Annotated in this window: 53 protein-coding genes and 1 tRNA gene (2 of these 54 only partly in view); 29 read left to right on the top strand and 25 right to left on the bottom strand. The window is 65.4% G+C overall.

The window, feature by feature from the left end:
- A protein-coding gene (locus JI664_RS07225; RefSeq protein WP_349768693.1) for an NADPH:quinone reductase crosses the window boundary here: on the top strand, window positions 1–914 show its 3' portion. 85 nt of this gene lie to the left of the window's left edge; the window shows 914 of its 999 coding nt (coding positions 86–999); its start codon lies beyond the left edge, outside the window; the stop codon is at window positions 912–914.
- Between the two features lie 159 nt (window positions 915–1073).
- Here JI664_RS07225 and JI664_RS07220 read toward each other — a convergent pair whose 3' ends face one another.
- The gene (locus tag JI664_RS07220; protein ID WP_207013053.1) at window positions 1074–2255 is read right to left on the bottom strand and encodes a cytochrome P450; all 1182 of its coding nucleotides are present in this window, start codon (window positions 2253–2255) and stop codon (window positions 1074–1076) included.
- A gap of 143 nt (window positions 2256–2398) precedes the next feature.
- Between JI664_RS07220 and JI664_RS07215 the strand changes: the two genes are divergently transcribed.
- Window positions 2399–2764: a hypothetical protein gene (locus tag JI664_RS07215; protein ID WP_207013052.1), complete on the top strand. Its 366-nt coding sequence runs from the start codon at window positions 2399–2401 to the stop codon at window positions 2762–2764.
- Between the two features lie 19 nt (window positions 2765–2783).
- Here the strand turns inward: JI664_RS07215 and JI664_RS07210 are convergent, their stop codons facing one another.
- Window positions 2784–4172 carry a dipeptidase gene (locus JI664_RS07210; protein WP_207013051.1) on the bottom strand — a complete coding sequence of 463 codons (1389 nt, stop codon included), beginning with the start codon at window positions 4170–4172 and terminating at the stop codon, window positions 2784–2786.
- A 197-nt stretch (window positions 4173–4369) separates the two neighbouring features.
- Here JI664_RS07210 and JI664_RS07205 point away from each other — a divergent pair, with 197 nt between their 5' ends.
- The 5 genes from JI664_RS07205 to JI664_RS07185 all read left to right on the top strand — a co-directional run bounded on the left by JI664_RS07205 (window position 4370) and on the right by JI664_RS07185 (window position 10411).
- Window positions 4370–4954: a 5-aminolevulic acid synthase gene (locus tag JI664_RS07205; protein WP_207013050.1), complete on the top strand. Its 585-nt coding sequence runs from the start codon at window positions 4370–4372 to the stop codon at window positions 4952–4954.
- Window positions 4955–5101: 147 nt separating this feature from the next.
- The gene (gene hemA, locus JI664_RS07200) at window positions 5102–6331 is read left to right on the top strand and encodes a 5-aminolevulinate synthase (protein WP_207013049.1); all 1230 of its coding nucleotides are present in this window, start codon (window positions 5102–5104) and stop codon (window positions 6329–6331) included.
- Window positions 6332–6480: 149 nt separating this feature from the next.
- Window positions 6481–7749, top strand: a complete 1269-nt coding sequence (locus tag JI664_RS07195; protein WP_207013048.1) for a helix-turn-helix domain-containing protein — start codon at window positions 6481–6483, stop codon at window positions 7747–7749.
- 135 nt (window positions 7750–7884) lie between these two features.
- Window positions 7885–9012, top strand: a complete 1128-nt coding sequence (ispG, locus tag JI664_RS07190) for a flavodoxin-dependent (E)-4-hydroxy-3-methylbut-2-enyl-diphosphate synthase (RefSeq protein ID WP_207013047.1) — start codon at window positions 7885–7887, stop codon at window positions 9010–9012.
- 298 nt (window positions 9013–9310) lie between these two features.
- Window positions 9311–10411 carry a FliG C-terminal domain-containing protein gene (locus JI664_RS07185; protein ID WP_286173924.1) on the top strand — a complete coding sequence of 367 codons (1101 nt, stop codon included), beginning with the start codon at window positions 9311–9313 and terminating at the stop codon, window positions 10409–10411.
- A 21-nt stretch (window positions 10412–10432) separates the two neighbouring features.
- On the opposite strand, the gene hflX is transcribed toward JI664_RS07185, so the two are convergent.
- From hflX to dusB, 9 genes are all read right to left on the bottom strand, one after another.
- Complete coding sequence (hflX, locus tag JI664_RS07180; protein ID WP_349768692.1) at window positions 10433–11809, bottom strand: GTPase HflX; 1377 nt, start codon at window positions 11807–11809, stop codon at window positions 10433–10435.
- A gap of 21 nt (window positions 11810–11830) precedes the next feature.
- On the bottom strand, window positions 11831–12064 hold the full coding sequence (gene hfq, locus JI664_RS07175; RefSeq protein ID WP_109532095.1) for an RNA chaperone Hfq: 234 nt from the start codon (window positions 12062–12064) through the stop codon (window positions 11831–11833).
- A 170-nt stretch (window positions 12065–12234) separates the two neighbouring features.
- Window positions 12235–13728 (bottom strand): potassium transporter TrkG, encoded by a 1494-nt coding sequence (locus tag JI664_RS07170; protein ID WP_207013046.1) that lies wholly within the window; start codon window positions 13726–13728, stop codon window positions 12235–12237.
- A gap of 1 nt (window position 13729) precedes the next feature.
- Window positions 13730–15106 (bottom strand): Trk system potassium transporter TrkA, encoded by a 1377-nt coding sequence (gene trkA / locus JI664_RS07165; protein WP_207013045.1) that lies wholly within the window; start codon window positions 15104–15106, stop codon window positions 13730–13732.
- A gap of 52 nt (window positions 15107–15158) precedes the next feature.
- On the bottom strand, window positions 15159–16550 hold the full coding sequence (locus JI664_RS07160) for a sigma-54-dependent transcriptional regulator (RefSeq protein WP_109532092.1): 1392 nt from the start codon (window positions 16548–16550) through the stop codon (window positions 15159–15161).
- Window positions 16547–18850: a sensor histidine kinase NtrY-like gene (locus JI664_RS07155; protein ID WP_207013044.1), complete on the bottom strand. Its 2304-nt coding sequence runs from the start codon at window positions 18848–18850 to the stop codon at window positions 16547–16549. Before JI664_RS07155 ends, JI664_RS07160 begins: the two co-directional genes overlap by 4 nt.
- 81 nt (window positions 18851–18931) lie before the next feature.
- Window positions 18932–20338, bottom strand: coding sequence for a response regulator (locus JI664_RS07150; protein ID WP_207013043.1), 1407 nt, complete (start codon window positions 20336–20338; stop codon window positions 18932–18934).
- Window positions 20338–21429, bottom strand: a complete 1092-nt coding sequence (locus tag JI664_RS07145) for a two-component system sensor histidine kinase NtrB (RefSeq protein WP_207013042.1) — start codon at window positions 21427–21429, stop codon at window positions 20338–20340. Before JI664_RS07145 ends, JI664_RS07150 begins: the two co-directional genes overlap by 1 nt.
- On the bottom strand, window positions 21426–22415 hold the full coding sequence (gene dusB / locus JI664_RS07140; RefSeq protein WP_207013041.1) for a tRNA dihydrouridine synthase DusB: 990 nt from the start codon (window positions 22413–22415) through the stop codon (window positions 21426–21428). The genes JI664_RS07145 and dusB overlap by 4 nt, the downstream gene beginning before the upstream one ends.
- 202 nt (window positions 22416–22617) lie before the next feature.
- On the opposite strand from dusB, the gene JI664_RS07135 reads away from it, so the two are divergent.
- The 4 genes from JI664_RS07135 to JI664_RS07120 all read left to right on the top strand — a co-directional run bounded on the left by JI664_RS07135 (window position 22618) and on the right by JI664_RS07120 (window position 26072).
- Complete coding sequence (locus tag JI664_RS07135; RefSeq protein ID WP_207013040.1) at window positions 22618–23775, top strand: bifunctional 2-C-methyl-D-erythritol 4-phosphate cytidylyltransferase/2-C-methyl-D-erythritol 2,4-cyclodiphosphate synthase; 1158 nt, start codon at window positions 22618–22620, stop codon at window positions 23773–23775.
- A complete protein-coding gene (locus JI664_RS07130; protein WP_207013039.1) occupies window positions 23772–24266 on the top strand; it encodes a phosphatidylglycerophosphatase A family protein in 495 nt (164 codons plus the stop codon). The genes JI664_RS07135 and JI664_RS07130 overlap by 4 nt, the downstream gene beginning before the upstream one ends.
- Window positions 24263–24733: a CinA family protein gene (locus JI664_RS07125; RefSeq protein ID WP_207013038.1), complete on the top strand. Its 471-nt coding sequence runs from the start codon at window positions 24263–24265 to the stop codon at window positions 24731–24733. Before JI664_RS07130 ends, JI664_RS07125 begins: the two co-directional genes overlap by 4 nt.
- A 160-nt stretch (window positions 24734–24893) precedes the next feature.
- Window positions 24894–26072, top strand: a complete 1179-nt coding sequence (locus tag JI664_RS07120) for an ammonium transporter (RefSeq protein WP_207013037.1) — start codon at window positions 24894–24896, stop codon at window positions 26070–26072.
- 16 nt (window positions 26073–26088) lie between these two features.
- Here JI664_RS07120 and JI664_RS07115 read toward each other — a convergent pair whose 3' ends face one another.
- Window positions 26089–26544, bottom strand: a complete 456-nt coding sequence (locus tag JI664_RS07115; protein WP_207013036.1) for a type II toxin-antitoxin system RatA family toxin — start codon at window positions 26542–26544, stop codon at window positions 26089–26091.
- 80 nt (window positions 26545–26624) lie between these two features.
- On the opposite strand from JI664_RS07115, the gene hpt reads away from it, so the two are divergent.
- The gene (hpt, locus tag JI664_RS07110) at window positions 26625–27161 is read left to right on the top strand and encodes a hypoxanthine phosphoribosyltransferase (RefSeq protein ID WP_207013035.1); all 537 of its coding nucleotides are present in this window, start codon (window positions 26625–26627) and stop codon (window positions 27159–27161) included.
- Between the two features lie 36 nt (window positions 27162–27197).
- On the opposite strand, the gene JI664_RS07105 is transcribed toward hpt, so the two are convergent.
- Together JI664_RS07105 and JI664_RS07100 are read right to left on the bottom strand one after the other, a co-directional pair.
- The gene (locus tag JI664_RS07105; RefSeq protein ID WP_207013034.1) at window positions 27198–28172 is read right to left on the bottom strand and encodes a tetratricopeptide repeat protein; all 975 of its coding nucleotides are present in this window, start codon (window positions 28170–28172) and stop codon (window positions 27198–27200) included.
- Window positions 28173–28399: 227 nt separating this feature from the next.
- Window positions 28400–29104, bottom strand: a complete 705-nt coding sequence (locus JI664_RS07100) for a class I SAM-dependent methyltransferase (protein ID WP_207013033.1) — start codon at window positions 29102–29104, stop codon at window positions 28400–28402.
- A gap of 248 nt (window positions 29105–29352) precedes the next feature.
- On the opposite strand from JI664_RS07100, the gene JI664_RS07095 reads away from it, so the two are divergent.
- On the top strand, window positions 29353–30288 hold the full coding sequence (locus tag JI664_RS07095) for a phosphoadenosine phosphosulfate reductase (RefSeq protein WP_207013032.1): 936 nt from the start codon (window positions 29353–29355) through the stop codon (window positions 30286–30288).
- A gap of 40 nt (window positions 30289–30328) precedes the next feature.
- On the top strand, window positions 30329–31378 hold the full coding sequence (pyrC, locus tag JI664_RS07090) for a dihydroorotase (protein WP_207013031.1): 1050 nt from the start codon (window positions 30329–30331) through the stop codon (window positions 31376–31378).
- A gap of 37 nt (window positions 31379–31415) precedes the next feature.
- Here pyrC and JI664_RS07085 read toward each other — a convergent pair whose 3' ends face one another.
- Together JI664_RS07085 and JI664_RS07080 are read right to left on the bottom strand one after the other, a co-directional pair.
- On the bottom strand, window positions 31416–31622 hold the full coding sequence (locus JI664_RS07085) for a hypothetical protein (protein ID WP_207013030.1): 207 nt from the start codon (window positions 31620–31622) through the stop codon (window positions 31416–31418).
- Between the two features lie 95 nt (window positions 31623–31717).
- Window positions 31718–33136, bottom strand: a complete 1419-nt coding sequence (locus JI664_RS07080; RefSeq protein WP_207013029.1) for an amidase — start codon at window positions 33134–33136, stop codon at window positions 31718–31720.
- 290 nt (window positions 33137–33426) lie between these two features.
- Here JI664_RS07080 and JI664_RS07075 point away from each other — a divergent pair, with 290 nt between their 5' ends.
- The 6 genes from JI664_RS07075 (at window position 33427) to JI664_RS07050 (ending at window position 41255) form a co-directional block, all read left to right on the top strand.
- Window positions 33427–35388 carry a CocE/NonD family hydrolase gene (locus JI664_RS07075; protein WP_207013028.1) on the top strand — a complete coding sequence of 654 codons (1962 nt, stop codon included), beginning with the start codon at window positions 33427–33429 and terminating at the stop codon, window positions 35386–35388.
- Window positions 35389–35527: 139 nt separating this feature from the next.
- Window positions 35528–37114: an ABC transporter substrate-binding protein gene (locus JI664_RS07070; protein WP_207013027.1), complete on the top strand. Its 1587-nt coding sequence runs from the start codon at window positions 35528–35530 to the stop codon at window positions 37112–37114.
- 5 nt (window positions 37115–37119) lie between these two features.
- Window positions 37120–38076 carry an ABC transporter permease gene (locus tag JI664_RS07065; RefSeq protein ID WP_207013026.1) on the top strand — a complete coding sequence of 319 codons (957 nt, stop codon included), beginning with the start codon at window positions 37120–37122 and terminating at the stop codon, window positions 38074–38076.
- The gene (locus JI664_RS07060; protein ID WP_207013025.1) at window positions 38073–38891 is read left to right on the top strand and encodes an ABC transporter permease; all 819 of its coding nucleotides are present in this window, start codon (window positions 38073–38075) and stop codon (window positions 38889–38891) included. Before JI664_RS07065 ends, JI664_RS07060 begins: the two co-directional genes overlap by 4 nt.
- Window positions 38884–40533 carry an ABC transporter ATP-binding protein gene (locus JI664_RS07055; protein WP_207013024.1) on the top strand — a complete coding sequence of 550 codons (1650 nt, stop codon included), beginning with the start codon at window positions 38884–38886 and terminating at the stop codon, window positions 40531–40533. The genes JI664_RS07060 and JI664_RS07055 overlap by 8 nt, the downstream gene beginning before the upstream one ends.
- A gap of 89 nt (window positions 40534–40622) precedes the next feature.
- Window positions 40623–41255 carry a thiamine phosphate synthase gene (locus tag JI664_RS07050; protein WP_207013023.1) on the top strand — a complete coding sequence of 211 codons (633 nt, stop codon included), beginning with the start codon at window positions 40623–40625 and terminating at the stop codon, window positions 41253–41255.
- 140 nt (window positions 41256–41395) lie between these two features.
- Here the strand turns inward: JI664_RS07050 and JI664_RS07045 are convergent, their stop codons facing one another.
- The gene (locus tag JI664_RS07045) at window positions 41396–41620 is read right to left on the bottom strand and encodes a hypothetical protein (protein WP_207013022.1); all 225 of its coding nucleotides are present in this window, start codon (window positions 41618–41620) and stop codon (window positions 41396–41398) included.
- A gap of 125 nt (window positions 41621–41745) precedes the next feature.
- Here JI664_RS07045 and JI664_RS07040 point away from each other — a divergent pair, with 125 nt between their 5' ends.
- Entirely contained in the window at window positions 41746–42000 is a 255-nt protein-coding gene (locus tag JI664_RS07040) for a DUF2312 domain-containing protein (protein WP_109532069.1), read from the top strand.
- Window positions 42001–42048: 48 nt separating this feature from the next.
- On the opposite strand, the gene JI664_RS07035 is transcribed toward JI664_RS07040, so the two are convergent.
- A complete protein-coding gene (locus JI664_RS07035) occupies window positions 42049–42924 on the bottom strand; it encodes a hypothetical protein (protein WP_207013021.1) in 876 nt (291 codons plus the stop codon).
- 105 nt (window positions 42925–43029) lie between these two features.
- On the opposite strand from JI664_RS07035, the gene JI664_RS07030 reads away from it, so the two are divergent.
- Window positions 43030–43105, top strand: a tRNA-Thr gene (locus JI664_RS07030).
- Between the two features lie 21 nt (window positions 43106–43126).
- Here the strand turns inward: JI664_RS07030 and JI664_RS07025 are convergent.
- The gene (locus JI664_RS07025) at window positions 43127–43468 is read right to left on the bottom strand and encodes a hypothetical protein (protein ID WP_207013020.1); all 342 of its coding nucleotides are present in this window, start codon (window positions 43466–43468) and stop codon (window positions 43127–43129) included.
- A 379-nt stretch (window positions 43469–43847) separates the two neighbouring features.
- Here JI664_RS07025 and JI664_RS07020 point away from each other — a divergent pair, with 379 nt between their 5' ends.
- The 5 genes from JI664_RS07020 to JI664_RS07000 all read left to right on the top strand — a co-directional run bounded on the left by JI664_RS07020 (window position 43848) and on the right by JI664_RS07000 (window position 49899).
- Window positions 43848–45296, top strand: a complete 1449-nt coding sequence (locus tag JI664_RS07020) for a UbiA family prenyltransferase (RefSeq protein WP_207013019.1) — start codon at window positions 43848–43850, stop codon at window positions 45294–45296.
- Window positions 45293–45718 carry a GtrA family protein gene (locus JI664_RS07015; RefSeq protein ID WP_207013018.1) on the top strand — a complete coding sequence of 142 codons (426 nt, stop codon included), beginning with the start codon at window positions 45293–45295 and terminating at the stop codon, window positions 45716–45718. The genes JI664_RS07020 and JI664_RS07015 overlap by 4 nt, the downstream gene beginning before the upstream one ends.
- Window positions 45718–47037, top strand: a complete 1320-nt coding sequence (locus JI664_RS07010; RefSeq protein WP_207013017.1) for an FAD-binding oxidoreductase — start codon at window positions 45718–45720, stop codon at window positions 47035–47037. Before JI664_RS07015 ends, JI664_RS07010 begins: the two co-directional genes overlap by 1 nt.
- Entirely contained in the window at window positions 47034–47768 is a 735-nt protein-coding gene (locus JI664_RS07005; RefSeq protein ID WP_207013016.1) for an SDR family oxidoreductase, read from the top strand. The genes JI664_RS07010 and JI664_RS07005 overlap by 4 nt, the downstream gene beginning before the upstream one ends.
- Before the next feature lie 349 nt (window positions 47769–48117).
- On the top strand, window positions 48118–49899 hold the full coding sequence (locus JI664_RS07000) for a hypothetical protein (RefSeq protein ID WP_207013015.1): 1782 nt from the start codon (window positions 48118–48120) through the stop codon (window positions 49897–49899).
- A gap of 142 nt (window positions 49900–50041) precedes the next feature.
- Here JI664_RS07000 and JI664_RS06995 read toward each other — a convergent pair whose 3' ends face one another.
- From JI664_RS06995 to hisS, 4 genes are read right to left on the bottom strand one after another with little or no spacing between them, the layout of a single operon-like run.
- Window positions 50042–50704 (bottom strand): HAD-IA family hydrolase, encoded by a 663-nt coding sequence (locus JI664_RS06995; protein WP_207013014.1) that lies wholly within the window; start codon window positions 50702–50704, stop codon window positions 50042–50044.
- The gene (gene hisG / locus JI664_RS06990) at window positions 50701–51390 is read right to left on the bottom strand and encodes an ATP phosphoribosyltransferase (protein ID WP_207013013.1); all 690 of its coding nucleotides are present in this window, start codon (window positions 51388–51390) and stop codon (window positions 50701–50703) included. Before hisG ends, JI664_RS06995 begins: the two co-directional genes overlap by 4 nt.
- The gene (locus JI664_RS06985; RefSeq protein WP_207013012.1) at window positions 51387–52484 is read right to left on the bottom strand and encodes an ATP phosphoribosyltransferase regulatory subunit; all 1098 of its coding nucleotides are present in this window, start codon (window positions 52482–52484) and stop codon (window positions 51387–51389) included. Before JI664_RS06985 ends, hisG begins: the two co-directional genes overlap by 4 nt.
- Window positions 52484–53974, bottom strand: a complete 1491-nt coding sequence (hisS, locus tag JI664_RS06980) for a histidine--tRNA ligase (RefSeq protein ID WP_207013011.1) — start codon at window positions 53972–53974, stop codon at window positions 52484–52486. Before hisS ends, JI664_RS06985 begins: the two co-directional genes overlap by 1 nt.
- A gap of 120 nt (window positions 53975–54094) precedes the next feature.
- On the opposite strand from hisS, the gene JI664_RS06975 reads away from it, so the two are divergent.
- Together JI664_RS06975 and JI664_RS06970 are read left to right on the top strand one after the other, a co-directional pair.
- Window positions 54095–54298, top strand: a complete 204-nt coding sequence (locus tag JI664_RS06975) for a SlyX family protein (protein WP_207013010.1) — start codon at window positions 54095–54097, stop codon at window positions 54296–54298.
- 1 nt (window position 54299) lies between these two features.
- Window positions 54300–54773: an SRPBCC domain-containing protein gene (locus JI664_RS06970; protein WP_207013009.1), complete on the top strand. Its 474-nt coding sequence runs from the start codon at window positions 54300–54302 to the stop codon at window positions 54771–54773.
- A gap of 157 nt (window positions 54774–54930) precedes the next feature.
- Here JI664_RS06970 and groL read toward each other — a convergent pair whose 3' ends face one another.
- Both groL and JI664_RS06960 read right to left on the bottom strand, forming a co-directional pair.
- Window positions 54931–56580, bottom strand: a complete 1650-nt coding sequence (gene groL, locus JI664_RS06965; RefSeq protein WP_207013008.1) for a chaperonin GroEL — start codon at window positions 56578–56580, stop codon at window positions 54931–54933.
- 105 nt (window positions 56581–56685) lie between these two features.
- Window positions 56686–56914 carry the 3' portion of a co-chaperone GroES gene (locus tag JI664_RS06960; RefSeq protein WP_207013007.1) on the bottom strand. Its footprint extends 59 nt past the window's final position, so only the last 229 of its 288 coding nucleotides appear in the window; the start codon falls outside the window, past its right edge; the stop codon is at window positions 56686–56688.

Genomic DNA, 56914 nt, shown 5'->3' with positions numbered 1-56914 from the left:
CCGGCCCCGGCGAGGTGCTGGTGCAAGTGGCCTTTTCCGGCGCCAATCCGTCGGACGCCAAGACCCGTGCGGGCGCCCGCGCGCCGATCCCTTTCCCGCTGGTCATACCCGACAGCGACGGCGCCGGGCGTATCGTCGAAACCGGCGAGGGCGTCGATCCCGCGCGCCGGGGACAGCGCGTCTGGCTGTGGAACGCGGCGTGGCAAAGACCGTTCGGCTCTGCCGCCCAATATGTCTGCCTGCCCGAGGCGCAGGCCGTCCCCCTGCCCGATGCCGCCAGCTATGCCCAGGGCGCGTGCCTGGGCATCCCGGCGATGACCGCGCATCGCTGCCTCTTTGCCGACGGTCCGATCACCGGCCAGACAATTCTTGTCACCGGCGGCGGCGGTGCAGTCGGGGCCTATGCGGTGCAGATGGCGAAACTGGGCGGCGCGGCGCGGGTAATCGCCACCGCCTCGCCCGCCAAGGCCGACCATGCGCGGATGATGGGCGCCGATGCGGTGATCGATTACCGCGACCCCGATGCGGCCCTGCAGGTCGAAGCCGCGTCCGAGGGCGGCGTCGACCGCATCGTCGAGGTCGAATTCGCCGCCAACCTGCCCGTCACGCGCGCGGTTCTCAAACCCAATGGCGTGGTTGCGACCTATGGCTCTATGGCCGAGCCCGAGCCGGTCCTGCCCTTCTACCCGATGCTGTTTGCCAGCCAGACCCTGCGCATGGTGCTGGTTTATATCCTCCCGCCCGAGGCCCGAAGCGCGGCGATCCGCGATATCAATGGCTGGCTCGAAACCGGCGCGCTGACCCATACCATCGCGCTCGAAGCCCCTTTCGCCGAGGGCTGGCGCGCGCATGAAGCCTGCGAAAGCAACGACCGGATCGGCGCCGCGCTGATCGCCATCGATCCCGACGCCTGACACATCTTTAATCCGGAAATATCCACAGGAAGAGCACCGAGAGGGGGGCGTGTCCCCCTCTCGGTCCGGGTGCGGGCGGCCAGCCCGCGCGGGTGGCGGGGGCTCGATGCCCCCGTCACGCGCCCCTTCCGTCATCCGGGCCTCCTTAGCGCCTCAGGCTCAGCGCTGCACCATCAGCCGGTCGAGCCCGTGGAAATGGTACTTCATCGCGTAATCCACAGGCTCGGCCAGCCGCAGATCGGGACAGGCGGCGAACAGTTTGGGCAGCGCGCGCACCAGTTCCATCCGCGCCAGCGGCGCGCCGACGCAGAAATGCAGCCCCACGCCGAAGGCCAGATTGGGCTTCGCGGGCCGCCCGGGATCGAAGACCGAGGGGTTTTCCCACATCGACGGATCGCGATTGGCCGCGCCCAGCATCACGCCCACCTCGTCGCCCGGCTCGAAGACATGGCCCATGACCTCGATGCGCTCATAGGCCCAGCGGGTGAACATGTGCAGCGGCGGGTCGAAGCGCAGGGCTTCCTCGATCGTGGCCTCGACCTTGTCGGGGGTCAGCCAGTCTTTGGGCCCGCCCGCTTCAAGGATCGTCTTCACCCCGTTGCCGATTGCATGGACCGTGGCTTCGTGGCCCGCGTTCAGAAGCAGGATGCAGGTGGTGATCAGCTCGTCGGTGGACAGCTTGTCGCCCGCTTCCTCGGCCTCGATGAGCGAGGTGATCAGGTCGCCACCCGGCTGGCGGCGCCGGGTCTCGACATAGTCGCGCAGGAAGTCCGAGAAATCGCGGCTGGCGCGGGCGGCGGCATCCTCCATCGCGCGGGTGCGGCCCGCCTGATACATGCCGACCATGTCATGCGACCAGCCCAGCAGCTGATCCTTCATCTCTTCGGGCACCCCCAGAAGCCGGGCGATGACGATCACCGGGATCGTCTCGGCGAAAGCGGGAAGCAGGTCGAAGGGGCCGTCGGGCAATCGCGCGATCAGATCGTCGACGAGGCCGTCGATCTCGGGTTCCATGGCCTCGATCCGGCGCGAGGTGAAGGCGCGCAGCACCAGCCCGCGTAGTCGCTTGTGGCGCGGCGGCTCCAGCTCGAGCATCGAATGCGCCTCGATCTCGTAGAACGGCGCAGTATGCGGCGCGACGGGCGCGCGCTTGTTCTCGGGGATCTCGCGCCCGAAGCGGCGGTCGCGCAGGATCTGGTTCGCGGCGGCGAAACCGAAGACGCAGGGCAGATTGTAATCTTCCCAGAAAACGACCGGTCCGGCGGCACGGGCGCGGTCGTAGAAAGCATAGGGATCCTGCACGAAGGCGGGATCGGTGGGCGATTGGCTCAGGCGCTGCATAAGGGGCTCGGTTCAGATCTGCCATTCGGGGAAAGCGGGACGTTGCCCGGACCTGACCGAAAGGTCAAGAAGTGCGGCGGACGACGCGGCGGCACCGCGAGACAATCTTTGAACCGGCGGGCCGCCTGCGCCGTCTAACGGGCATGTCCCGTATCCTGCGCCCTTCGGCCCCGCCCTCGCCCGCCATACCTTCCGCCCTCGTCGCGTCGGCCCGGGGGGCCGGCCTGCTCTTCGGCCTTGCCCTTGTCGCCGGTGCCGCAACGCTGGTGCCGGTGCGCGGCGAGGTGCTGGCGCTGGTCGCCGCGATTGCCGGAATGCTGGCGGTGCCGTTGATCGTGCCGCAGCCCGAGCGGCATCTCGCCATGGCCCTGAGCTGGAGCGCGCTGGCACTGGGTCTGCCGCTGGCGCTGGTCCTTACCCATCCCGAGCTGGCGCTCGGCGCCGCGCTGACGTTGGGGGCGGCGGGGGCCTGGACGGCCCTCGCCTGTCTTGCCTGCCGACGGATGTGAGACCGCCGGCGTCCTCGATTCAGGCTTTCGACAACGCGTCGAGCACGCGCACCCAACTGCGGATGCCCTTGTGGAACGAGGTCAGGTCGTATTTCTCGTTGGGCGAGTGGATCTGGTCGTCGTCATTGCCGAACCCGATCAGCATCGAATCCATGCCCAGAAGCGTCTGGAAATGCCCGGCGATCGGGATCGACCCGCCGCAGCCGATAAAGGCCGCCGGTTTGGGCCATTCGTCGCTCAACGCCTGCCGCGCGGCTTCGAAAGCCGGGTTCTCGACCGGCATGGTCGTCGCACTGCTGCCTTCGGGCTCATTGATGACATAGTGGCAATCGGCGGGCATCCGTGCCTTGATATGCGCCTCGAGCGCGGCGAGTACCGCCTTGGGGTCCTGCGTACCGACCAGCCGGAAGCTGATTTTCGCCGTCGCCTTCGATGGCAGCACCGTCTTGAACCCCGCGCCGGTATAGCCCGAGGTCATGCCGTTCACCTCGCAGGTCGGGCGCGACCAGATCATTTCGAGCACCGAGCGCCCTTTCTCGCCCGCGGGCACCGACAGGCCCACGCTTTTCAGGAATGCCTCGGCATCGAAGCCCAGATTTTCCCATTGCGCCTTTTGCGCGTTCGACAGCTCCGGCACGCCGTCATAGAAGCCGTCGAGCGTGCAGCCGCCGTTTTCGTCGTGCAGATCGGCCAGGATCTTGGACAGGACATGCGCCGGGTTGCGGGCCGCGCCGCCATACATGCCCGAATGCAGATCCTTGTCGGGGCCGGTGATGACCAGCTCGATCTTGGCAAGGCCGCGCAGGGCGGTTGTGATGGCGGGCGTTTCGGGGTCGAACATGCCGGTGTCGCAGATCAGCGCCAGATCGGCTTTCAGATCTTCGGCGTGCTCTTTCATATAGGGCACGAGCGAGGGCGAACCCGATTCCTCTTCGCCCTCGAAGAACATCGACACTTTGAGCGGCAGGCTGCCATGCACCGCTTTCCACGCGCGGCAGGCCTCGACGAAGGTCATCAGCTGACCCTTGTCATCGGCTGCGCCGCGTCCCCGGATCACCCGGCCCTTGGGCGTTTCCTCGACCTGCGGGTCGAACGGGTCGCGCGCCCAAAGCTCTAACGGATCAACGGGTTGCACGTCATAGTGACCATAGAACAGAAGGTGCATCCCTTCGCCGTCATCATCCTGCGCGACGACCATCGGATGGCCCGGCGTGGGATGCTTGGCGGCGTCGAAGCCCAGTTCGGCCAATTCATCGACCAGCCAGTCGGCGGCCTTGTCGCAATCGGCCTTGAAGGCGGGATCGGTCGAGATCGACGGAATGCGCAGCAGGCCCTTCAGGCGCTCGAGCGACTCGTCGAGATGCATATCGACATGAGCGAGGACGGGGGTGGCGGCATCGGAGGTCATGGAACATCCCTGTTGTTGCGGCCCAACCCTAGTCCCGCGCGGGCGGCGAAGTCCAGATGCCCGCGCGGTGCGCCCGGCGGCGTAGGCGGGCGGACGGCGTTCAACGGAATGTGTGCACGAAAAGCGGCGCTCAAGGGGCTGCATTCGCGTCATAAAGTGGATAGAAGTGAAGGCCGAAAACCGACCCGGAGTCACGAATGTCGCACCGCACCGTTACCGCCCTGACCTGTGCCCTTGCCACGCTGCTGGCCTCTGCCGCGACGGCGGACCCGGTGCCGTCGCGGACCGCGCAGGCGATGGTCTTCCCCGCGGGCCAGATCGAGGTCGCCCGTTACGACCTGCCCGGGCTGAGCGAACAAGAGATCGCGGCCCTGATGACCGTGGCGCGCAGCCAGCCCTTCTATGCCGCCGTCGCCTATGCACCGGATGCGGGCATCATGTCCGACCCCACCGTCATGGCCGCGAATTACCATTCGCCTGACGCAGCGCGCGCCGCGGCGCTGAGCGGCTGCAATGCGCGCCGCGATGGCGGCAGCGCCTGCACGCTCGCATTGGAAGTGCGCCCCGCCGGCTGGGAAGAACGGGCCTTGATGCTGTCCTCGGACGCGACGACCGGCTTCACCACCGACTTCGCCGCCGCCTCGGCGCCCCGCGCGCTAGCCATTTCGCCCAGCACCGGACAATGGGGAATCGGCACCGGCCGTGACGCCGGATCCGACGCTGTTGCGGCCTGTATTGGCGGTGCCGAGGTTTCCGATTGCGAAGTTGTAATCGCAGATTGATGGGAAAAACGTCACATTCCTCAGGGTGCGACGTTTTTTTCAATTGATCCAGGTCATGTTAATGTCGCATTCAAACATGCAGAGATCGTCCAGCTTTTGAGCTGGCCACACCTAAAGAGTGCCCAGCAGGACGCCAGGAGAAGACCCTTGACCTACGATGCCGCCCTCGATTCCGCCCTGCAGCGCCTACACGACGAAGGGCGGTACCGGACCTTCATCGACATCGAGCGCAAGAAGGGGCACTTCCCCCACGCGATCTGGACCAAGGAAGACGGCTCGAAGAAAGACATCAGCGTCTGGTGCGGCAACGATTACCTCGGCATGGGCCAGAACCCCACGGTTCTGGCCGCGATGCACGAAGCGCTCGACGCGACCGGCGCGGGCTCGGGCGGGACGCGGAACATTTCGGGCACGACCGTTTTTCACAAGCGTCTCGAAGCCGAGATCGCCGATCTGCACCGCAAGGAAGCGGCGCTGGTCTTCACCTCGGCCTATATCGCCAATGATGCGACGCTTTCGACGCTTCCCAAGCTTTTTCCGGGGCTTATCATCTATTCCGATGCCCTGAACCACGCCTCGATGATCGAAGGCGTGCGCCGCAACGGCGGTGCCAAGCGCATCTTCCGCCACAACGATGTCGCCCATCTGCGCGAGCTTCTGGAAGCCGACGATCCCGCCACGCCGAAGCTCATCGCCTTCGAATCGATCTATTCGATGGATGGCGATTTCGGCCCGATCGAGGCGATCTGCGATCTGGCGGACGAATTCAACGCGCTGACCTATATCGACGAGGTCCACGCCGTCGGCATGTATGGTCATCGTGGCGCCGGTGTGGCCGAGCGTGACGGCCTGATGCACCGCATCGACATCATCAACGGCACCATGGCGAAAGCCTATGGCGTGATGGGCGGCTATATCGCGGCGAGCGCGAAAATGGTCGACGCCATAAGGTCTTATGCGCCGGGCTTCATCTTCACCACCTCATTGCCGCCCGCCGTGGCTGCGGGCTGCGCGGCCTCGATCGCGTTCCTCAAGACCGCCGCCGGGCAAGAGCTGCGCGACAAGCAGCAACTGCATGCGCGGATCCTGAAGATGCGACTGAAAGGCTTGGGCATGCCGATCATCGACCATGGCAGCCACATCGTCCCGGTCCATGTCGGCAACCCGGTGCACTGCAAGATGCTGTCGGACATGCTGCTGGAAGATCACGGCGTCTATGTGCAGCCGATCAACTTCCCGACCGTGCCGCGCGGCACCGAGCGGCTGCGCTTCACGCCCTCTCCGGTACACGATCCCAAGGAAATCGACCGTGTTGTGGGCGCAATGGACAAACTGTGGTCGCATTGTGCGCTGAATCGCGCCGAGATGTCCGCCTGAGAACGTCTTAGACTTCAATTGCTTTTGATGATCTGCTAAACCTTACGCAAGAGATCGTTCCCGGCGACTCGTCCGCACTTATCCCGGTGCGGAAGTTGTGGTCGGGGCAAAGCGATCCATTCAGAGCAGGCGGTCAAGGGACAGGGCAGATGATCTGGCGGAAGGAACAGCCTCCGGCGCAGCACGATGAAAGTCCACGCGGTTTCGATGATTTCGAACTGCATCTCGGCGACATCCTTCGTGGCGAACGCGCCACTTTGGGCAAGTCGCTGCTGGACGTTCAGCGGGAACTGCATATCCGGGCGGCGTATATTGCAGCCATCGAGAATGGCGATCTCGACGCGTTCGAGACCCCCAGCTTCATCGCCGGGTTCGTGCGGTCTTATGCCCGCTATCTGGGTATGGAGCCCGAATGGGTGTACGAGCGCTTCTGCGCCGAGCACGGTTTTCAGGTTCAGGTCCAGGGCATGGGCGGCATGTCGGGGCTCAACAAGCCCTCGCGCAGCGAACCGATCGAAGCCCGCGGCGGTGCGCTGAAAGGCGTTGGCATCCTGCCCGATCCCGAACCCTTCTGGCGCCGGATCGAACCCGGTGCGCTGGGATCGGTGACGATCCTTTGCGCGCTGATCCTTGGCCTTGGTTATGCGGGCTGGACAGTGCTGAAAGAAGTGCAGCGCGTTCAGGTCGCCCCGGCCGATATCATCCCCAACGTCGCCAGCGACATCAACCCGTTGGGTACGGATATGCGCGCCGCGCCGTCCATGCTGGCCGAGAATGACACCGATCCGCTGATGGGGGCTGGCACCGCGCCGCGGTCGCCGTCGCTCAGCGCGACGGATGAAGGCTCGATGCAGGGCGACGATGCCACTGGCAGCGCCGAGGGTATGGTTCGCATCGCCCGGGCGCCCGCGCTCGATGTGCCGATCGTGGTGCCGCGCGACGGACCGATCGCGTCGATCGTGCCCGCCGCCTCGACGCCCCGCCCGGCCGAAGCCGCGCAGCGTGCCGCGACCGATGACGCGGTGCTGGCGGCTCTGGCCTCGAGCGATGAAAGCGCCGATCCGACCGCGCCGCAGGTGCTGGCCGCCGGTCCCGACACGGTCGAGCTGCTCGCCGTGCGTCCGGCATGGCTGCGCGTGCGGGCCGCCGACGGTTCGGTCATCTTCGAGCGGATCCTCGACGCGGGAGAGCGTTACACTATCCCGCAGACCGAGGATGTGCCGACGCTGCATGCGGGCAATTCCAGCTCGGTCTATTTCCTGATCAACGGTCAGGCCTATGGCCCCGCTGCGCCCACGGCTTCGGTCGTGCGCAATGTGGCGCTGGAGGCCGACGCGCTGCAGGGCAGCTATCAGGTGGCCGATCTTGAACGCGATGACGATCTGGCCGTCTATGTCGCCCAGCTTCAGGCGGAATAAGGCGAAACGTGATCGACAGGGGCCCGCGCGATGCGGGCCTTTTGCTTTTGCAGCATTGCCGCCGTCCGCCACAGACCTTATCTCAGCCCTCAGACCCATTTCTCAGGATCGACACAGATCGAGGAGCCCGGCCCCATGTCCCTGAACCCGATCCGCCCCTGGCGCAACATCGAGCGCCGCGCCTCGCGCAAGATCATGGTGGGATCCGTCCCCGTGGGCGGCGACGCACCGATCTCGGTGCAGACGATGACCAATACCGACACCACCGACGTCAAGGCCACGCTGGCTCAGGTGCTGGCAGCTGCCGATGTCGGCGCCGATATCGTCCGTGTCTCGACCCCCGATCAGGCCAGCACGCAGGCGCTGCGCGAGATCTGCCGCGAAAGCCCGGTGCCGATCGTGGCCGATATCCATTTCCACTACAAACGCGCGATTGAAGCCGCCGAGGCGGGCGCCGCCTGCCTGCGGATCAATCCCGGTAATATCGGTGACGAGAAGCGCGTGAAGGAAGTGATCCGCGCCGCCAAGGATCACGGCTGTTCGATCCGCATCGGCGTGAATGCCGGTTCGCTGGAAAAGCACCTGCTCGACAAATATGGCGAGCCCTGCCCCGACGCGATGGTCGAAAGCGGGCTCGATCACATCAAGATCCTGCAAGATAACGACTTCCACGAATTCAAAATTTCGGTGAAAGCCTCGGATGTGTTCCTGGCCGCCGCCGCCTATCAGCAACTGGCCGATGCCACCGATGCGCCGATCCATCTGGGTATCACCGAGGCGGGCGGTTTCGTTTCGGGGACCGTTAAATCGGCGGTGGGGCTAGGCAACCTGCTATGGGCCGGGATCGGCGACACGATCCGCGTGAGCCTGTCGGCGGACCCGGTCGAAGAGGTCAAGGTCGGCTACGAGATCCTGAAATCGCTGGGCCTGCGCACACGCGGCGTGCAGATCATTTCCTGCCCGTCCTGCGCGCGTCAGGGCTTTGACGTGATCAAGACGGTCGAGATCCTCGAAGACCGGCTGTCGCATATCAAGACGCCGATGAGCCTGTCGATCATCGGCTGCGTGGTGAACGGCCCGGGCGAGGCGCTGATGACAGATATCGGCTTCACCGGCGGCGGTGCGGGCTCGGGCATGATCTACATGGCGGGCAAGCAGGACCACAAGATGTCCAATGACCGCATGATCGACCATATCGTCGAGCTCGTCGAAAAGCGCGCAGCCGAGCTGGAAGCCGAGGCCGAGCCGGTCGCGGCGGGCTGAGCCGAGTAGTCTGGCGGGGCGCTTTAGCGGCGCCCCGGACAAGAAAAAGCGCCGCGAGAGGGAGGTCTCGCGGCGGCATAGTCGACCAGACGCAGGAAGGTGCGCCCGGAAACGGGAGATGAAGATCGGACGATGTCCTGCCCTTCGCCATCCTGTCTAATGCTCCCGACGCGCCGCGACCTTGACATGGATCAAGCCCGCGCAACGCCCTTACCAAACCAGCAAAAAATCCGCTCGGAATTATCGGTCGATTAACCGTCATTCCTGCATCCTGCGCTCAGCCAGAACGGATGAGCCGATGTCACAGGACCTTGCCAAGTTTTCTTTCCCGTCGCTCGACACAGACACAGACGCCGAGGCGCTGATGCACGCGCATGCCGCGTCGGGTCGCACGATCAAGAAACTGACGGGTCGTCAGAAAGCGGCGATCATCGTCCGGCTACTGGTGGCGGAAGGGGCCGATATCAAGCTGTCGGCGCTGCCCGAAGACATGCAGACGGCGCTGACTGAAACCATCGCCGAAATGCGGCTGGTGGATCGCGACACGCTCAACACCGTGATCGCTGAATTCGTCGAGACGATGGAACAGGTAGGGCTCAGCTTTCCGTCCAATCTTGGCGGGGCGCTGAAAGCGCTCGACGGCAAGCTCAGCCCCGGCGCCAGCTCGCGCCTGCGCCAGCGCGCGCTGGCGGGCGAAGATCCGTGGGAACGGATCGTCGGCGCCGATACCCCAACGCTGTTGAGTGTGCTGGAACCTGAAAGCGCCGAAGTGGCCTCGGTCGTGCTATCGAAATTGCCGGTCGCCCGCGCGGCCGATATTCTGGGCAAGATGCCCGGGGAACGGGCGCGGCGCGTGGCGTATGGCGTGTCGCTGACCGAAGGAATCGCGCCCGAAATGGTGGCGCGGATCGGCACGTCGATCGCGCGCGAACTCGACGGCCGCCCCTCGCGCGCGTTCCCCGCCGCCCCTGCCGCGCGGGTTGGTGCGATCCTGAACTCTACCTCGTCACAGGTCCGCGACGATCTGCTCACCGGGCTGGAAGAGGACGACGCCGATTTCGCCGAGGGCGTGCGCAAGGCGATCTTTACCTTCGCCAATATCGCCGAACGCGTGAACCCGCGCGACGTGCCGAAACTGCTGCGCGAGATCCCGCAGGCGGAACTGATCACCGCGCTGGCGGCAACCCTGCCGGCCCCCGACAGCCCCGACGGTCAGGCCGCGACCTTCCTTCTGAACAACATGTCCCAGCGTATGGCCGGCGCCCTGCGAGACGAGGTCGAAACACGCGGCCGCATCAAGGCGAAAGAGGCCGAAGCCGCCCTTGCCTCTGCCGTGGCCGCGGTGCGCAATCTGGTCGAGATCGGGGAAATCACACTGCTGGAAGACGATGACGAGTAACGCGGAGCCTGCGTCACCGCGCTATCGGTCGCCTGCGCCCAAGTCGTCATCCGGATCGTTGTCCAGATCCTCATCCAGATCGTCCTCAGGCGCGTCGGGAAGCGTCAGCAGGCTCTGGAAACGGCGTTTCTGCCGTGCCGACCATGTCAGCGTCAGCGTGATACCGTCATCGCCTGCGACCTCTTCCTGCACGATCCCCTCGGCATAGGCCCAAGCGCGCGCCCTGCCCTCGCCATGGTCGATCACCACGGTCTCGCGTCGGCGCTCGTCGCCAAGCGCGCGGCCCACGGCCTCGACCAGCGTGTCCATGCCCGTCCCATTCAGCGCCGAGACGGCAATCACGTCCTCGCGCCGTTCGGCCACGGTGACCTGCGCGTCGTCGGGCGCCAGAAGGTCGATCTTGTTCCACACTTCCAGCGTGACGACATCTTCGCCCACTCCGAGATCGCGCAGGATCGCCGCGACGTCGTCGGCCTGCGCCTCGGTCTCGGGATGGGCAATGTCGCGCACATGCAAGATCAGATCGGCTTCGAGCACCTCTTCCAGCGTCGCTCGGAACGCCGCGACCAGCTGCGTCGGCAGGTCCGAGATGAACCCCACCGTGTCCGACAGGATCACCGCCAGACCACCGGGCAGCGTCACCGCGCGCATCGTCGGATCGAGCGTCGCGAAGAGCATGTCCTTGGCCATGACCTCGGCCCCGGTCAGGGTGTTGAACAGCGTCGACTTGCCCGCGTTCGTGTACCCCACGAGCGCCACGATCGGATACGGCACGCGCCGCCGCGCCGCGCGGTGCAGTTCGCGCGTTTTCACCACCTTTTCCAACTGACGGCGCAGGCGGGTCATCTGCGTGTCGATGGCGCGGCGGTCGGCCTCGATCTGCGTTTCGCCGGGCCCCCCGACGAAGCCCAGCCCACCGCGCTGACGCTCAAGGTGGGTCCAGGCCCGGACCAGCCGCGTGCGCTGATAGCTCAGCGCGGCCAGCTCGACCTGCAGCACGCCCTCGCGCGTGCGGGCGCGGTCGGCAAAGATCTCGAGGATCAGGCCGGTGCGGTCAAGAAGCTTGACGCCCCATTCCTTTTCAAGATTGCGCTGCTGAACCGGCGTAACGGGACCATCCACCAGAACCAGCTCGATCTCGTCCTCTTCGATCTGAAGCTTGAGTTCGGCCACCTTACCGGTGCCGAACAACAGGCCCGGCTGCGCCTTGGGCAGCCGCACGACCTGCCCGCCCGCCACGTCGATGCCGGGCAGCGCCAAAGCCAACGCCAGCGCCTCGTCCAAGGCGGCCTCGGGCGAGCGCGCGGCGCTGTGGCCACGAATATCGGGATGCAGAACCAGCGCCCTCTGGGGATGCGCACGCGGCCCCCGGTCGTGGTCAAACCTGTCGTCAGTCACGATGAGACGTCCGGCTCGCGATCAGTCGTCACCGTTATACAGCGAAATCGGCTGACCCGGCATGATGGTCGAGATGGCATGCTTGTAGACGAGCTGGCTTTGCCCTTCCCGGCGCAGCAACACGCAGAAATTGTCAAACCAGGTGATGACGCCCAGCAATTTGACCCCGTTGATCAGGAAAATTGTCACGGGGACCTTGTTCTTGCGAACGTGGTTCAGAAATGCATCCTGCAGATTTTGTTTGTCGACGGCCATTGTCTTGCCTTTTCTTATTGGCCCGCGCAGCCATTGCAGCTGGCGCAGTCTCCCCCTGTCGCCAGAGTATGGAGGTGGATCAGGCAAGTTTCCAGCCCGAAAACTTGCCTTTTTCAGCGCATTACCCGGTCAAAACGCATGGCGCTACCGGGTCCGCAGCGAGAGGAGTGTCAGTTTCGCCGCGAACGATCAAGGATCGCCGCCAGCAAAACGAGGATTTCGAGCCTACCGAGAATCATCGCGAGCGCAAGGACCACCCGCTGGGTATCGGTCAGCAGGACCCAGTACAGCGGCTGATCGCCGCCGACCTGTACAAGCTGGCCGGTATTCGTCAGCGCAGCCACGGTATAGATCATCGCCGTTTCCAGCCGCATCCCGCTGAACAGCAGGAACGCCACGACCACGATCGACGTCAGCGCGAAGACCATCGCGAACAGCCAGGCCGAGCGTGCGGCCGAGGTCGCCAGAAAGCGGTCATATTCATTGCCGCCGATCACCATCGACGGGTAGATCATCCGCATCATCTCGTAGCGGCCCATGCGTCCCAGCGCGTAGATCCTGAGCAGCTTGATGCCCCCCGCCGTGGTCGCCACGCCGCCGCCCAGAAGCGCCACCGCCATCAGCACAAGCCCCGGCGGCGTCAGCCCCGACCATGCGCGTGAGGCGATCCAGTCCTGATTGACGAAGCCCGTGGTGGTCAGGAACGACAGCGCGGTAAAGGCCGCGCCCCAGGCCGCACGCCCGATGGCGGGCAGGTTCTCGCCCTCGGCGGTCTCGAAGGCGCCGAACCAGTGGCGGGCCACGACGAACAGCGTCACCAGTCCGATCACCAGCGCCGCCGTCAGCAATTCGGGGTCGCGGTGCAGGGGCCGGGCGCGGGCGGAATAGCCGGGCAGAAAGCGGCGGCTCAGCGCGATGCACAGGAACCCGAAGATCGCGATTTCCCCCGCGAGCCCCACATTCCCCAGCGTTTCGCGCGGCAGCACACCCGAGGTCGACAGCGTCGCCATCGCCTGCATCAGCGCATGGAACCCCGGCACCCCCACGACCGACAGGATCAGCCACAGCGCCAGCGTGAGCCCGGCATAGGCGGGCAAGACGACCGCCGCGTGAACCCTGAGCCGCATCCCGTAGCCCGCGCCGACGCCTGCGTTGCGCAAGGCGGTGGGTTTGCGCCGGATCATTTCGTACCCGCCCAGCCGCAACGGGGCGAGAAGCGCGGTCGCAGCCGAAAGGATGAAGGCGCCACCCAGCCATCCGGCCAGGCCGCGCCACAGATGGATTGCCTGCGGCACCCGGCGCGGCAGGTCGATCAATGATGCGCCGGTGGTGGTGAAGGCCGAGATCATCTCGAACCACGCATCGAGATAGCGCATGTTGGGCAACGCATCGGCCATCGGCAGCGCCATCACAGCGGGCAAGGCCAGATAGATCGTCGCCAGCAGCGGGAACGGCCCCTTGGCCACGCCCCGCCGCGTCTGCCCGGCCATGGCGATGGCGACGAAGCTGGCGACGAGCAGGCTCAGAAGCCCCCAATAGAAAAACGTGCGCGCCAGCGAGGCATTGCCGTCCAACGCCGCCACGGCGGCGGGCACCAGCATCAGCGCGCCTGCCAGCGCGATCAGCGCGACAAGCGGCGGCACCTTGGACAGGCGCGCGTTCATGTCAGAAATACTCCACCGCCACCTGCAACAGCCGCTCGATTACCGGCACATCGTTGCGAAGGGCGAAGATCACCAGCAGGTCGCCTTCCTCAAGTTCGGTCGAGCCGGTGGGCTTGATGAACTCGCCGCGCTTCTTGACCGCGCCAACCAGCGCGCCTTCGGGGAAGCCGATATTGGCGATGGTGCGGCCCGCCAGCGGCGAGGTGGACAGAACCTGCGCCTCGATCACCTCGGCCTCGCCATCGCCGATCGTGTAGATCGAGCGCACGCGGCCCAGACGGACATGGCGCAGGATCGACGAAACGGTCGTGGCGCGCGGGTTGATATGCGCGTCGATGCCCAGATGCGTCATCAGCGGCACCAGCGAGGGATCGTTGACCAGCGCGATGGTCATTTTGCAGCCCATCGCTTTGGCACGCACGCAGGCCAGCAGGTTGGTCTTGTCGTCATCGGTCACGGCCAGCAGCGCATCGGCGGAATCGATGGCCGCTTCGCCCAGCAATTCGCTGTCCATCCCGTCGCCATGCAGCACGATGGTCCGTTCCAGCAGATCGGCGGCGGTTTCTGCGCGGGTGCGGTCGCGCTCGATCACCTTGACGCGGACCCGCTCCTTGCGGTTTTCCAGCGCACGCGCCACGCCAAGCCCGACATTGCCCGCCCCGACCACGACCACGCGTTCCTGCTTGGCCTGGGGCTTGCCGAAAATGGCCAGCGTGCGCGCAAGGTCCGACGCTTCCGAGACCACGTAGATCTGGTCGCCGTTGAACAGCTGATCGCCCGGCTCTGGCGCGAAAAGCTTGCCGCCCCGGCGAACGCCGACGACGATGGCGCGCAGGGACGAGAACAGCTCGGTCAATTGGCGCAGCGGCGTGTTCAGAACCGGGCAGTCTTCGTCCAGCGCCAGACCGGCCAGTTGCACCGAACCGTCGAGGAAATCCTGCACATCGAAAGTCGACGGCGCGGCAAAGCGCCGGAGCGCCGCTCGCGAGACTTCCTGTTCGGGGTTGATGACCACGTCGATGGGCATGTGATCGCGGCGAAACAGGTCGCTATAGACCGGGTCGAGATAGCTTTGCGCGCGCAGGCGGGCGATCTTGCGGGTGACGTTGAACACCGAATGCGCCACCTGACAGGTGACCATGTTCACTTCGTCCGAATGCGTGGCGGCGATGATCATATCGGCTTCGCGCGCGCCGGCCTGTTCCAGCACATCGGGATGCGAGGCGAAGCCGACGATTCCCTGCACTTCCAGCGCATCGGTGGCGCGGCGCACCAGCGCGGGGTTATTGTCGACGATCGAGACGTCGTTGAACTCGCCCGACAGATGGCGCGCGATCTGCCAGCCGACCTGGCCCGCGCCGCAGATGATGATCTTCATCGTCCGTTTCCCAATCTGGCCCTAGCAGGTCCGACTCAGTATGCCTGCGACCTCAATCGTCGCGATTGCTGCGCCCGCCCGAAAGGGCGGCGGTGTTCACACCGAGCGACTTGAGCTTTCGATGCAACGCCGAGCGCTCCATACCCACAAATGCGGCGGTACGCGAGATGTTGCCGCCGAAGCGATTGATCTGCGTGAGCAGGTATTCACGCTCGAACAATTCGCGCGCCTCGCGCAGCGGCAGCGTGGCAAGCCCGCCCGCCAGCACGACGCGGCCTTCCTCCTCGGCGCCCGCAGGATCCGAGGCCAGATCGCGCGCCTCGATGGCCCCCTGCCCGTCGCCCAGAATCAGCGCCCGCTCGATGACATTGCGAAGCTGGCGGATATTGCCGGGCCAGTTCATCGACTGAAGCTGCGTTTCGGCCTCTTCGGACAGATCGCGTTTGGGCAGGCCCTGCGTCTGGTGCAGAAGGTCGATGAAATGGCGGGCCAGCACGGGGATGTCATCGCGCCGCTCGGCCAATGCGGGCACCGAAATCGGCACCACGTTGAGCCGGTCATAGAGTTCCTGCCGGAAGGTGCCCGCCGCAATCTCGGCGCGCAGATCGCGCGTGGTGGACGAGATCACCCGCAGATCCACCTTGACCCGGTCGGCGCCATCGACCCGGGTAAAGGTCTGCTCGACCAGAACGCGCAGGATCTTCGACTGTGTGCCCAGCGGCATGTCGGCCACCTCGTCGAGATACAGGATCCCGCCATTTGCCTGTTCCAGAAGCCCCGGAATCACGCCGCGCGCGCCGCTTTCCTGCCCGAACAGCACGGTCTCCATCTTGTCGGGTTCGATCGCCGCGCAGGAAACAGTGACGAAAGGCGCGTCGGCGCGATTCGAATTGAGGTGGATGTAGCGCGCCGCCACTTCCTTGCCCGAGCCCGACGGCCCGGTCAGCATCACCCGCCCGTTCGAGCGCGTGACCTTGCCCAGCTGCGAGCGCAGGAATTTCATCGACTGGCTCTGACCGATCATCTCGGTCGGGCCGGTATCGCGCTTTTTCAGCTTGGTGTTTTCACGCCGCAGGCGCGAGGTTTCCATCGCGCGACCGATCACCACAAGAAGCTGGTCGGTGTTGAAGGGTTTCTCGATGAAGTCGTAGGCGCCCTTCTTGATTGCCTCGACGGCGATTTCGATATTGCCGTGACCCGAGATGATGACGACCGGGATATGCGGGTATTCGCGTTTCACCGACATCAGGATGCCGATCCCGTCCATCTTGGAATCGCGCAGCCACAGATCGAGGATCATCAGCATCGGCGGATCATTGGCGACGGCGGACATCGCCTCGTCCGAATTGGCGGCGAGACGGGTCGAATACCCCTCTTCGCGCAGGATTTCGGCCACCAGTTCCCGGATGTCGCGCTCGTCGTCGACGATCAGGATGTCGCTCATGCCTCGGCTCCTGTTCTTTCATTGCGGCTGCCGCGCGGAGTGCGCAGGATAGGCAGCCGGATTTCCGCCAGCGCGCCGGTATGGGCGCATCCCGGCATGACCGGGGCATCGCGCAACGCCAGCGAACCGCCGTGCTCTTCGATGATCTTCTTCACGATCGGCAGGCCCAGCCCGGTCCCGCGTTCGCGCGTCGTCACATAGGGTTCAAACAGCCGCGCCCGGTCTTCGGGAAGGCCGATCCCGTTATCGGCGATGGTAATGATGGCGCGATCCTCGGTCACGTCCATCTGCACCTCGATGCGCGGATGGTAACCGTCGGGCGCGTTGCCCGCCTCGATCAGCCCCTCGGTCGCTTCGCCCGCATTCTTGATCAGGTTGGTCAGCGCCTGCGAGATCATCGTCGCGTCGATCTCGATCACCAGCGGCTCTTGCGGCAAGGCGATATCGAATTCGACCGCTTCCTGCCCGGCTTCCTGCAGGGTGGTCGCGTCGCGCAGGATCTGTACCAGATCATGCGGGCGGCGATCGGGTTCGGGCATCCGCGCGAAGCGCGAGAATTCATCGACGATACGGCGCAGGTCGTTGGTCTGGCGCACGATGACATCGGTCAGATTGCCCAGCGACGCCGCGTCCTCGTCATCCATCACCTTGGAAAACTTGCGCTTGATACGCTCGGCCGACAGCTGGATCGGGGTCAGCGGGTTCTTGATCTCATGCGCGATCCGCCGCGCCACGTCGCCCCAGGCCGCCATGCGCTGAGCCGAGACCAGCTCGGTCACATCGTCGAAGGCCACAACGTAGCCTTCAAGCTCGCCGCTCGCGGTACGCCGTTCGGCCAGCCGCACCAGCAGGCTTTCAAGCCGCCCGTTGCGGCTGAGACGGATCTCGTCCTGAACGCGCCCGCCGACCATGCGCCCGTCGCCCTTGCGCAGACGCGACAGCAACACCTCGAATTCCGGCACGATCTCGGTCAGCGGCGAATGCACCGCGCCTTCGGCCTCGACCCCGATCAGGGTTTCGGCGGCGCGGTTGACGAAATCGACGCGGCCCTCGGCGTCCAGACCGATCACCCCCGCCGTCACCGAGCCCAGCACCGAATCGAACAGCCGGCGCCGTTCCTCGATCTGGCGGGTGTTGAACAACAGCGCCTCGCGCTGCCCTTTGAGCTGCCAGGTCATCTGGTTGAACACCCGGCCCATCGTCGCGATCTCGTCATCGCCGCGCTCTTCGGGCACCTGCACGTCCAGATCGCCCTTACCGACATTCTCGGCCGCCGCCGCAAGCCGCCCGATGGGACGCGACAGCCCTTCGGCAAACCACATACCTAGCCAGACCGCCGCCAGAATGAGGATCATCGCAAAGCCGATATAAACCAGCGCGAAGTTGAACAGCACGGTGCCCCGCTCGGCTTCAAGCTGGGTGTAAAGCTGGATCGTCTGCTGGGTTTCGTCGAGCAGGCTCAGGATCTCGCCATCGACGGCGCGCGCGACATAGAGCAGCCGGTCGCCATAGCCCGGCAGCGCCACCAGCGCGCGGAATTCGCTGTTGGGCCAGTCCTTGATTAGGGCCAGTTCGCCATCCAGCGCGCGGACGATATCCTCGGGCGCGGGTTCGATGAAGTCGAACAGATACGAGCGGTCGCCACGCAACAGCAGCTCGCCATCCGAATTGATGATGAACGCGACCCGCAGCCCACGCTGGATCGCCGCCTGCGCCTGACTGAGAAGCTGGCGCACCTCGCCTTCGCTGATCGCGGGGCTGCGGCGACGGGCCTCGGCCAGCACATCGGCGACGGCCTGCGCGTCTTCGATGAGGTTGCGCTCCTGTTCGCCCTGATAGGCTTCGGCGGCGGCAAGCGAGTTGCCCACAACGTTGCGCACCCGGTCCGAGAACCAGCTCTCAAGCCCCAGATTGATCGTCACCACCGCGAAAACGGCGACGGTGATCGCGGGCAGAAGCGCGATGACGGCAAAGAGCGAGGATAGCCGCAAATGCAGCTTGGCCCCCACCGCCTGCGAGCGGCGCGCACGGATCAGCCGGATGATGCGGGTCAGAACCAGCACCGCGACGACGAGGATATAGACCAGATCCGCGATCAGCACGACGCGCAGCGACGGCAACCCCGACACGAACGAGAACGGCCCCAGAACCAGCACGGTCGCGGCCACCAGAACCGGTGCCAGCAGCACAAGCGTCAGCGTGCCCAGCGTCTGCACGCGCCGCTGGAACGGGCTGCGACGGCGTGGACCGAAGGCTTCGGCCTGATGGGCCGGATCGACGGAAGAGTCGGGCGAAGTCATGAATGATGATCAGGCAACACAGGCGCAGCCGCGGGGTTGAATGCATGGGGTGCGGCAATTGCGCCACGCCCTGTTGCCTGACTACATCAATTTGCGCCGCCGTGTCACGCGAATATCCAGCTCGTTGGTTTTCTTGCGCAAGGTATTGCGGTTGATCCCCAGCAGATCGGCACAACGCGCCTGATTGCCGCCGGTATATTCCAGCGCAATGTCGATGAGCGGCGCTTCGACCTCGCGCAGGATGCGCTGATAGACGCCCGGCGGCGGCAGATCGGCGCCGTGCAGTTCGAAATACCGGCGCACGTGGCGGGCCACCGATTCCGCCAATGTCCCCGCCTCGCTCGACTCGCCTGAGGGCGCGGCGGCGGGATGGGCGTTGAGCGCGCTTTCGATCTCGGCGCGGCCGATCTCGGGCTCTTGACCAGTAATAACCAGCCGCCGGATCACGTTTTCCAGCTGCCGCACATTGCCCGGCCAGCGGTATTGCCGGACGAGTTCCAGCGCCGAGGTCGACAAGCGTCGCGGATTGCCGCCGTCGCGGGCGGCGCGGGCGAGGAAATGCTCGGCCAGAAGCGGAATATCCTCGATCCGTTCGCGCAACGGCGGGACATGCAGCGTCACGCCCGACAGGCGGTAATACAGGTCGTGGCGGAAATTCCCGGCCTCAAGCGTGGTGTTCAGCGTGCCATCGGCAATAGCGATGATGCGCGGCCCGTCGGACGGCAGCGAATCGAGAAGCCGCACAAGCCGCGCCTGCGCCGAGGCATCGAGATCGCCGAGCCCGTCGATCACCAAGGACCCGCCCCGCGCGCGCGCCATCATCGACGGCCCCGCCGAATTCTGATCGCCGGTGAAATCCTGCGCCGAGGCCAGAACAAAGGGTTGCGCGCGGCGGTCCGAGAAATCGTGCAGCGCGCGCGCCAGCAGCGACTTGCCGGTCCCGGATTCGCCGGTGATGAGCGCCGGAAGCTCGGCATTCATCACGCGCGCGACCAGCCGGTACAGCGCCTGCATCGACGGCGTGCGTCCGACCAGCGGCAGATCGGCGGCGGCAGCGGGTTCGGGCGTGGCAACCGCCGGCGCGGGCGCTGCGGCGGGCGACTTGACCCGAACTCCGCCGCGACGCGAGCTTTCCATCGCCTTGCCCGCCCGCGAGAGAAGATCGGGCAGATCGAAGGGTTTGGGCAGGTAATCCCACGCCTCGGCCTCGGTTGCCTGAATGGCGGTCATGATCGTGTTCTGCGCCGAAATCACGATCACCGGCAGCCCCGGACGCATCGTCTTGATCTGCGGCAGCATCTCGATCCCGTTGCCGTCGGGCATCATCACGTCGGTGACGACCAGATCGCCCTTTCCTTCCTCGACCCACCGCAGCAGCGTCGTCAGGCTCGAGGTCGCGTGAACGCGGCACCCTGCCCGCGTCAGCGCCTGTGTGAGCACGGTCCGAATCGTGCGGTCATCGTCGGCTACGAGGACGGTTCCATCCATCAGCGGGACTCCTTGCTTGTCATCGGGGCCATGGGAAGGGACACCCGAAAGATCGTCTGACCGGGACGAGACTTGACCTCGATCCAGCCTTCATGTGCGGCGATGATCTTCGACACCAGCGCCAGCCCCAGCCCGGTGCCGTTCTCGCGCCCGGAAACGAAGGGTTCGAACACGTTCTCGGCAATTGAATTGGGCAGGCCGGGGCCGTCATCCTCGATATGGACATGGATTGGCAGCGCCACGCGCCGCCCGTCGAGCCCGCTCACCTGCAGCCCACGCTCGAACTGCGTGCGGATGCGGATCGTACCGCCATCGGGCTGGGCCTCGGACGCGTTTTTCAACAGGTTCAGAAACACTTGCTGCAACTGATCGGGATCGGCCCAGACTTCGGGCAGCGACGGGTCGTAATCGTCGCGGATCTTCATATGCGCGCCAAAGCTGACCCCGGCCGAACGCCGCGCGCGCTCCAGAACATCGTGGATATTCGTGGCCTTGCGGTCGGGCGGACGCTGATCGCCGAATTGCTCGACCTGTTCGAGCAGCTTCACCACACGCCGCGTCTCGGCGACGATCAGGTCGGTCAGTTCGCGGTCGGCGGCACTAAGCCCCATCGACAAAAGCTGCGCGGCCCCGGCGATCCCGGCCAGCGGATTCTTGATCTCATGCGCCAGCATGTCGGCCATGCCGATGGCCGATTTGGCCGCCGCCTTGACCACCTGCGTGCGCCCCAGTCGCCCGGCAATGTCGCGCGGCGTGATCAACATCAGAAGCGAATCGGAATCGTCGTTCATCGGCGCAAGCTGCAGCGTGCACAGGATGGGCGGACGTTCCCCGGTGGTCACTTCGCAATCGTTGATGAAGATCGGTGCGCGGTTCTTGCGCGCGCGCTCGACGGCCTCTTCCATCGGCGCGTCGATCAGCAGCCGGTCGAAAGCGGGCTCGCCCTTGAGCACCTGCGACGAGACCGAGCAGAATTGCTCGGCAGCCGTGTTGCAATCGAGGATCACCTCACGCGTGCCGTCCGCCCCGGTCAGGAAGGCGGGCATCGGCAAGGCGGCGAAGATGGCGCCGGGGACCGGAACGTAGCTCATGCCGCCGCCCGATCCGGAGTCAGCGCGCCGGGCAGCGTGCGGATCACCCGCGCGGGATCGGTTTCACGCATGAGCAGGGCGCGCAGATCGGCGGGCCCGGCGACCGCATCAATATACCAGCCCAGATGCTTCCTTGCGATGCGCACGCCCAGTTCGGCGCCGTAGAAGGACAGGATCTGCTCATAATGCTCGGCCACCAGATCGGCGAGCGCGTCGCCTTCGGGCACTTCGGGCGCAGGCGTGCCATGAAGCGCGGCCCCGATCTCGGCCAACAGCCACGGACGCCCCTGCGCGCCGCGCCCCACCATGATACCCGCCGCCCCCGAGGCCGCCAGCGCGCCGCGCGCGCTTGCCGCATCGACAATATCCCCGTTGGCGATGACCGGGATCGACACCGCGTCGACCACCTCGGCGATCGCGGTCCAGTCGGCATGACCTTTATAGAACTGCGCGCGGGTCCGGCCATGGATAGTAAGCATCCGTACACCGGCCTCTTCAGCCTGTCGCGCGATCTGCGGCGCGTTCAGGCAATCGTTGTCCCAGCCCAGACGCATTTTCAGCGTCACGGGCACGCTTACTGCGCCGACAACCGCCTCGATCAGCCGCAGCGCCAGATCAGGCTCGCGCATCAGCGCGGAACCGGCGGCGCCGCCCACGACTTTCTTTGCCGGGCAGCCCATATTGATGTCGATCAGCGGGGCACCCTGCCCTTCGGCGATGCGCGCGGCCTCGGCCATCGCGTCGGCATGTCGCCCGGCAAGCTGCACGGCGGTCGGCACGCTGTCATCGACCTCGGCCCGCGCGCGGCTTGCGGCGCGGCGCGACGGGCGGGCGGTCACCATCTCGCCCGAGGCGATCATCTCGCTCACCACGAGGCCCGCGCCAAATCGGGCCACCATCCGACGGAACGGCAGATCCGTGATCCCCGACATGGGGGCCAGGACCACGGGTGGCGTCAGGGATACTGGAAACGCTGAGGAAGTCATCAGGCTCGGTTCGGCAATGCGGGTTGTGCCCATCTAGCGCGCAGAAGCGGCAAACGGAAAGGCGAGCGGGCAGGATTCTGCTTCCCGTTTCATCGTCTGCACAAATATCACGCACTGCCCAAGCAGGCACGCCCGTTTTTGCATCTTCGTCGTTCTGCGCATTCGCTTGCAGGCCCTTGCCACATCCCCTAATTCACATCTCATGACTGGGAAAAGCGACATCGCCGTGATCCTTGTGGCTGCCGGTCGCGGCAGCCGGATGGGTGGTGGCGTGCCCAAGCAATGGCGGATGCTGAACAATCATCCGGTGCTTGCCCACACGATCGATGCGTTTCGCGCGGCGGGGCTCGAAAACATCCTGCTGGTGACCCACGAAGACGACCGTGAGCGCGCGGAAACGCTGGGCGTCCCGCATGTGCTGGGCGGCTCTTCGCGCACGCAATCGGTGCGCGCCGCCCTTGAAGCCCTGAGCGACACGCCCCCCGGCAAAGTACTGATCCATGACGGCGCGCGCCCGCTTGTCGAGCCGGAGGTCATCCACGGCGTCGTCGGCGCGCTCGCTCAGCATCCTGCCGCCGCCCCCGCGCTGCCGGTTACCGATGCGCTCTGGCAGGGCGAGAACGGCCATGTCGCCGGATTGCGCGACCGCGACGACTTGTACCGCGCCCAGACACCTCAGGGTTTCGACTATGCCCGCCTTCTGGCCGCCTATCGCTCGCATCCGGGCGATGCGGCCGACGATGTGGCCATCGCGCGGGCCGCCGGCATGCCGGTGTGGATAACTCAGGGCTCCGAAAGCAATATAAAACTCACCTATCCTGCTGATTTCGAACGCGCCGAGCGGGCGCTGGCCGAACGTCAGGCAATAGAAGGTCAGACAATGGACATACGGCTGGGCAATGGTTACGACGTGCATGCCTTTACCGAGGGCGATCACGTCTGGCTCTGTGGCGTCAAGGTTCCGCATAGCCGTGCGCTGCTGGGCCATTCGGATGCCGATGTCGGGATGCACGCGCTGACCGACGCGATCTATGGCGCCATGGCCGAGGGCGATATCGGCCGCCACTTCCCCCCTTCGGACCCGCAATGGAAAGGCGCCGAGAGCCATATCTTTCTGCGCCACGCCGCCGAACTGGCCCGTTCCAAGGGCTATGCCATCGCCAATTGCGACGTGACGCTGGTCTGCGAACGCCCGAAGATCGGCCCGCATGCCAACGCGATGCGCGACACGCTGGCGCAGATCATGGCGGTCGAAGTGGACCGGGTTTCGGTCAAGGCCACGACCTCGGAACGGCTCGGTTTCACCGGGCGTGAGGAAGGGATCGCGGCGCTTGCCACCGCGACGCTGGTGCGGACATGACCCTCGCGCGTCTCGTCACCATCGGCTTCGGAGCCGGGCTGATGCGCCCCGCCCCCGGCACTTGGGGCTCGGCGGCGGCCATCGCCGTGGGTCTGGTCATCGACCGCTATCTGGGCGCGCCGATGCTCGTGGTGGCGGCGCTCGCGGCGACCGCCGCGGGGCTCTGGGCCTGTTACGTCGAACTCAAGGACCGGCCCGGTCTGGATCCCGGTGAGATCGTTATCGACGAGATCGCCGGTCAATGGATCGCGCTGGCCTTTCCGGCGCTGGCCTTCTGGTGGCGCGGCTGGGACGACTGGATGCCCTATCCCGGCTGGGTCGCGGCCTTCGTCTTCTTCCGCCTGTTCGACATCTGGAAACCGTGGTTCATCGGACGTGCCGACAAGCGGCACGACTGGCTGGGTGTGATGCTGGACGATCTGTTCGCCGGTCTGTGCGCCGGGCTTGCGGTGATCGTCGCAGCGGGCGTCGCGCATGGATATTTGATGTGAGCCTCGCGTCGGAAGTCCTTGATCTCGCTCGCGCAAAGGGCGTCATGATCGCAACCGCCGAAAGCTGCTCCGGCGGCCTGATCGCGGCGGCGCTGACGGATATTCCCGGCTCGTCTGATGTCGTCGACAGGGGCTTCGTGACCTATTCCAACGGCGCCAAGCGCGACATGCTTGGCGTCCGCGACACCACGTTGCGGGCCCACGGCGCGGTCAGCGAAGAGATCGCGCGCGAGATGGCCGAGGGCGCGCTGCGTCACAGCACGGCGCAGATCGCGGTATCGACCACCGGCATCGCCGGCCCCGGTGGATCCGAACACAAGCCCGAGGGCCGCGTCTGTTTTGGCCTTGCCCGAAAAGACGGCACGACGCGCACGGAAACCGTCGAATTCGGGCCTATCGGACGAGCAGAGGTACGCGCGGCCTCGGTCGCGCATGCCCTCGCGGCGCTCAAGTCCGCGCTTTCCTGATTCATTTTCGCTGTTTTTAAGGGCGATACGTCCAAATTGCGGGCGATTACGTGCATTTTTCGCCCGTTGCACAGCATATTTTCGTATTCGGGGCCCTTTGCCCGTTTTCTGACCTCTCGCGAGACGCTCTAGAAGCGCCATCAAACCTGAGGGGGGACAGATGAACGCTGCGGATACCGCTTTCCTGATCACTGCAACAGCCCTTGTGCTGTTCATGACCTTGCCCGCGCTGGCGCTGTTTTATGGCGGGCTGGTGCGCGCAAGGAACGTGCTGAGCGTGTTCATGCACGTCTTTTCCATCGCCTGCCTGATGTCGGTGTTGTGGCTGGCGCTTGGCTATTCCATCGCTTTCGGCGAAGGCGACGCGATCTGGGGCGGGTTGTCCCAAGCGTTTCTGATCGGCATTGACGCCGACACGCTGTCGGGCTCGGTGCCGGAAGTGCTGTTCTTCGTCTTCCAGATGACCTTTGCGATCATCACGCCCGCGCTGATCGTCGGCGCCTATGTCGAGCGGATCGGCTATGGCTTCGTGCTGGTCTTCTCGGCCCTGTGGATGATCCTTGTCTATGCGCCGGTCACCCATTGGATCTGGGGCGGCGGGTTTCTGGCCGATGGCGGGATTTTCGGCGCAACCGGCACGCGCGATTTCGCCGGCGGCATCGTCGTGCACGAAACCGCCGGTCTTGCCGCGCTGATGCTGGCCGTGGCGCTGGGTCCGCGTTCGAACCGGGTGACACCGCCCCACAATCCGGGGTTGGTGATGATGGGCGCGGCGATGCTGTGGGTCGGCTGGTTCGGCTTCAACGGCGGCTCGGCGCTGGCGGCGAACGGACAGGCGGCGATGGCCATCACCGTGACGCATCTGTCGGCGGCGGCGGCCTCCCTGACCTGGGCGCTGTGGGAGAGGATCAAGTTTGGCCGCGCGTCGATGGTCGGGCTTGTGACCGGCACGATTGCGGGGCTGGCCTCGATCACGCCCGCATCGGGCTTCGTGGGGCCGGTCGAGGCGCTGATCATCGGCGCGATTGCCGGGATCCTGTGCCAGGAGGCCGTGAACTTCGTGCGCCACAAGATGAAGGTCGACGATACGCTCGATGTCTTCGCGGTTCATGGCGTGGGCGGCATCTTCGGGACGGTGATGCTGGCCGCCCTCGGTCATGCGGCATGGGCTGCGCAGCTGGGCGCACTGGCCATCGTCGGGGTCTATACCGTCGTGATATCGTGGGTTCTGATCAAACTGGTCGGCTTGATCACCCCGCTGCGCGTCGATGCCGAGACCGAGACCAACGGGCTGGACCTGTCGGTGCATGGCGAGCGCGCCTACGACGTCTCGTCGTAACGCCCTGCCCCGCCCGTCAGCCGTAGAGCTGGCGGGCGCGGGCCTCGAACGCGCCGACGACGCGGCGCATGGCTTCATTGAAGACCAGCCCGATCACCCGTTGCAGCATCGCGTTGCGGAATTCGAAATCCACTTCGAAGGTCACGCGGCAGCCCTCGCCCTCGGACTCGATCTGCCAATACGAGTGCAGGTACTTGAAGGGGCCGTCCAGATAATCGGTCTCGATCCGGTTCTCTGTCGGGATCAGCACCACGCGCGAGCCGAATTTCTCGCGGAAGACCTTGAAGCTGATGACCAGATCCGCCTCCATCACCTCGGCCCCGTCGCCGCGCTCGGGCAAAGGTTCGCGCGAACGGATGCGCGCCGCCGCCGTCCATGGCAGGAATTCGGGATATTTGGCGACATCAGCCACCAGATCATAGATCTGATCCGCGCGATACGGAAGCTGGCGGTTTTCGCGATGATGGGGCATTGCGACCTCTGGCGTGTGCGATGGTCTTTTCCTATTGTGTGAGCGGCTTTTCAACCCCCCCTTCCACAGGACGCGACGCCATGACCCAGCCCGCCTATGTGATCGATCAGATGATCTCGGCCAAGCGCATCGCCGCGCGGGTCGAGGCGCTGGCCGAAGAAATCACCGAGGCCTTCGCCGGCACCGACAAGCTGATCGTCGTGGGCCTTCTGCGCGGCTCGTTCGTGTTCATCGCCGATCTGGTGCGCGAGATCGACCTGCCGGTCGAGGTCGATTTCCTCGAAGCCAGCTCGTATGGCGATTCGATGGAATCCAGTCGCGAGGTGCGCATCCTCAAGGATCTGCGCGGCGAGATCGCCGGGCGCGACGTGCTGGTGGTCGAGGATATCGTCGATACCGGCTTCACGCTGCATCACGTCAAGCACATGCTCAGCGCGCGCGAACCGCGGCGGCTGGAAATCTGCGCGCTTCTGGACAAGCCGACGCGGCGCGAGGTCGATATCAAGGCCACATGGACAGGTTTCGAGATCCCCGACGAATTCGTCGTGGGCTATGGCATCGACTACGCGCAGCGCAACCGCAACCTGCCCTATATCGGCAAGGTGCGCTTTACCTGACGCCGGGCGCTGGACCGGCTTAACGCACGGCCCCCGCTATCGCACAAGCCCCCGGTCGGTGACATGCTTCATCAGATCGTGGCAGTTGCGCTGGCGGCTCCAGACCATGTCGGGATCGGCAAGAACCGGCTGGCAATACTGCACGATCTCTGCGTCGCCGATCTGGGTATGCGGCTCGCGCAGGTTGAGAAGCATCGCCAGATGCAGGCCCGACCGCGTATAGCCCATATCCAGCGCACGGCGATACAGCACCTCGGCCGCGTCCAGATCGGTCTCGCCGCCCTGCCCGTTATGCAGCATCCATGCGAGGTTGTTCAGGCTCACAGGGACGCCATGATCGGCCCCGGCCCGGAACAGCGTCCGCGCGCGCCGCCAATCGGCATCGGTTGCGTGGCGCCGGTACAGCAAGCGGCCCAGATAGAACGGCGCCCAATCGTCATCGAGCGCATGCGCGCGCTCATACAGGGCGATTGCCCGCGCCTCGTCAGCCAGAACGCCAAGACCGCGTTCATAGACCCGGCCCAACTCGGCAATGGCGGGGGCCTGTCCATCGGCCTCGCCGCTTTCGAGATAGGCGCGCGAACGGTCCAGATCGACGGGAACACCGGGCGCGCCGTTGCGCAGCATGATCGCGGCGTTCAGGCGCGCGCGCTCGTGCCCCAAACGCGCGGCGCGGTCATACCAGTGCAGCGCCTGCGGCGCACTTTCGGCCACACCGCGCCCCTGACGATAGGCATAGCCCAGCAGGAATTGCGCCCCGGGATGATTGCGCTCGGCAAGCGGAACGAGAACGCGCAGCGCTTCCTCGTGCTCGCCATTGCGAAACGCGCGGCGGGCGGCTTCATAGTCGCGGTCGTCGACGCTCTGAGTCGCTGTGGATGTGGAGGCGGACTGAGCCATGACCGGCGCGGCGCATCCCAGCGACAGGACAACCGCCAGAACGGCGCTGAATGCCGGCAGGGCGGCGGCGGGCGCGGGTGTCATATGGATGGGGGCAAAAAAACGGCCCATGATGAAATCCCTTCTTCGTCAATCACTACGCAAAGCAAGCGCGGCAAGGGGGCGAAGCCCGAAGGGCCGGTGCCGAAGCAGGTCCGCAAATAGGAACCCCATAGCGCGCCGACACGACCAGTCATACCTCAGGTTGCAGTTTGTCCTTTCCCATCTGTCGTCGCAATTGTGGCACCGGTTCAAATCCAAGTCTTAACCCGAAGGGGTTAAGTCCCGGAAATTTTCGCCTAATCGCGGGCGCGGTGCAGATATACCATCGGCATATCGCGGATCATCGTCGGGCTCTTGGTCCGGCACCATCCGGCCTCAAGCGCGCAGGCCTCGATCTCGGCGATATAGGGTGCGGGATCGCCCCATGTCGCGTAGAGTTTGAAATCGGTGTTGGCGATGGGCCTGAGCCCGTCATTCAGGATCGCCTCCCACACCGCCGCGCCGCAGCCCATCGCGCCCGCTTTGCGGTAATCGTCGAACACAATGACCCCGTCTTCGCGCAACAGCTTGCGGGCCGAGGCGGTATCCTCGCGCACCAGATCGTAGGTATGGCCCGCATCAATATGAACGAACCGCGCCGATCCCGGGGCGACATGGCGGGTGATTGTCGAGGTCGGCGCGCGCACGATGCGTGGCAGCTCGCGGTGGAAAGCGAGGTAATTGCGCTCGAATTCGACCTGCGACAGCGATTGCCCCTTGAAGAACCGCTGTTCGTCGGGCGCGACGCTGGCATCGGTGGCCACATCCTCGAACAGATCGCAGGCGGTGAATACCTCGCCCGGACGCTGGAAATTGCCGATCACCACGGCGCTCTTGCCCTTGAACACGCCCAGCTCGACCAGACCGCCCAAGGGCTGCGTGCGGTTCTGGTACTGCAAGACCCAGGTGAAAGCCGCCTGATCGATGGGCATGAACCATCCGGGAATGTCGTCGAATTTCATCTTGTGCCCTTGAATATGCATCGGCTGCGGAACGTCGAAGCCAAGGCTATGACCCCGGCACAGACACCGCAAGGCGCGGCTTTGTATCGGATAGCGAAACAGTAGCGCGCGATCGTTTCCGCCAATGCGGCGGATGTCACCACTCAGCCACGATTGCACCGTTTCAAGGTCCCGTCTGTTGCGCTAGGCTCGTTAACACTGCCGTCCAAGCGGCGTGCGTAAGGGTTCCAGACAGGCAGATGTGACGGATGAGTGACGATTCCATCGAGATGTTCGACGCCAGCGAGGCCGCCAACGATGCCGACTGGCTGGCGATCATGCAGGAAATCGGTGACGAGTCGGGCTATTTCGAGCCGCTCGGCGACAAGCATTCGGCGTTCTTCTCGGATCTGGGCCCCGTGCTGCTGGTCAGTTTCGAAACCGTCTCGGGCGTGCGCAGCGCGGGCGGCGGACAAATGCCACTGGGCTACCAGATCGCCGCGCCGCGCGGCTGGTCGTCTCTGACGATCCTCGCGCATGACGAGACATGGTATCGCGACGCGTCGGTCTATGGCTTTTTCGACCGGCTGATCGACGACGCTTTCTTCGAGGATTTCGACCGCGTTGTGTTCTACGGCGCGGGCATGGGCGGTTATGGCGCGGCGGCGTTTTCGGTCGCGGCCCCTGGCAGCACGGTACTGGCCCTCGCGCCGCAATCGACGCTGGAAACCGAAGCCGCCGAATGGGACCGCCGCTATATGCAGGCCCGGCGGCTCGATTTCACCAGCCGCTTCGGCTTTGCGCCGGATATGGTGGAAGGCTGCGAGAAGGTCTTCATCGTCTATGACCCGATCCAGCAGGTCGATGCCGTCCATGCGGCGATGTTCCGGGGCGCGCATGTGAACCGGCTGCGCGCGCGCCATATCGGGCGCGACCCGCAGGCCGAGCTGGCCCGCATCAGCGTGTTGCGCCCGCTTCTCGACGCGGCCTGCAACGGTACGCTGACCCCGCTTCAGTTCTTCCGCCTCTGGCGTCAGCGCCGCACCAACGCGCATTACCTCGGGCGGATGATCGGACGACTCCAGATCCAGAACCGTCCCGCCCTGCTGCTGCGCGCGCTCAAGGTCGCCAACACGCTGGTCGAGCATCCGCAGCTTCGCAAGGCGCTCGAGCGGGTCGAAGCCGGCAGGCCGCTGCGCGACTAACGCCCTTCACACCGTGCAGGCCGCGCGCTATGGGAACGCCATGACGCGCTTGACCCTGACCCGCCCCGACGATTTCCACCTGCACCTGCGCGACGGCGCCATGCTTGAAGGCATCGCGCCCGAAACGGCGCGCGACTTCGCCCGTGCGATCATCATGCCGAACCTCGTGCCGCCTGTGGTCACGGGCGCGCAGGCCGCCGCTTATCGCGACCGCATCTCCGCCGCGCTGGAAAAGACGATGCCGTGTGCGGAATTCACGCCGCTGATGACGCTCTATCTGACCGAAGAGACCGATCCGGCGGATGTCGTCGCCGCGCACAAGGCGGGCATCGTCAAGGCGGTCAAGCTGTACCCGGCGGGGGCCACCACGAATTCAGCCTCGGGCGTGCGCGACTTTGCCAAGGTCGCCCCGGTTTTCGAGGCGATGGCGAAAGCGGGCGTGCCGCTTTGCCTGCATGGTGAGGTCACGGATCCCGAGATCGACATTTTCGACCGTGAAGCCGTGTTCATCGACACCGTTCTGGACCCGATCCGCCGCGCCCATCCGGGCCTTCGCGTGATCATGGAGCATGTGACGACCAAGGATGCGGTCGACTATGTGCGCGCCCATGACACGGATCTTGCCGCGACGATCACCACGCATCACCTGATCATCAACCGCAACAGCCTGCTCGTGGGCGGGATGCGGCCGCATTATTTCTGCCTGCCGGTTGCCAAGCGCGAGCTGCATCGCCAGGCGCTGGTCGAGGCTGCGACCTCGGGCGATGCGCGGTTCTTTCTGGGCACCGACTCGGCGCCTCACAGCGATGACCGCAAGGAATGCGAATGCTGCGCGGCGGGCTGCTTCACCGCGACCAACACGATGCCGCTGCTGGCCGAGATATTCGAGCGCGCGGGCGTGCTGGACCGGCTTGAAGCCTTCACCTCGCATTTCGGGGCGGATTATTACGGATTGGCCCGCAACAGCGGCACCCTGACGCTGGAAAAACAAACCGATCCCGTGCGCTTCCCCGCCAAGATCGATACGGGCGCCGGGCCAGTGACGGTGTTCGAACCGGGCTTCGCGGTGCATTGGAAGGTGGTCGCCTGAACGCGGCCTGCGTGCGTTACCGGCGTCTGTCAGGACCTTATTGCGAATAGCCGAGTTCGGGCAACTGCGCGACCGAGGCGTTTTCCAAATGGGTTTGCATCGTCTGCCCGACATCGTTCGGCCCCGAGCCGAGGGCGATGAAGACCATAATGCCGAATGACGCGGCAATCGCCGTCAGCACGACCCAATCGACCGTAACCGCACCGTTGTCACGGCACAGAAAGCGTCTGATGGCATACAGCATGGCGGCTCCCGGTTGCGGTCAACTTGTACCCTGACAAGGGATTCTGACCGAATTGTGGTAAAGCTGCCGTATGAAATCGGTCTCCTTACATATGGTTAACCGAATGTGAGCGCGGGTTGCCGTCCGGTCCATTCCACCGCCTGATGCCACCCATGGGCGAGTTGCAACAGACCCAGATCGTCGCCATGGCGCCCGATCAGCTGCAACCCCATCGGCAGCGCCGCCGCCCCGAAACCCGCAGGCACGCACAAGGCCGGCAACCCGATGAGCGAGGCGGGAATCACCACCTCCATCCAGCGGTGATAGGTGTCCATCTGGCAGCCCGCGATCTCGGTCGGGTATTCCAGCGACAGATCGAAGGGCCAGACCTGAGCGCTGGGCAGGATCAGCGCGTCGAAATCCTCGAACAAACGGGCAGCGGCGGCGTACCATCTCGAGCGGGTCAGGCTGGCCGCCTTGACCTCGGCCATCGTCAGGGTCTGCCCGGTCTCGATCTCCCAGATCGCGGTGGATTTGAGCTGTTTGCGCCAGGCCGGGTTACCATAGAGTGCGCCGAGACGGTCGGCATTGGCGAAGGCGCGCAGATGCAGCCAGCTTTGCCACAGCGCCTTGGCGTCGAAGGGCGCGTCGATCGCCTCGACCGTGACGCCCAGCGTCTCAAAGACCCGCAGCGCCGCCGCGCAGGTGTCCAGTACGCCCGCCTCCATCGGATAGGCGCCGCTCCAATCGCCCAGCCAGCCCACGCGCCGCCCGCGCAGGTCGCTCTCGATCCGGTCAAGAAAGCTCTCGCGCGGCAGGCAGAAGGGGCGTTCGGGCACCGGGCCTGCCTGAACCTCGAGCAAGGCCGCCAGATCGCGCGGGCTGCGCGCCATCGGGCCATTCGTGGACAACGGATGCAGATAGGTATCGCCCTCGGCGTCATCCGGGACGCGGCCCCAGCTTGGGCGCATCCCGTAGACATTGTTCCAGCCCGCCGGGTTGCGCAGGCTGCCCATCATGTCCGACCCGTCGGCGATAGACGTCATCCGGCAGGCCAGCGCCACCGCAGCACCGCCCGACGAGCCGCCGGCGCTGCGCGCCGGATCCCACGCATTCCCCGTCGCCCCGTGGACCGGGTTGAACGTATGGCTGCCCAGCCCGAATTCAGGCGTGTTGGTCTTGCCGATGAACAGCGCCCCCGCCGCGCGCATCCGGGCGACCATGAGCTCATCCCTGCGCGCGACCTGCCCGGCAAGGATGGTCGAGCCCATGCTGGTGGGCAGGCCCGCGACATTCGCTAGATCCTTCACCGCCATGGGCAGGCCATGCATCCAGCCCTTGCGCGGCGTGGCATCGGCCTGCCGAGCCTGCGCCAGCAGATCCTCGGGATCGGCAAGACTGACGATGGCATTCACGCGGGGATTGCGGGCCTCGATCCGCGCCAAGCTCGCGCGCATCAGTTCCTCGGCCGACACCTCGCGCCGTGAGAGCGCGGTCGATTGGTCAAGCGCGTCGCGGTCCAGCAAATCGTCCATCAAGGCCCCCGTTTCAGACAAGGGCCACGCTAACGCAGCGCCGCGGGCAAGGCGAGAGGCCCGGCTACGAACGATCCGCATCCGGCGCGAATCGGTTCCGGTCGACGCGAATCACAGATTCGGCTTATCCCGCGCCTTTGAACGCGCCATGATGCGCGGCCTCTTGACCAAGATGCGTGCGCTCTCACAGGCTATCGGCACCGAGCGGGCCCCGGTCGAGCTCGCCAGTTGGACAAATGTATAACAAGCGGTCATCCTGCGCGCAGGCAGATCTATTATCGGAGAGACGTGTGGACATCATCGACACGGATGGCGTGACCATCCCCCTGCCCGACGGCACCAAGCTTTCGGCCCGGATCTGGCGCCCTGCGTCAGGCGACCCTGTCCCCGCGATTCTTGAATACATCCCGTACCGAAAGCGCGACAACACGCTGCCGCGCGATGAGACGATCCATCCGTGGATGGCCGCCCGCGGCTATGCCTGCCTGCGCGTGGATCTGCGCGGCAATGGCGACAGCGAAGGCGTGTTCGACGACGAATACTCACCCACCGAGCTGCAGGATGCCTGCGATGTCATCGCGTGGATCGCCGCACAGGACTGGTGTACGGGCAATGTCGGGATGATGGGCAAAAGCTGGGGCGGCTTCAATTGCCTGCAGACCGCCTTCCTGCAGCCGCCCGCGCTGAAAGCCGTGGTCAGCGTCTGTTCGACCGTCGACCGCTTCGCCGACGACATCCATTTCAAGGGCGGTTGCCTGCTGGGTGAAAACTTCGGCTGGGGCACGCTGATGCTGTCCTATGCCTCGCGCCCCGCCGATCCGCTCTTGCGTCCCGACTGGCGCGCGGATCTGCGCCAGCGGATCGAAACGCTGCCGCATCTGTCCGAGTTGTGGTCGAGCCATCAGGCGCGCGACGATTACTGGAAGCACGGCTCGATCTGCGAAGATTACAGCCGCATGACCGCCGCGGTGCTGTCTATCGGCGGCTGGGCCGACAATTACATGAACACCCCCGCGCATATCGTCGAGAATGTCGCGATGGGCAAAGCCATTGTCGGACCCTGGGTGCATCAGTACCCCCATACCGCCGTTCCTGCGCCGCGCATCGGTTTCCTGACCGAGATGAAGACGTGGTGGGATCGCTGGCTCAAAGGGGTCGAGAACGGCGCCGAGGACTGGCCCGATTACCGCGCCTACATGATGACCTCGGCCAAGCCCGACGCATCTGCCCCTGAAAAACTGGGCTACTGGGTGGCCGACACCCTGCCCTCGCCGCATGTGACATGGCGCGCGCTGCCGCTCTCGGCGGGCGGCGCGCTGGGCGACGGCCCCGCGCCCGAGGCCACGATCTGCACCAAGCAGACGCTCGGGGCGATGGCGGGCGAGTACTTCCCGATGGGCCTCAATGGCGAGATGGCGGGCGATCAGCGCAACGACGACGCGCATTCGGTCTGTTTCGACACGCCCCTGCCCGACGGGTTGCGGATGCTCGGCGCCGCGACGCTGTCGCTGCGCCTTTCCTCGGACAAGCCTTTCGCCTTCGTCTGCGCCCGGCTTTGCGATGTGGCGCCGGACGGATCTTCGACCCGGATCGCCCATGGGTTGTTGAACCTTCATCACCGCACCGATCCGCCGACCCCGCTGACGCCCGGCGAAGAGATCGAAGTCGAGCTGGTTCTCGACCAGATGGCCTATGAAATCGCGCCGGGCCACAGCCTGCGGCTGGCGCTGTCGAATACCTATTGGCCCTTCGTCTGGCCGTCGCCGGAAATCGCCGCGCTCTCGCTCACAGGCGGCACGCTGAGCCTGCCCGTCCATGACGGCAAAACCCCCGGCTGGACCTTCGGCGAGCCCGAGGTCCCGCCGCCCGGACGCCTGCAGGCGTTGAGCGAAAGCCGCCATGCGCGGACCCGCGAGATCGATGTGGTGAGCGGCGTCGAGACCTATACCGTGATCTCGGATAGCGGCGAGACCGAGAACCCCGATCACGGCCTGATAACCCGCGACACGATGGTCGAGATCTGGTCGATTCACCCCGACGATCCGCTCAGCGCGTGTTGCAAGATCACCTGGACTCAGCATTTCCGCCGGGGCGACTGGTCGGTCGATACCCGCGTCGAGGCCCAGCAGACCGGCACAACCGACGCGCTTGTTCTGGACGCGGCCCTGAATGTCCACATCAAGGACGGCTCAGAACCCCGTGAAACTATCGACAGAAACTTTCATGCACGTGTTGCCCGCAAGCATGTCTGATTGTTACAGTTAGGGCGAACATAATGATTGCTTCATTAGCCAGCCAGTTGTTATTGATTCAACAGTCAAGAAAAATTGGACGCTGGAGAAGCGCCGAAACCATGACCTTCCGTCGAGAAGGCTATCCAGGGAGACATCCATGAACGACGAATTTCGCTACCTTCTGGCCCGTGCTGCGCGCGGCAAGCTGGACCGTCGGGCCTTTCTCGGCCGCGCCGCCGCACTTGGCGTGACCAGCACCGCCGCGACCGGCCTACTGTCGAAGGCTGTGCTGGCTCAGGGCCCGCGTCAGGGCGGGAACCTTGTGATGGGCCTGCAGGGCGGCGAAAGCACCAACTCTCTGGACCCGGCGCTGGCCGCCAGCCAGGTGCCCTTCATCTACCTGAAGGTTTCGGGCGAGCCGATGGTCAACATCCTGCCCGACGGCAGCCTGCAGGGCCGCATCGCCGAGGAATGGAGCGCCTCGCCCGACGCCACGACCTGGAGCTTCAAGATCCGCTCGGGCGTGGAATTCCATAACGGCCAGACCGTCACCGCCGAGGACGTCGCCCAGACCCTGCGCCGCCACTCGAACGAGGAAAGCCAGTCGGGCGCGCTGGGCATCATGCGCGGCATTTCCGACATCTCGGTCGACGGCGACACGCTGGTGCTGACCACCGATGGCCCGAATGCCGACCTTCCCTACCTGCTGGCCGATTATCACCTGATGATCCAGCCCAATGGCGGCATGGACGATGCCACGTCAGGTATCTTCGCGGGCGCCTACAAATGGGTCGAGAACGAGCCGGGCGTGCGCCATGTGCTCGAGAAGTTCGAAAATTACTGGGATGACGGCGCGGGCCATTTCAACTCGATCGAGATGCTGGTCATCAACGACGCGACCGCGCGCAACTCGGCGCTGCAATCGGGTCAGGTTCAGCTGATCAACCGGGTCGAACCGCGCGTCGCGGGTCTGCTGTCGCGCGCCCCGGGCGTGAGCGTGGAATCGACCGCCGGTCGCGGGCATTACGTGTTCATCATGCATTGCAACACCGCGCCCTTCGACAACAACGACCTGCGCATGGCGCTGAAGCTGGGCATCAACCGTCAGGACATGGTCGACCGGATCCTGCGCGGCTATGGCTCGGTGGGCAACGACATGCCGATCAACGCCTCGTACCCGCTGTTCGACGACACGATCCCGCAGCGTGAATACGATCCCGATCAGGCGCGCTTCCACTACGAGCGTTCGGGCCATTCGGGTCCGATCGACCTGCGCGTCTCGGACGTGGCCTTCCCGGGTGCGGTCGACGCAGCCCAGCTGTTCAAGGAAAGCGCCTCCGCTGCCGGGATCGACATCAACATCATCCGTGAACCGGGCGATGGCTATTGGTCGGAAACCTGGAACGTACAGCCCTTCTGCGCCTCGTATTGGGGCGGGCGTCCGGTGCAGGACCAGATGTATTCGACGGCCTATCTGTCGACCGCCGACTGGAACGACACGCGCTTCTTCAACGACCATTTCGACGAGCTGCTGCTGGAAGCCCGCGGCGAGCTGGATCAGACGCGCCGCAAGGCGATCTACAGCGAAATGGGCATGATGGTGCGTGACGAGGGCGGTCTGATCTGCCCGATGTTCAACGACTTCATCGACGCCCATAACGACCAGATCACGGGCTGGGTCACCAACCCGAATCTGGAATTGATGGACGGTCTCGCCCCCGTCCTGATGTGGTCGGCTGAATAAGGCTGATGCATCCCGTCCTGACACTGGTGATCCAGCGCCTCGCGCTGGGTCTCCTTCTCCTCCTTGCGGCATCGGTCCTGATCTTCGTCGGAACCCAGATCCTGCCCGGAGATGTGGCCCAAGCGATCCTGGGCCAGGGTGCCACCGAACAGGCCCTGCAAAACCTTCGCGCCGAACTTGGGCTGGATCAGCCCGCGTTCACCCGGTACTTCGAATGGCTTTTCAATGCCGTCCAGGGCGATCTTGGCACCGCTTTGTCGAATGGCCGCGATATCGCCTCGTCCATCAGCGGACGTCTTCAGAACACGCTGTTCCTCGCCTCGGTCGCGGCCTGCATCTCGGTCCCGCTGGCAATCTTTCTGGGCCTTCTCGCCGTCCGCTACCGCGACCGCTGGCCTGACAAGCTGATCTCGGCCATCACGCTCACCTCGATCTCGCTGCCCGAATTCCTGCTGGGCTATGTGATCATGTACTTCTTCTCGGTGAAGTGGGGTCTCTTCCCCTCGGTCTCGAACATCAACAGCGGCATGACCTTCTTCGAGAAGCTCAACGCCGTCGCCCTGCCCGCCATGGTGCTCACGCTTGTCGTGCTGGCTCACATGATGCGGATGACCCGCGCGGCGATCCTGAACGTGATGCAATCGGCCTATATCGAGACCGCCGAGCTGAAAGGCCTGCGCCGCTTCACCATCATTGCCCGCCACGCGATGCCCAACGCCATCGCGCCCATCGTCAACGTGGTAATGATCAACCTCGCCTATCTGGTGGTCGGCGTCGTGGTGATCGAAGTGGTCTTCGTCTATCCCGGCATGGGGCAATACCTTGTTGACCATGTCGCCAAGCGGGATGTTCCCGTGGTGCAGGCTTGCGGCCTGATCTTCGCGACCATCTATATCGGACTTAACCTGTTGGCCGACATCATCTCGATCCTGTCCAACCCCCGTCTGAGGCATCCGAAATGAAGGGCATTCCCATTTCTGCCCTTCTTGGGCTCACCATCACGGCCGCTTTCTTCATCGCGGCCATCCTCGCTCCCTGGATCGCACCTTACGGCATGTCCGAGATCGTCGGAGATATCTGGGAACCGGCGTCGGACCAGTTCCTTCTGGGCACCGACAATCTGGGCCGCGACCTGCTGACCCGCATGATCTATGGCGGGCGCACGACGATCTTCGTGGCCTCCATGGCGACGCTGGTGTCGTTCTGCACCGGCGCGATCCTGGGCTTCACGGCGGCCGTCTATGGCGGCTGGATCGATCAGGTCATGTCGCGGTTCAACGACCTGATCATGTCGATCCCGACGCTGATCTTCGCGCTTGTGGTGCTGTCGGTGATGCCGGTCACGCTGCCGGTGCTGATCCTTGTCATGGGGCTGCTGGATTCGACACGCGTGTTCCGCCTTTCGCGGGCCGTCGCGGTCGACATCAATGTCATGGACTTCGTCGAGGCCGCGCGCCTGCGTGGCGAAGGCCAGCGCTGGGTCATCTTCCGCGAGATCCTGCCCAATGCCCTGTCGCCGCTGGTGGCCGAGCTGGGCCTGCGCTTCATCTTCGCCATTCTCTTCATCTCGACCCTTTCGTTCCTCGGCCTCGGCATCCAGCCGCCGGCAGCGGACTGGGGCGGTATCGTGAAAGAGAACCGCGAAGGCATCGTCTACGGCATCCCAGCGGCGCTGGTGCCGGCGGTGGCGATCGTGACGCTGTCGATTTCGGTCAACCTAGTGGCCGACTGGGCGCTCAATCGCACCACCAGCCTGAAAGGAGGCCGCGGTGTCTGATCAAAGCGACGATATCCTGCTCGAGATCAAGAACCTGCGGATCGAGGCCACGGCCTATGCTCCCGGCGAAAAGCCCAAGGACATCGTCATCGTCGATGACGTGTCCCTCAAGCTTGAGCGCGGCAAGGTCATGGGCCTGATCGGCGAATCCGGTGCGGGCAAATCCACGATCGGCCTGTCGGCGCTGTCCTATGGGCGCGGCGGCATCCGGTTGGCCGGGGGCGAGATCCTGCTCAACGGTCGCGAGATCCGCAAGGCCAGCCCCGGCGTTCTGCGCAGTCTGCGCGGCAAGGAGGTCACCTATGTCGCGCAATCGGCGGCGGCGGCCTTCAACCCCGCCAAGAAGCTGATGGAACAGGTCACCGAAGCCACGCTCAAGCACGGCTCGATGTCCAAGGCCGAGGCCGAGAAACGCGCCGTTGAGCTGTTTCGGACCCTGTCGCTGCCCGACCCTGAGCATTTCGGCGACCGCTATCCGCACCAGGTCTCGGGCGGTCAGCTTCAGCGCGCGATGACCGCGCTGGCGCTGTGCCCGAAGCCGGACCTCGTGATCTTCGACGAGCCGACCACCGCGCTCGACGTGACCACGCAGATCGACGTGCTGGCCGCGATCAAGACCGCCATCGCCGAAACCGGCGTTGCTGCGCTCTATATCACCCACGACCTTGCCGTCGTGGCGCAGGTCTCGGACGAGATCATGGTGCTGCGGCACGGAAAGATGGTCGAACACGGCACCGTCCAGCAGATCATCGAAGCTCCGCGCGAGGAATACACCCAGGCGCTGATCTCGGTCCGCTCGATCGAGCACGAGGAAAAGAAGCCCACGCCCGAGCCGTTGCTCAGGGTCGAAGGCGTCTCGGCGCGCTATGGGTCGATGGCCAAGGACGTGCTGTCGAATGTCTCGGTCGAGCTGCATCCGGGCCAGACACTGGCGCTGGTCGGCGAATCGGGCTCGGGCAAATCAACGATGGCGCGGGTCATCACCGGGCTTCTGCCGCCACGCGAAGGCTCGATTGTCTTCGACGGCAACACCTTGCCCCCGTCGTTGAAGCAACGCTCGCGCGAGGAACTGCGCCAGTTGCAGATGATCTACCAGATGGCCGACGTGGCGATGAACCCGCGTCAGACGGTGGCGACGATCATCGGCCGGCCGCTCGAATTCTATTTCGGGCTGCGCGGTCGCAAGCGCGACGAACGGGTGCAGGATCTGCTCGACGCCATCGAACTGGGCCAGGGCTTTGCCGACCGCTATCCGGCGGAATTGTCGGGCGGGCAGAAGCAGCGCGTCTGTATCGCCCGCGCGCTGGCGGCCAATCCCAAGCTGATCATCTGCGACGAGGTGACCTCGGCGCTCGATCCGCTGGTGGCCGATGGCATCCTGAAGCTGCTTCTGGACCTGCAGAAGCGCGAGGGCGTGGCCTATCTGTTCATCACCCATGACATCGCGACGGTCCGGGCCATCGCCGATTCCATCGCGGTGATGTATCAGGGCCGCGTGCAGCGCTACGGCACCAAGAGCGAGGTGCTGACGCCGCCCTTCGACGATTACACCGACCTGCTGCTGTCCTCGGTCCCCGAGATGCAGATCGGCTGGCTGGAAAAGGTGCTCGACCATCGCAAGATGACCAGCGCCGGGAACTGAGCCGGTCCCCCACTCAAGACGCATTGCGCGCCCTGTCTGGTAAGTCTAGACAGGGCGCCAATTCGTTGAAGGTATCCGCAGAGACCAGCATGTCCGACACGCAAGACGCCAAAGACCGCCCGCAGATCTATCTGGTGACGCCGCCCGCCTTCGACGCCGAGGACTTCGCGCCCGTGCTCGCGCGGGTCTGCGACGGGATCGAGGTGGCCTGCCTGCGGCTGTCGATGGCCTCGGGCGACGAGGACAACATCGCGCGCGCAGCCGATCAGCTGCGCGAACTGGCCCATGCCCGCGACATCCCGCTGGTCATCGACCGCCATGCGGTGCTGGCCGAACGGCTGGGACTGGACGGCGTGCATCTGCCCGAAGGCGCGCGCGATCTGCGCAAGCTGCGCAAGACGCTGGGCAATGACGCGATCATCGGTGCCGCCTGCGGCGCCTCGCGCCATGACGGGATGAGTGCCGCCGAAGCGGGTGCGGATTACGTCAGCTTCGGTCCGGTGGGCGAAACCGGGCTGGGCACCGGCCTGCGCGCCGAGGCCGAGCTGTTCGGCTGGTGGTCGGAAATGATCGAAGTGCCGGTCGTGGCCGAAGGCGCGCTGACACGCGATCTGGTCGAAGCGCTGGCCCCGGTCACCGATTTCTTCGCCATCGGTGCCGAGATCTGGGGTCAGGACGACCCGCTCGCCGCGCTCAGGGACCTGACCGCGCCGCTGGGCTGATAGGGGTGCAGGGGGCTGTCGGCCCCCTCTTGGCCTGCGGCCAATTCACCCCCGAGGATATTTATAGATCAAAGATGCGCCGAGCCTGTGCGGGCCGGGATGTGCTCCGTCGGACGCGCGCGGGCGGGTGCTACGCGGGCTCAGGCGAAGGCTATGCCCATGATGACCATCATCAGGCCGATCACCGACACGAACAGCGCCGACATGTTCCACATCACGCCCGTCTTCAACCCCCGGCGCAGCCCGGCATCGTCCAGCCCCTTGCGGCGCAGGCGCAGCACCCAGATCACGCAGGCCACGAGGCCCGCCACGCCCAGAAGCGTCACGCCCGCGCCGCCCCAGATCAAGAGTTCGCCCGTCGTCATCGGTGGTCTCCGTTTTGGTCGGGTGCGGTCTAGCCCCTGCTTGCGCGCGCGGCAAGCGCCTTGCCCCGTCCGGCGCGCGCCGCTAGGAACGGAAATCTGAACCAGCACCAGAAAGAGGCCGGAATATGAGCAGCACCGACACCGCCTATGACGTCACCGCCGACGAGCTGCGCAGCTTCGTCGAACGCTACGAGCATCTCGAGGCCGAGAAAAAGGACATCACCGACCAGCAGAAGGAAGTGATGGCCGAAGCCAAGGGCCGCGGCTACGACACCAAGGCGCTGCGCAAAATCATCGCGCTGCGCAAGAAGAAGCCCGACGAAATCGCCGAAGAAGAAGCGGTGCTGGATCTCTACAAGGCAGCGCTCGGCATGCAGTAAGCGCGGCTTTCCGGCGGCCCCTGCCCCGTAATCCCGGGTTTCATAACCTCAGGGTTCGAGCAGGGTCACGCCGGGGATCGACGCCACGAGGTCGAGATCGGCCTCGTAGATCTCGCTCAGCCGGTCGACCGTGTCCTCGGTCCAGCCGGGGATCAGCGGATCGGAGGCGACCGCTTCGGGCCGCACGAAGCGGCTGAGCAGAACGCCCAGCATCTTGCGGCGCGCGGCATCGTCGGCGGGGGGATTACGCTCGAACCAGCGGCGCATCGCGGCATGGGTCTTGGGCGTCACCAGTTCCCAGTACCACGCAAGCCAGCCATCGAGCACCGTTTCGGGCGCATGGCCCGCCACCGCGCGCAGGATTTCGGGCCATAGAAGCGGTGTATCTTCATCGCACCAGACCGTCACCGGCACGTCGGGCACCGCTTCGGTCAGGCGGGCGAGCATTTCGGACCAGCGCAGGAGGTCCGCATCGGCCTCGGACAGCCGTCGGGCGAGTGCGCCGCTCGAATCGCCCGCCGCCAGAGCGGGCAACAATGTCGCCGGATTGCGAATCGCGAGGTAGAATTCCAGCCGCGCCTCGGGGAAGATATGCCGGATCATCGCCGCGCGGTCGGCGGCGGCATGGTAAAGCTGGCCGTCATTCACCACCCAGGGCGGCATCGACAGCTGGTTCTCGGACGAGAAGACCACGCGGTCGATCTCGTCCTCATCAAGGATACCGTCGAGCAGGATCTCCTGCGTTTCCGCCGAGGTCTCGCGCTCGCGCATGTCGAAGCCGATCTGGCGCAATTGCTGACGGTACCGTCCCGGCCCGGGCACGGCGATCCCCTGTTCGAGCAGGGTCGCACGGTTGCGCATCAGGCATTGCACGAGCGCATCGCGGTCGGTGCAATGCGCGCCGAGGTGAAAAGCGATTTCCATGCAGGCATCTAGCGCGCTGCCCGGTTGCGAGGCAAGAGCGCAGGCCCGGCGATCACCGCGTTGGGTTCTTGTCGAGCCGCGGGAATGTCGCTATCAGGACGCAGCGCCGGTATAGCTCAGCTGGTAGAGCAGTTGATTTGTAATCATCAGGTCCCGGGTTCGATTCCTGGTGCCGGCACCATTTCCTTCCCCGCGACGCGTGTCATAGCCGGGCCGGGAATGCGTCCTGCGCCGCCGGGGAAAACCGCAGATAGACCGACAGCGCGAGATAGAGCGCGAACTCGGTCAGCATGATCGGCACCGCCATCGCTCCCCCGCCGAAGGCGCCGAAATCCATCACCTCGATGAAGCAGAGACAAGCCAACACGGCATACATGGTGGCCGAGGTATGCGGCGTCGCCCGCCATCGGCGCAGATAGCCCGCGACGAAAACCAATCCGGTCAGGCTGAGGGCGAAGAAATGCAGGAATTGCCGGCCTGCGGGGAAACTCTCGTCCTGTAGCCCGATTGCCAGACCGGGATGCGCGTATTGCAGAAGCCCCAAGATACCCCAGCAATGCCTTAAGGCCAAATCGGTCGAGAGGTTTTGGCAATCTGTCTGCTCAAATCGTGGTTCAGGCGCGCGCGACACAAAGGGCGGTGAGCGTCACGCGGCTGACAGGATGTCTCGTCGGACGCTGCGACGCCAGACCCCTTCACCGCGAGGCCCGCATGACCGCTTGGGTTGCTTTGTCGAAAGAGCTGACCTAAGCCGGATCTGATCGGCCCGGGCTTGGCATTCGAGGGCACTCAACACTGGCAAACCGGGCCGTTGCGCGGCTCGGCCCTGTGATCGGCGCAGGTCTGCCCCTCTTGCGTCCCAATTGCCCCGCATGGCATTTTCCGGGACACGACAATCAGACTGGCGCGCAGGGACGTACGAGATGGATCAATTGGCCGATACCCGTCCTGCCACAGAGCGCGTTCTGGCGGTGGATCTGGACGGGACGCTGGTGCGCTCGGACATGCTCTACGAATCCTTCTGGGCGGCGATGGCAAAGGACTGGCGCACGCCGTGGGTCGCGCTTCGCGGCCTGTCGCGCGGCAAGGCCGCGTTGAAGGCCGAGCTGGCATCGATGGCGCTGCCCGATCCGGCCACCCTGCCCTATGATCCCGAGGTGCTCGCGGAAATCCGGCACTGGCGCAAGACGGGCGGACGCGTGGCGCTGGTCACGGCGGCCGACAGCCGGATCGCGCAGGCGATTGCCGACCATCTCGATCTGTTCGACGAGGTTCATGCCTCGGACGGGGCAACCAATCTCAAAGGTCCGGCAAAAGCGGCGTGGCTGCGCGCGCGCTACGGTGCGGGCGGATACGTCTATGCGGGCGATTCCCCGGCCGATATGGCGGTCTGGAAAGAAGCCGGTGGCGCGATGACCGTGGGCGCGCCCGCTGCCCTACGCGCGCAGGTGCAGGGCCTGCATGCCAATACGCGCCATCTGTCGCCACCCGTGCCGATCTTCCCCGCTGCTCTGCGCGCGGTGCGTCCGCATCAATGGCTGAAGAACATGCTGATCTTCTTCCCGATGGTGGCGGCGCATGATTTCAACCTGATGGCCGTCTTCATGGGCGCGCTGGCCTTCGTGGCGTTCAGCCTTGTGGCCTCGTCGGTCTATCTGCTCAACGACCTGCTCGACATCGCCTCGGACCGCGCGCATCCGCGCAAGCGGCTGAGGCCGCTCGCCGCCGGAACATTGCCTCTGAAAACGGGCATGATGCTGATCCCCGTTCTGCTGCTGGCGGGGATATTGGTGGGATTGCTTCTGCCGCCCGTCTTCCTGTTGGTGCTGGCGGGATATTACGCGCTGACGGTGGCCTATTCGCTCTGGCTCAAGCGCCGTCCGATCATCGATATCTGCGCGCTGGCCAGCCTTTACACGATGCGCGTGATCGCGGGCGGGGCCGCCGCCGGGATCAGCCTGTCGGTCTGGCTTCTGGCGTTTTCCGCCTTCCTGTTCTTTGCGCTGGCCGCCGTCAAACGGCAGGCCGAGCTGGTCGATATGAGCCAGCGCGGCCTCGACGAGGCGGCGGGGCGCGGCTACCGGGTGTCCGACCTGCCGCTGGTCACGCAGATGGCCACCGCGTCGGGCTTCGTCGCGGTGCTGGTGCTGATGCTCTATCTCAATGAACCCGAAGTGTTGGTGCTCTACAGCCACCCGGTCCTGCTGTGGGCCGCCTGTCTGTCGCTGCTCTACTGGATCTCGCGCATGGTTCTGGTGGCAAGCCGGGGCAAGATGGATGACGACCCGACCGTCTTTGCCGCGCGGGACCGCGTCAGCCTGACCATCGTCGCGCTGATCGCGGCGCTTTTCATCGCGGCCAAGGTGCTATGAGCGCGACCGGCTGGACCTTGTTGTGGCGCTATAGCGCGTTCGCGGTGATCGCCACGCTGGCCAATCTGGGTGCGCAGCGGCTGGTGCTGCGGATGGGCGACGGGCCAGTGTTGTTCGCGCTGGCGGTCTTTGCCGGGACGGGGCTGGGGCTCGTGGTGAAATACGTGCTCGACAAGCGCTGGATATTCGCCGACACCGAAACCGGAATGCGCGCCCATTCGCGCAAATTCGGGCTCTATACGGTGATGGGGCTGGTCACGACCGCGATCTTCTGGGGCACCGAGACCGCCTTCTGGCTGGCCGCCGGCACGCATGAAGCGCGCGAGATCGGCGCGGTGCTGGGCCTCGCCGTGGGCTATGTTGTGAAATACCGGCTCGACAAGCGCTTTGTCTTTAACGCGCGCGTGGCCGAGGGGGTTTGATGAAACTGTCGGGCTGGGGACGCTATCCCCGCGTCGAGGGAAAGCTGAGCACACCGCGCAGCATGGCCGAGATCGCGGCCTTACTGGGTAATGGCCCCGTGATCGCGCGCGGCATGGGGCGCGCATATGGCGATGCGGCGATCGGGCCGCATGCGATTTCGACCCGCCATCTGACGCATATGATCGCCTTTGACGAAACAACCGGCCAATTGGTGGCCGAGGCGGGCGTCACGCTCAAAGACATCCTGTCGTCTTTCCTGCCGCGCGGCTGGTTCCTGTCGGTGACGCCGGGGACGCAGTTCGTCTCGCTCGGCGGCGCGATTGCCTCGGACGTGCATGGCAAGAACCACCATTCCGAGGGCTCGTTCGGCACCTTCGTCGATTGGTTCGACCTGATGGGCCCCGATGGCCGCGTGACCCGCTGCTCGCGCGACGAGAATGCCGATCTGTTCCACTGGACGCTTGGCGGAATGGGGCTGACCGGGATCATCCTGCGCGCGGCGATCCGGCTGAAGCGGGTGGAAAGCGGCTGGATCCGTCAGACCACCATCGCCGCGCCCGATCTCGACGCCGCGCTCGACGCGTTCGAGCGGACCTATTCCGCCACCTATTCGATGGCCTGGATCGACTGCGCCGCCACCGGCTCGGCCATGGGCCGGTCGCTGGTGATGAATGGCGAACATGCCACGCTGGCCGAATTGCCGCCCGAGAAGCGCGCGAAACCCTTTGCCGCACGCGGGCATCTGTCGCCGCGCGTGCCGGTCGATTTCCCCGGATTCGCGCTGAACCCGTGGTCGATCCGGGCCTTCAACCAGCTTTACTGGACCAAGGGACGGCTGTCGGCAGGCACCGGGCTGACCGGGTGGGAGCCGTTCTTCTACCCGCTCGACGCGATCCGCGACTGGAACCGGATCTATGGGCGGCGCGGTTTCATGCAGTTTCAATGCGTGGTGCCGCTGGAAAGCCGCGCCGAGGGCCTGCGCGCCATCCTGCGGGCGATCAGCGACAGCAGCGCGGGCTCGTTCCTTGCCGTGCTCAAGCGTTTCGGGCCGCAGGACAGCCGCCTCAGCTTTCCGATGGAGGGCTATACGCTGGCGCTCGACTTTCCCGTCAACCGCCGGTCGCTCGACCTGATGCCCCGGCTCGACGCGATCACCGCCGATCACGGCGGACGGTTCTATCTGGCCAAGGACAGCCGTATCTCGGCGCAGACCCTGCGCCGCACCGACCCCCGATGGGCGGATTTCGCGGCGATGCGCCGCGACAGCGGCCTTGCCGCCGCGTTCGCCTCGGCCCAGAGCGAAAGGCTCGACACATGACCCCGACCCTGCTGATCCTCGGCGCCACCTCGGATATGGCCCGCGCCTGCGCCCATCGTTACGCACGCGAAGGCTACGACCTGATGCTCGCCGCCCGTGACCCCGACACGCTGGAGGCCGACGCGCAGGACCTGCGGCTGCGCCATGGCCGGATCGTAACCTGTCACGCCTTCGACGCGCTCGATATCGACAGCTTCGCGGATTTCATCAACGGCCTGCCGCATCTGCCCGACAGCGTGATCTGCGCGATCGGCGCGATGGGCGACCAGAATGAAAGCCAGATCGACCCCGCTGCCGCCGCAAAGGTGATGCGCGCGAATTACGAAGGGCCTGCGCTGATCCTGGGTGCGCTGGCGCAGAAGATGCAGGCGCGCGACCACGGCGTACTGATCGGCATATCGTCGGTGGCAGGCGACCGGGGGCGCGCGTCGAACTATGTCTACGGCTCGGCCAAGGCGGGCTTCACCGCGTTCCTGTCCGGCCTGCGCAATCGGCTGGCGAAAACCGGCGTGCAGGTCATCACCGTGAAACCGGGTTTCGTCGCCACCAAGATGACCGAAGGCATGGACCTCAATCCCCGCCTGACGGCCCTGCCCGAGGAAGTGGCCGAGGCCATCTGGCAGGCACAGGCCCATAAGCGCGACGTGATCTATGTGCGGCGGATCTGGCGCATGGTGATGACCATCATCCGCCTTCTGCCCGAGATCATCTTCAAGCGCACCCAGCTTTGACGCGTCCGCTCTGATTCGGCGGGACGCGGGGTGCGGGGCCTCTGTGGACGGCGCTTTCGCTGCTTTGCAGCATTGCCCCCTTGCGGAACACCCGGTCGCCGGTCCCCGAGAGGTCCCCTTCGCGTTTCGCCACCGGCCTGAGCTCCCCACCGTGGGCTCGCAGCCTAAGCGATTGACCTGTGGATAAATTCCCCCGACAGCCGCCCGAAACAGGGCCGCCGCGCCCTTGTCAGCTTGGCCCGTCGGCGCTTTCCGGTCGGCGAAACATGGCCGACCAAGTTTTGCCTTCGTTTGCTGTTCATTGCCGGTTATCCTTTTGGCCGGTAGAGCAACTGCCATGACGAGGGACATGAACGAAACGCGCGCCGCAAAGGCACGCATCTCCGCGGTTGCGGGGCGGCTTTCACTGGTGGCTACGGGGCTTGGCGCTCTGACGCTGATTGCGATCAGCGCGCAGATGATGCTGGACAATCCGGGCGATACACCGGCGGGCGACGCCCTTGCGCAACGTATGATGCGCGCGACGGACGAGCCGGTGACAGCCGCGCCGACGACCCGGCCCATGCCGGCGGTCGCGTCGCTGGGCGGCACCGCGCCCGCTGCCCTGCTGCCCGACACCACCGCGCCGCAAATCTGGTACAGCGCCCTGCCCGACACGCTGCCCCCCGCAGCCTCGCAGGATTTCGACAGCCGGTCAGTAATGGTCGCGCGGCCGATGCAAGACCGTTCGCGGGCCCCCGCCACGGCGACCCGGACTATTCCGGACATCGCCGGCGATGCGCCGCAAGCGGTGGTCACGCTCGCCAGCTATGATCCGCAGGAAATCGCCCGGATCGCCACCCTGCGCGACCCGCATGAAACCGATCTGGGCAGCCTTGTCGGCGGGCGCCGCGCGCCCGGCTCTCTGGTGTCCTCGCCCGGGCAAGGGCTTTTCGTCCTCGACACCGAGGCCGAAAGCGGGTCCGAGGCCACGACCGAACCCACGATGCCCGACGCCGCCTTCATCGCCCGCGCCGAAACGCAGGCGCTGCGGGCATCGCTGATGCCGCGCGCCCGTCCGGTCGTGACCGCAGCCGTTCCTGACGCTGAGCCTGCCGATACCGCGCTGGACGAACCGGTTCAGCTGGCCGAGGCCGACACGACCGCCGAGGAAACCTTTGAGAACCGCGGCGCCCCGCTATCGTCACCCGCGCCACAGCGCCGCCCGCGCATCGAACGCGCCGTGGCCGAGGCCCCGAGCAACGACGCTCCCGTCGTTCTGGCCAGCCTGTCGGACAGCCGGAGTGTCACCGCAGCGCCCGCCGCGATCGAAATTCCCGCGCTTTCGGGCCGCAGCGATGACCAATGCTCCAGCCGCATGACCCGCGCGATGCCGTCGCGTCCGCGCGGCGCCGAGGCGGGCAGCACGGTGATCTCTCACCTGACATCCTCGGGCGGGCGCGAGCGTGACAACGCGATCACTGCCGAAGTGCTGCGCGGCAACATGCCCGATTTCCTGCGCAATCTGGTCCCTGTCAGCTTCGACGGCACAGATGCGCAGGGCCGCCCGACGCGGATCACCATCTGCGTGACGCCCGATTATCTCGCCGTCGGGTCAAACCGCGATTTCGTCCGCGTGCCGCTGGGCCTGCCCGCCGCCATGCGCATCGCCGAGCGTTTCGACATGGTCCTGCCCACGACCCGCATGGTCGACGAGATCTACCGTCAGGCGCAGGTGCATCTGAGCCCGCGCCCGATGGATCCGACCTCGGCCATGGTCACGACCGGCTATTTCCTGCGCCACAACAGCACCGTGCAGGGCCAGCTTCAGCAAGCCGGTGCGCGTCTGGGCCAGCTTGTTTCGGGGCACAAGAAGGACCTCGTGCTGACCAACCGCCTGCAATCGCGGCCCGGACAGGTGGCGATTTATGGCTGGCACCAGCGCAACGGTCGGGCGATCCAGCCGCTCAGCACCGTGCATGGCGCGCAATATGCCGATTACAGCCATGGCATCCGGCTGGTGTCGCGCCGCGCCTTCGTCAACGGACGCGAGGTCGATCTGCGCGACCTGCTCTCCAACAGCCAGGTCGCAAGCCTGGTGAGCGAGGAAGGCACGATCACCAACCGTCAGCTTCTGGCGCTGGCGGATTAACACCGCCTCACGGGTCAGATCTTCGACAAGACAGGTTTCAAGTGCCGCGCGCCGCCACCCCGGCGGCGCGCCCGGTCGCGCGAGGGCCAGAGGCCGGAGGCCTCTTGTCCGAGGGCGAAACCGCTCACCCGTTCCGTGGGACTCAGTCCTGCGAGCGAACCAGCAGCGGCATCAACGCCTGCACCAAGGCCATCGCGCCATCGGGCTCGTAATCCCAGCCCAGCCAACCGCGCTTTTCCGCCGCCGCCACATTGGCCGGGGTGTCGTCGATCAACAGGATCTCGTGCGCCGGCATGTCGAGTGCCTGCTCGACATGCGCAAAGGCAGCCACCGACGGCTTCATCGCCCCGATCTCGCCCGATGCGAACACCGCATCCACTTGCCCGGCCCAACCCGCCTCGTGCATGATCCAGCGCGTGCGGCGGGCCTCGTTATTGGTCAGGATCACCTGCGCGATCCCGGCCTGCGTCAACAGGGGCAGCAGCCGCTCCAGCTCGGGATCGGGGTCGTGATCGGTCTCGAACCAGATTTCCAGCACATCCTCGGGGTCGAACTCGGCCCCCGTCTCGGCGCCCCACTCGGCCAGCCGGTCCAGCACATCCTCGCGCCCCTCGAACAGGGCCGCCTTGTCACGCCCGAAAACCGCCTGCCCCATGGAGCGCGCATCGATGCCCAGCTCTTCGCCGACCTTGCGCTGCCAGGGAAACATCCCATCGCCCTCGCGTTGACCCGCGCGGTTCAGCACGCCGTCGAAATCCCAGACGATGGCGCGGACGGCCTCGATGCCTTCGATCTTCTCGCTCATGCCAACCGCGCCCTCAGCGCTGTCAGGGCTTCGGCATCGGCGCCCTCGCAAAGGGCCGAGCGCGAGGCGAACAGCGTCGCCTGACTACATAGCACCGGCGCGCCGTCGAGGATCTTCAGATGGTTGGCGCGCAGCGTCTCGCCGGTCGAGGTGATGTCTGCCACCGCCTCGGCGGTCAGGTTGCGGATCGTGCCCTCGGTCGCGCCCTGGCTGTCGACCAGCTGATAATCCGCCACCCCATGCGCGCGCAGATGCTCGCGCACCAGCCGGTGGTATTTCGTGGCGATCCGCAACCGGAAACCATGATCGGCCCGGAACGCCGCAGCGGCGGCGTCGAGATCGTCCAGCGTCTCGACATCGACCCAGCAATCGGGCACCGCGATGATCAGGTCGGCATGGCCGAAGCCCATTTCCGCCACGACCTCGACCACGCTGTTCCAGTTGCCCAACTTCTCGCGCACCAGATCGGTCCCGGTCACGCCCATATGGATGCGACCCGCCGCCAATTCGCGGGGGATCTCGCTGGCCGAAAGCAGGACAAGATCCACCCCCTCGATCCCTTCGACCGCGCCGGAATATTCCCGTTCTGCGCCCGTGCGCTTCATGGTGATGCCGCGCTCTGCGAACCAGTCGAAGGTCTTCTCCATCAACCGGCCCTTCGAGGGCACGCCGATCTTCACGCTCATTGCCCGCCCTCCAGTTCCACCAGCAAGGCAGGCCGGATCACGCCGCCCACCGCCGGGATCGACCGGCCCTGTCCCAGTACCGCCGTCAGCGCATCATAGCGCCCGCCCGAGGCGACCGGCGGCAGGTCCGGCCGCGCCTCGGCGAAAAAGCCGAAGACGAAGCCGTCGTAATATTCCAGCGTCGTGCGCCCGTAAGAGGCTTCGAAATCCAGCGCATCGGCATCGACGCCATGCGCCGCCAGCACCGTCAGCCGCTGCTCGAACGTGTCGAGCGAGGGCGCGATCCACGGCATTACCTGCGCAATCTCTTGCATCGCCGCAAGCGCAGCGGGCGCCTTGTCGGCCACGGCCAGAAGAGCCTCGAGTGCGTCGACCACATCGCCGGGAATGGCGGGCGTTGCGGAATCCTCGGCCAGCCGCATCAGCCGGGTCTCGATTTCCGCGCGCGAACGCAGGCCGATCTGCGGCGCCGTGCTTTCGATGGGATCGCCGGACTGCAAGCGCTCCAGCAACGCCGCGCGTCCTTTGGGCAACGGCGCGCGACCGGCGAAGCGTTCGAGCAGCGCCCGAAACCGGCCCGGACGCCACAGATGACGCATCAGCGCGGATTTGCGCGTTTCGCTCGTGGGCAGGCCACGGACCGCAGCAATCAGAATGCCGATATCGCCGGTCGATGCCCTCAGCCCCTTGCCCGCCAGCATCCGCGAAAACAGCGCGAAAACCTCGGCATCGGCCCTCAGCGGTTGCTCGCGGTCGAAAACCTCGTAGCCCACCTGCAGGTATTCGCTGGCGCGCTCAGCGCCGTATTCCTGTTTGCGGAAAACCTCACCCAGATAGCAATAACGCGCGGGCTCCGCGCCGCCCGCCATATGCGCCTGCACCACCGGCACGGTGAAATCCGGGCGCAGCATCATCTCGCCCTGAACCGGATCCTGCGTGACATAGGCGCGCGCGCGAATATCCTCGCCATAAAGGTCCAGAAGCGTCTCGGCGGGCTGCAGAACCGCGGCCTCGACCGGCGCGGCGCCCCAGGTCTGGAACGCCCCGAACAGGCGCTGGCCCTCGGCGCGTGCGGCGGGCGTGGCGATACGCATCACAGGCTATCCTTGCCCAGCATGTCCTTCACCGTCGCCACCAGATCGGTCACCGGGACCTCGACCTGCGCCGGGCGGTCTTTCCATTCCTCAAGCGTTGCGCTCTCGGCGATCTTGGCGCCCAGCACCAGATCCTTGATCTGCACGACGCCGCGCTCGGCTTCGTCCGACCCTTGGATGATGGCGACCGGCGATCCGCGTTTATCGGCGTATTTCAACTGGTTACCGAAGTTCTTGGGGTTGCCCAGATAGACCTCGGCCCGGATCCCCGCGCGGCGCAGCTCGCCCACCATCTTCTGGTAATCGGCCATCCGCGCGCGGTCCATCACGGTCACGACGACCGGGCCGGTGCTGCCGGTTTCCGTCCGTCCTTTGGCGGTCAGCGCGGCCAGCAGCCGGTCGACGCCGATGCTGACCCCCGTCGCGGGCACAGCCTGCCCGGTGAACCGCTTGACGAGGTCGTCATAGCGCCCGCCCCCCGCGACCGAGCCGAACTGGCGCTTGCGGCCCTTCTCGTCGAGGATCTCGAAGGTCAGTTCGGCCTCGAAAACCGGCCCGGTATAATAGCCAAGCCCCCGCACGACCGACGGGTCGATGACCACCCGGTCCGAGCCATAGCCCTGCGCGGCGAGCAACGCGGCCATTTCCTCAAGTTCGTCAACGCCTTCCGCGCCGATCTTCGACTCGCCCACCAGACGCCGCAGCTCGGCGCAGGTCTCGGCCCCGGTATCGCGCCGCGCGGCGGTGAAGGCCAGCACGACATCGGCCGAGCTGTCCGGCAGCCCCGCGCCCTTGGTGAAATCGCCCGACTCGTCCTTGCGCCCGGCCCCTAACAGGGCGCGCACGCCGTCCTCGCCCAGCCGGTCGAGCTTGTCGATGGCGCGCAGCACGATCCCGCGCTCAGCCTCGAATTTCGACGGATCCTCGGGGTCCAGAACGCCCGCGGCCTCCATCACCCCGTTCAGCACCTTGCGGTTGTTGATGCGTACGACAAAATCGCCGCCCAGACCCAGATCTTCGAACACATCGGCCAGCATCGCGCAGATCTCGGCATCCGCAGCCACGGTCGAGGCCCCGACCGTATCCGCATCGCATTGATAGAACTGGCGGAAACGGCCCGGCCCTGGCTTCTCGTTGCGCCAGACGGGCCCCATCGCATAGCGCCGATACGGCGAGGGCAGATCGTTGCGATACTGCGCCGCGACACGCGCCAGCGGCGCGGTCAGGTCATAGCGCAGCGCGAGCCAGTCCTTGTCATCCTCCTGCCATGCGAAGACGCCCTCGTTGGGGCGATCCACATCGGGCAGGAACTTGCCCAGAGCCTCGACCGTCTCGACCGCCGAGGTCTCAAGCGGGTCGAAGCCATAGCGATGATACACCCGCGCGATGCGATCGAGCATCTCCTTGCGGGCCGTCACCTCGGCACCGAAATAGTCGCGGAACCCCTTGGGCGTTTCGGCCTTGGGACGACGGATCTTGGTCTTGCTCATGCTCGCACCCGGTTTGTCCGCGCGTGGTCTAGCCCAGCCGGGGCGCGGCGGCAAGCAGCGCCTGCCCGTAACGCCGCCCTTCCCGATTGACCCTGCCTTTCCGCAGGCGCATCATAAGGCATGTCCCGTATCGAAGACCTCGAAGAACGCATCGCCCATCTGATCCGGACGGTTGACGACCTGTCCGATATCGTTCGCGCGCAGGGCGCCCTGATCGACCGGCTGACCTATCGCACCGGCATGCTGATGGAGCGCGAGGCCGAGCGCGAAGCGGACAGCGGCACGCAGATCCCGCTGGCCGATCAGCGCCCGCCGCATTGGTGACATGCTGCTGCGCTGCACCAAGGAAGGGGATGGCGCGCTGGTCTTCACCCGCAGGCTGGATGCGGCCCCCGCGCTCGTCTGGCACGCCTATACCAGCCCTGCGCTGCTGGGGCGCTGGATGATGGGCCCACCGGGCTGGCCGATGACCCGCGCGCAGTTCGATCCGCGCGCAGGCGGGCTGATCCATCTCGAATGGTCGGACCGGATGGGTCAGGGTCTCGCCCTGACCGGCGAGGTGATCGAGGCCGAGCCGCCCTACCGGCTGTTGCATGTCGAGCGCCTGCACCTGCCTGAAGCCTCGCCCGAGAACGTGATCGAGACGCTTCTGGCCGGGGATGCGGGGGGCACCAACCTGATGCTGCACATGCGCCTGCCCGATTCCGCCGCGCGCGACGAGATGCTCGCGGGCGGCCTGGCCGAGGGGCTTGAGGACAGCTTCGTACGCCTAGAAAGCCTGCTCGCCACCGGCTTCTGATCGCCCCTCACTCTGTCTCAAATACTCAAAACGGCCGACCCGCCCTCGGCTTGGCGTTGTGGCGCCCTGCTTTCATTCTGCTTCAAATACTCAAGCTTCCAACGGAAAAGGGGCGCACCGACGGAGCGCCCCTTCCCAAGTCCGATGGACCGGCAGATTACATCATGCCGCCCATGCCACCCATGCCGCCCATGTCGGGCATGCCGCCGCCGGCCGCGCCTTTCGGCTCCGGCTTCTCGGCGATCATGGCTTCGGTGGTGATCAGCAGGCCGGCGATCGAGGCCGCGTCTTCCAGCGCGGTACGGGTCACTTTGGCCGGGTCGATCACGCCGAACGAGAACAGGTCGCCGTATTCTTCCGTCTGCGCGTTGAAGCCGAAGTTGACGTCCGACGATTCGCGGATCTTGCCGGCGACAACGGCGCCGTCGACGCCCGCGTTGTCGGCGATCTGGCGCAGCGGCGCTTCCAGAGCGCGGCGCACGATGGCGATACCGGCTTGCTGGTCGCTGTTGGCGCCTTCGAGCCCTTCCAGACCCTTGCCCGCCTGAACCAGCGCAACGCCGCCACCGACGATCACGCCTTCCTGTACGGCCGCGCGGGTCGCGTTCAGGGCGTCATCGACACGGTCCTTGCGCTCTTTCACTTCGACTTCGGTCAGGCCGCCGACGCGGATCACGGCAACACCGCCAGCCAGCTTGGCCAGACGCTCTTGCAGTTTCTCTTTGTCGTAATCCGAAGAGGTCTCTTCGATCTGCTGACGGATCTGCGTGACGCGGGCTTCGATCTCGGCCTTCTCACCGGTGCCATCGACGATGGTGGTGTTGTCCTTGTTGATCTGCACCTTCTTGGCCACGCCCAGCATGTCGATGCCGACGTTTTCAAGCTTCATGCCCAGATCTTCCGAGATCACCTGACCGCCGGTCAGGATCGCGATGTCCTGCAGCATGGCCTTGCGGCGATCGCCGAAGCCCGGCGCCTTGACGGCAGCAATCTTCAGGCCGCCACGCAGCTTGTTGACCACGAGGGTCGCCAGCGCTTCGCCTTCGACGTCCTCGGCGATGATCAGCAGCGGCTTTTGCGACTGGATCACGGCTTCGAGCAGCGGAACCATCGGCTGCAGCGACGAGAGCTTCTTCTCGTGCAGCAGGATATAGCAATCTTCCAGCTCGGCGATCATCTTGTCGGGGTTGGTGACGAAGTAGGGCGACAGGTAGCCACGGTCGAACTGCATGCCTTCGACCACTTCGACCTCGGTCTCCATGCCCTTGTTCTCTTCGACGGTGATCACACCCTCGTTGCCGACTTTCTGCATCGCGTCAGCGATGAAGCGGCCGATCTGGGCTTCGCCGTTGGCCGAAATGGTGCCGACTTGAGCGACTTCGTCCGAGTCTTTCACCGGGCGGGCAGCGGCCTTGATGGCTTCGACGACCTTCGTGGTGGCCATGTCGATGCCGCGCTTGAGGTCCATCGGGTTCATGCCGGCGGCAACCGCCTTCATGCCTTCCTTGACGATGGCTTGCGCCAGAACCGTCGCGGTGGTGGTACCGTCGCCGGCTTCGTCATTGGTGCGGGAAGCGACTTCCTTCACCATTTGCGCGCCCATGTTCTCGAACTTGTCCGACAGTTCGATTTCCTTGGCGACGGTGACGCCGTCCTTGGTGATGCGCGGGGCGCCGAACGACTTGTCGATGACGACGTTACGGCCTTTGGGGCCGAGGGTGGTTTTCACGGCGTCGGCGAGAACGTTGACGCCCTTGAGCATCTTGTCGCGGGCATCGGTGCCGAACTTGACGTCTTTAGCAGCCATTGTGGGTGCTCCAATATCTGATTTCTTGCAGGAGATGCGCGGCGCCGCGCATCGTCAAAGCAACGCTGTAGGGTGCGTGCTTGCACGCACCGCGTCGCGACAGGCTCAGGCGATAATGCCGAGAATGTCGCTTTCCTTCATGATCAGCAGGTCTTCGCCGCCGATCGTGACCTCGGTGCCCGACCATTTGCCGAACAGGACGCGGTCGCCCGGCTTGACGGACATCGCGATCAGCTCGCCCGAATCTTTACGTGCGCCTTCGCCCACGGCGACGATCTCGCCTTCGGCCGGCTTTTCTTTCGCCGAATCGGGGATGATCAGACCGCCCTTGGTC

Origin of the sequence: Rhodobacter sp. NTK016B (genome assembly GCF_017303295.1) — a bacterium.
In the GTDB taxonomy this organism is placed as follows: domain Bacteria; phylum Pseudomonadota; class Alphaproteobacteria; order Rhodobacterales; family Rhodobacteraceae; genus Pararhodobacter.
The sequence above is the reverse complement of the archived record's forward strand: the minus strand, read 5'-3'. Positions and strand labels throughout refer to the sequence as shown.

Bases quoted from the DNA above. Each gene is read 5' to 3' on its own strand.
- JI664_RS07220 (WP_207013053.1), bottom strand. From the start codon at position 2,255: ATGCAGCGCCTGAGCCAATCGCCCACCGATCCCGCCTTCGTGCAGGAT.
- JI664_RS07215 (WP_207013052.1), top strand. From the start codon at position 2,399: ATGTCCCGTATCCTGCGCCCTTCGGCCCCGCCCTCGCCCGCCATACCT.
- JI664_RS07210 (WP_207013051.1), bottom strand. From the start codon at position 4,172: ATGACCTCCGATGCCGCCACCCCCGTCCTCGCTCATGTCGATATGCAT.
- JI664_RS07205 (WP_207013050.1), top strand. From the start codon at position 4,370: ATGTCGCACCGCACCGTTACCGCCCTGACCTGTGCCCTTGCCACGCTG.
- JI664_RS07195 (WP_207013048.1), top strand. From the start codon at position 6,481: ATGATCTGGCGGAAGGAACAGCCTCCGGCGCAGCACGATGAAAGTCCA.
- ispG (WP_207013047.1), top strand. From the start codon at position 7,885: ATGTCCCTGAACCCGATCCGCCCCTGGCGCAACATCGAGCGCCGCGCC.
- JI664_RS07185 (WP_286173924.1), top strand. From the start codon at position 9,311: ATGTCACAGGACCTTGCCAAGTTTTCTTTCCCGTCGCTCGACACAGAC.
- hfq (WP_109532095.1), bottom strand. From the start codon at position 12,064: ATGGCCGTCGACAAACAAAATCTGCAGGATGCATTTCTGAACCACGTT.
- JI664_RS07170 (WP_207013046.1), bottom strand. From the start codon at position 13,728: ATGAACGCGCGCCTGTCCAAGGTGCCGCCGCTTGTCGCGCTGATCGCG.
- trkA (WP_207013045.1), bottom strand. From the start codon at position 15,106: ATGAAGATCATCATCTGCGGCGCGGGCCAGGTCGGCTGGCAGATCGCG.
- JI664_RS07160 (WP_109532092.1), bottom strand. From the start codon at position 16,550: ATGAGCGACATCCTGATCGTCGACGACGAGCGCGACATCCGGGAACTG.
- JI664_RS07155 (WP_207013044.1), bottom strand. From the start codon at position 18,850: ATGACTTCGCCCGACTCTTCCGTCGATCCGGCCCATCAGGCCGAAGCC.
- JI664_RS07150 (WP_207013043.1), bottom strand. From the start codon at position 20,338: ATGGATGGAACCGTCCTCGTAGCCGACGATGACCGCACGATTCGGACC.
- JI664_RS07145 (WP_207013042.1), bottom strand. From the start codon at position 21,429: ATGAGCTACGTTCCGGTCCCCGGCGCCATCTTCGCCGCCTTGCCGATG.
- dusB (WP_207013041.1), bottom strand. From the start codon at position 22,415: ATGACTTCCTCAGCGTTTCCAGTATCCCTGACGCCACCCGTGGTCCTG.
- JI664_RS07135 (WP_207013040.1), top strand. From the start codon at position 22,618: ATGACTGGGAAAAGCGACATCGCCGTGATCCTTGTGGCTGCCGGTCGC.
- JI664_RS07130 (WP_207013039.1), top strand. From the start codon at position 23,772: ATGACCCTCGCGCGTCTCGTCACCATCGGCTTCGGAGCCGGGCTGATG.
- JI664_RS07120 (WP_207013037.1), top strand. From the start codon at position 24,894: ATGAACGCTGCGGATACCGCTTTCCTGATCACTGCAACAGCCCTTGTG.
- JI664_RS07115 (WP_207013036.1), bottom strand. From the start codon at position 26,544: ATGCCCCATCATCGCGAAAACCGCCAGCTTCCGTATCGCGCGGATCAG.
- hpt (WP_207013035.1), top strand. From the start codon at position 26,625: ATGACCCAGCCCGCCTATGTGATCGATCAGATGATCTCGGCCAAGCGC.
- JI664_RS07105 (WP_207013034.1), bottom strand. From the start codon at position 28,172: ATGGGCCGTTTTTTTGCCCCCATCCATATGACACCCGCGCCCGCCGCC.
- JI664_RS07100 (WP_207013033.1), bottom strand. From the start codon at position 29,104: ATGAAATTCGACGACATTCCCGGATGGTTCATGCCCATCGATCAGGCG.
- JI664_RS07095 (WP_207013032.1), top strand. From the start codon at position 29,353: ATGAGTGACGATTCCATCGAGATGTTCGACGCCAGCGAGGCCGCCAAC.
- pyrC (WP_207013031.1), top strand. From the start codon at position 30,329: ATGACGCGCTTGACCCTGACCCGCCCCGACGATTTCCACCTGCACCTG.
- JI664_RS07085 (WP_207013030.1), bottom strand. From the start codon at position 31,622: ATGCTGTATGCCATCAGACGCTTTCTGTGCCGTGACAACGGTGCGGTT.
- JI664_RS07080 (WP_207013029.1), bottom strand. From the start codon at position 33,136: ATGGACGATTTGCTGGACCGCGACGCGCTTGACCAATCGACCGCGCTC.
- JI664_RS07070 (WP_207013027.1), top strand. From the start codon at position 35,528: ATGAACGACGAATTTCGCTACCTTCTGGCCCGTGCTGCGCGCGGCAAG.
- JI664_RS07065 (WP_207013026.1), top strand. From the start codon at position 37,120: ATGCATCCCGTCCTGACACTGGTGATCCAGCGCCTCGCGCTGGGTCTC.
- JI664_RS07060 (WP_207013025.1), top strand. From the start codon at position 38,073: ATGAAGGGCATTCCCATTTCTGCCCTTCTTGGGCTCACCATCACGGCC.
- JI664_RS07050 (WP_207013023.1), top strand. From the start codon at position 40,623: ATGTCCGACACGCAAGACGCCAAAGACCGCCCGCAGATCTATCTGGTG.
- JI664_RS07045 (WP_207013022.1), bottom strand. From the start codon at position 41,620: ATGACGACGGGCGAACTCTTGATCTGGGGCGGCGCGGGCGTGACGCTT.
- JI664_RS07040 (WP_109532069.1), top strand. From the start codon at position 41,746: ATGAGCAGCACCGACACCGCCTATGACGTCACCGCCGACGAGCTGCGC.
- JI664_RS07035 (WP_207013021.1), bottom strand. From the start codon at position 42,924: ATGGAAATCGCTTTTCACCTCGGCGCGCATTGCACCGACCGCGATGCG.
- JI664_RS07020 (WP_207013019.1), top strand. From the start codon at position 43,848: ATGGATCAATTGGCCGATACCCGTCCTGCCACAGAGCGCGTTCTGGCG.
- JI664_RS07015 (WP_207013018.1), top strand. From the start codon at position 45,293: ATGAGCGCGACCGGCTGGACCTTGTTGTGGCGCTATAGCGCGTTCGCG.
- JI664_RS07010 (WP_207013017.1), top strand. From the start codon at position 45,718: ATGAAACTGTCGGGCTGGGGACGCTATCCCCGCGTCGAGGGAAAGCTG.
- JI664_RS07005 (WP_207013016.1), top strand. From the start codon at position 47,034: ATGACCCCGACCCTGCTGATCCTCGGCGCCACCTCGGATATGGCCCGC.
- JI664_RS07000 (WP_207013015.1), top strand. From the start codon at position 48,118: ATGAACGAAACGCGCGCCGCAAAGGCACGCATCTCCGCGGTTGCGGGG.
- JI664_RS06995 (WP_207013014.1), bottom strand. From the start codon at position 50,704: ATGAGCGAGAAGATCGAAGGCATCGAGGCCGTCCGCGCCATCGTCTGG.
- hisG (WP_207013013.1), bottom strand. From the start codon at position 51,390: ATGAGCGTGAAGATCGGCGTGCCCTCGAAGGGCCGGTTGATGGAGAAG.
- JI664_RS06985 (WP_207013012.1), bottom strand. From the start codon at position 52,484: ATGCGTATCGCCACGCCCGCCGCACGCGCCGAGGGCCAGCGCCTGTTC.
- hisS (WP_207013011.1), bottom strand. From the start codon at position 53,974: ATGAGCAAGACCAAGATCCGTCGTCCCAAGGCCGAAACGCCCAAGGGG.
- JI664_RS06975 (WP_207013010.1), top strand. From the start codon at position 54,095: ATGTCCCGTATCGAAGACCTCGAAGAACGCATCGCCCATCTGATCCGG.
- JI664_RS06970 (WP_207013009.1), top strand. From the start codon at position 54,300: ATGCTGCTGCGCTGCACCAAGGAAGGGGATGGCGCGCTGGTCTTCACC.
- groL (WP_207013008.1), bottom strand. From the start codon at position 56,580: ATGGCTGCTAAAGACGTCAAGTTCGGCACCGATGCCCGCGACAAGATG.